The organism is Hydrogenophaga sp., assembly GCF_031426985.1.
GTDB lineage: Bacteria > Pseudomonadota > Gammaproteobacteria > Burkholderiales > Burkholderiaceae_C > Hydrogenophaga.
The window spans coordinates 1-43,383 of record NZ_JASJOY010000044.1 but is presented as its reverse complement, the minus strand read 5'-3'; the positions used below and the strand labels follow the sequence as shown (position 1 = coordinate 43,383).

At 70.0% G+C, this 43,383-nt stretch carries 35 protein-coding genes; 14 read left to right on the top strand and 21 right to left on the bottom strand.

The genetic code is table 11. The features are described from left to right. On the bottom strand, positions 1–651 hold a 651-nt coding region (locus tag RMP09_RS06450), incomplete at its 3' end, for a type IV pilus twitching motility protein PilT (RefSeq protein WP_310565184.1). 37 nt (positions 652–688) lie between these two features. Between RMP09_RS06450 and RMP09_RS06445 the strand changes: the two genes are divergently transcribed. Continuing rightward, on the top strand, positions 689–1,396 hold the full coding sequence (locus RMP09_RS06445) for a YggS family pyridoxal phosphate-dependent enzyme (RefSeq protein ID WP_310565183.1): 708 nt from the start codon (positions 689–691) through the stop codon (positions 1,394–1,396). Positions 1,397–1,429: 33 nt separating this feature from the next. Here RMP09_RS06445 and RMP09_RS06440 read toward each other — a convergent pair whose 3' ends face one another. Next, positions 1,430–1,903: an Lrp/AsnC ligand binding domain-containing protein gene (locus RMP09_RS06440; RefSeq protein ID WP_310565182.1), complete on the bottom strand. Its 474-nt coding sequence runs from the start codon at positions 1,901–1,903 to the stop codon at positions 1,430–1,432. Positions 1,904–2,008: 105 nt separating this feature from the next. Here RMP09_RS06440 and RMP09_RS06435 point away from each other — a divergent pair, with 105 nt between their 5' ends. Then, entirely contained in the window at positions 2,009–4,972 is a 2,964-nt protein-coding gene (locus tag RMP09_RS06435) for an L-glutamate gamma-semialdehyde dehydrogenase (RefSeq protein ID WP_310565181.1), read from the top strand. A 145-nt stretch (positions 4,973–5,117) separates the two neighbouring features. Here RMP09_RS06435 and RMP09_RS06430 read toward each other — a convergent pair whose 3' ends face one another. After that, complete coding sequence (locus RMP09_RS06430) at positions 5,118–8,093, bottom strand: EAL domain-containing protein (RefSeq protein ID WP_310565180.1); 2,976 nt, start codon at positions 8,091–8,093, stop codon at positions 5,118–5,120. Positions 8,094–8,353: 260 nt separating this feature from the next. Between RMP09_RS06430 and RMP09_RS06425 the strand changes: the two genes are divergently transcribed. Beyond that, complete coding sequence (locus RMP09_RS06425) at positions 8,354–8,662, top strand: RNA-binding protein (protein WP_310565179.1); 309 nt, start codon at positions 8,354–8,356, stop codon at positions 8,660–8,662. A gap of 88 nt (positions 8,663–8,750) precedes the next feature. On the opposite strand, the gene RMP09_RS06420 is transcribed toward RMP09_RS06425, so the two are convergent. From RMP09_RS06420 to RMP09_RS06410, 3 genes are read right to left on the bottom strand one after another with little or no spacing between them, the layout of a single operon-like run. Further along, a complete protein-coding gene (locus tag RMP09_RS06420; protein ID WP_310565178.1) occupies positions 8,751–9,236 on the bottom strand; it encodes a response regulator in 486 nt (161 codons plus the stop codon). Continuing rightward, positions 9,233–13,075: a PAS domain S-box protein gene (locus RMP09_RS06415; RefSeq protein ID WP_310565177.1), complete on the bottom strand. Its 3,843-nt coding sequence runs from the start codon at positions 13,073–13,075 to the stop codon at positions 9,233–9,235. Before RMP09_RS06415 ends, RMP09_RS06420 begins: the two co-directional genes overlap by 4 nt. A gap of 49 nt (positions 13,076–13,124) precedes the next feature. Continuing rightward, on the bottom strand, positions 13,125–14,627 hold the full coding sequence (locus RMP09_RS06410) for an FAD-linked oxidase C-terminal domain-containing protein (protein ID WP_310565176.1): 1,503 nt from the start codon (positions 14,625–14,627) through the stop codon (positions 13,125–13,127). A gap of 186 nt (positions 14,628–14,813) precedes the next feature. On the opposite strand from RMP09_RS06410, the gene RMP09_RS06405 reads away from it, so the two are divergent. Further along, positions 14,814–15,242 carry an Hsp20/alpha crystallin family protein gene (locus RMP09_RS06405; RefSeq protein ID WP_310565175.1) on the top strand — a complete coding sequence of 143 codons (429 nt, stop codon included), beginning with the start codon at positions 14,814–14,816 and terminating at the stop codon, positions 15,240–15,242. Between the two features lie 125 nt (positions 15,243–15,367). Here the strand turns inward: RMP09_RS06405 and RMP09_RS06400 are convergent, their stop codons facing one another. Further along, complete coding sequence (locus RMP09_RS06400; protein ID WP_310565186.1) at positions 15,368–16,237, bottom strand: LysR substrate-binding domain-containing protein; 870 nt, start codon at positions 16,235–16,237, stop codon at positions 15,368–15,370. Positions 16,238–16,269: 32 nt separating this feature from the next. Continuing rightward, a complete protein-coding gene (locus RMP09_RS06395) occupies positions 16,270–17,151 on the bottom strand; it encodes a LysR family transcriptional regulator (protein ID WP_310565174.1) in 882 nt (293 codons plus the stop codon). Between the two features lie 108 nt (positions 17,152–17,259). On the opposite strand from RMP09_RS06395, the gene glyA reads away from it, so the two are divergent. Then, the gene (gene glyA / locus RMP09_RS06390; protein ID WP_310565173.1) at positions 17,260–18,588 is read left to right on the top strand and encodes a serine hydroxymethyltransferase; all 1,329 of its coding nucleotides are present in this window, start codon (positions 17,260–17,262) and stop codon (positions 18,586–18,588) included. 33 nt (positions 18,589–18,621) lie between these two features. Here the strand turns inward: glyA and purU are convergent, their stop codons facing one another. Beyond that, positions 18,622–19,470, bottom strand: a complete 849-nt coding sequence (gene purU / locus RMP09_RS06385) for a formyltetrahydrofolate deformylase (RefSeq protein WP_310565172.1) — start codon at positions 19,468–19,470, stop codon at positions 18,622–18,624. A 66-nt stretch (positions 19,471–19,536) separates the two neighbouring features. Next, positions 19,537–20,376 (bottom strand): ChaN family lipoprotein, encoded by an 840-nt coding sequence (locus RMP09_RS06380; protein ID WP_310565171.1) that lies wholly within the window; start codon positions 20,374–20,376, stop codon positions 19,537–19,539. Positions 20,377–20,422: 46 nt separating this feature from the next. On the opposite strand from RMP09_RS06380, the gene RMP09_RS06375 reads away from it, so the two are divergent. After that, positions 20,423–21,526, top strand: a complete 1,104-nt coding sequence (locus RMP09_RS06375) for an AbrB family transcriptional regulator (RefSeq protein WP_310565170.1) — start codon at positions 20,423–20,425, stop codon at positions 21,524–21,526. 132 nt (positions 21,527–21,658) lie between these two features. Here the strand turns inward: RMP09_RS06375 and RMP09_RS06370 are convergent, their stop codons facing one another. The 3 genes from RMP09_RS06370 to RMP09_RS06360 form a co-directional block, all read right to left on the bottom strand. Further along, entirely contained in the window at positions 21,659–21,943 is a 285-nt protein-coding gene (locus RMP09_RS06370) for a DUF3567 domain-containing protein (protein ID WP_310565169.1), read from the bottom strand. A 140-nt stretch (positions 21,944–22,083) separates the two neighbouring features. Then, entirely contained in the window at positions 22,084–23,397 is a 1,314-nt protein-coding gene (locus RMP09_RS06365; RefSeq protein ID WP_310565168.1) for a DUF3108 domain-containing protein, read from the bottom strand. Beyond that, entirely contained in the window at positions 23,394–24,281 is an 888-nt protein-coding gene (locus RMP09_RS06360; RefSeq protein WP_310565167.1) for an IclR family transcriptional regulator, read from the bottom strand. Before RMP09_RS06360 ends, RMP09_RS06365 begins: the two co-directional genes overlap by 4 nt. A gap of 139 nt (positions 24,282–24,420) precedes the next feature. Here RMP09_RS06360 and RMP09_RS06355 point away from each other — a divergent pair, with 139 nt between their 5' ends. After that, positions 24,421–25,434, top strand: a complete 1,014-nt coding sequence (locus tag RMP09_RS06355; RefSeq protein WP_310565166.1) for a fumarylacetoacetate hydrolase family protein — start codon at positions 24,421–24,423, stop codon at positions 25,432–25,434. A gap of 75 nt (positions 25,435–25,509) precedes the next feature. Here RMP09_RS06355 and RMP09_RS06350 read toward each other — a convergent pair whose 3' ends face one another. The 4 genes from RMP09_RS06350 to RMP09_RS06335 form a co-directional block, all read right to left on the bottom strand. Then, on the bottom strand, positions 25,510–26,661 hold the full coding sequence (locus RMP09_RS06350) for an ABC transporter substrate-binding protein (RefSeq protein ID WP_310565165.1): 1,152 nt from the start codon (positions 26,659–26,661) through the stop codon (positions 25,510–25,512). A 188-nt stretch (positions 26,662–26,849) separates the two neighbouring features. Next, positions 26,850–27,293 (bottom strand): VOC family protein, encoded by a 444-nt coding sequence (locus RMP09_RS06345; protein ID WP_310565164.1) that lies wholly within the window; start codon positions 27,291–27,293, stop codon positions 26,850–26,852. An 88-nt stretch (positions 27,294–27,381) separates the two neighbouring features. Further along, on the bottom strand, positions 27,382–27,759 hold the full coding sequence (locus RMP09_RS06340; RefSeq protein ID WP_310565163.1) for a hypothetical protein: 378 nt from the start codon (positions 27,757–27,759) through the stop codon (positions 27,382–27,384). A gap of 54 nt (positions 27,760–27,813) precedes the next feature. Continuing rightward, entirely contained in the window at positions 27,814–28,200 is a 387-nt protein-coding gene (locus RMP09_RS06335; RefSeq protein WP_310565162.1) for a TraR/DksA family transcriptional regulator, read from the bottom strand. Between the two features lie 253 nt (positions 28,201–28,453). Here RMP09_RS06335 and RMP09_RS06330 point away from each other — a divergent pair, with 253 nt between their 5' ends. From RMP09_RS06330 to RMP09_RS06320, 3 genes are read left to right on the top strand one after another with little or no spacing between them, the layout of a single operon-like run. Continuing rightward, positions 28,454–29,284, top strand: coding sequence for an enoyl-CoA hydratase/isomerase family protein (locus RMP09_RS06330; RefSeq protein ID WP_310565185.1), 831 nt, complete (start codon positions 28,454–28,456; stop codon positions 29,282–29,284). 43 nt (positions 29,285–29,327) lie between these two features. Next, on the top strand, positions 29,328–30,404 hold the full coding sequence (locus tag RMP09_RS06325; RefSeq protein WP_310565161.1) for a PhaM family polyhydroxyalkanoate granule multifunctional regulatory protein: 1,077 nt from the start codon (positions 29,328–29,330) through the stop codon (positions 30,402–30,404). 14 nt (positions 30,405–30,418) lie between these two features. Then, positions 30,419–31,693: an FIST N-terminal domain-containing protein gene (locus RMP09_RS06320; protein ID WP_310565160.1), complete on the top strand. Its 1,275-nt coding sequence runs from the start codon at positions 30,419–30,421 to the stop codon at positions 31,691–31,693. Between the two features lie 30 nt (positions 31,694–31,723). Here RMP09_RS06320 and RMP09_RS06315 read toward each other — a convergent pair whose 3' ends face one another. Both RMP09_RS06315 and RMP09_RS06310 read right to left on the bottom strand, forming a co-directional pair. Next, a complete protein-coding gene (locus RMP09_RS06315) occupies positions 31,724–32,518 on the bottom strand; it encodes a ProQ/FinO family protein (RefSeq protein WP_310565159.1) in 795 nt (264 codons plus the stop codon). A gap of 213 nt (positions 32,519–32,731) precedes the next feature. Further along, positions 32,732–33,463 carry a helix-turn-helix transcriptional regulator gene (locus RMP09_RS06310; RefSeq protein WP_310565158.1) on the bottom strand — a complete coding sequence of 244 codons (732 nt, stop codon included), beginning with the start codon at positions 33,461–33,463 and terminating at the stop codon, positions 32,732–32,734. Positions 33,464–33,587: 124 nt separating this feature from the next. Between RMP09_RS06310 and RMP09_RS06305 the strand changes: the two genes are divergently transcribed. Together RMP09_RS06305 and RMP09_RS06300 are read left to right on the top strand one after the other, a co-directional pair. Then, positions 33,588–34,430, top strand: coding sequence for a hypothetical protein (locus tag RMP09_RS06305; RefSeq protein ID WP_310565157.1), 843 nt, complete (start codon positions 33,588–33,590; stop codon positions 34,428–34,430). A gap of 41 nt (positions 34,431–34,471) precedes the next feature. Then, positions 34,472–36,412: an MFS transporter gene (locus RMP09_RS06300; RefSeq protein ID WP_310565156.1), complete on the top strand. Its 1,941-nt coding sequence runs from the start codon at positions 34,472–34,474 to the stop codon at positions 36,410–36,412. Positions 36,413–36,431: 19 nt separating this feature from the next. On the opposite strand, the gene RMP09_RS06295 is transcribed toward RMP09_RS06300, so the two are convergent. Next, the gene (locus tag RMP09_RS06295) at positions 36,432–37,553 is read right to left on the bottom strand and encodes an NAD-dependent epimerase/dehydratase family protein (protein ID WP_310565155.1); all 1,122 of its coding nucleotides are present in this window, start codon (positions 37,551–37,553) and stop codon (positions 36,432–36,434) included. Between the two features lie 45 nt (positions 37,554–37,598). Next, a complete protein-coding gene (locus tag RMP09_RS06290; RefSeq protein ID WP_310565154.1) occupies positions 37,599–38,492 on the bottom strand; it encodes an ester cyclase in 894 nt (297 codons plus the stop codon). 199 nt (positions 38,493–38,691) lie between these two features. On the opposite strand from RMP09_RS06290, the gene RMP09_RS06285 reads away from it, so the two are divergent. Together RMP09_RS06285 and RMP09_RS06280 are read left to right on the top strand one after the other, a co-directional pair. Next, positions 38,692–42,159, top strand: coding sequence for an AfsR/SARP family transcriptional regulator (locus tag RMP09_RS06285; protein WP_310565153.1), 3,468 nt, complete (start codon positions 38,692–38,694; stop codon positions 42,157–42,159). Between the two features lie 299 nt (positions 42,160–42,458). Further along, positions 42,459–43,383 (top strand): serine endopeptidase (locus RMP09_RS06280; protein WP_310565152.1); only part of this gene is annotated, 925 nt, incomplete at its 3' end.

Below are 43,383 nucleotides of genomic sequence, written 5' to 3'. Positions count from 1 at the left end.
CGCCGTCATGGCCAGGCGGATGGTTTCCAGGTCGCGCATTTCACCGACCAGGATCGCGTCCGGGTCTTCGCGCAGGGCCGAGCGCAGCGCGTTGGAAAAGCTCAGCGTGTGCGGGCCCACTTCGCGCTGGTTGACCAGGCACTTCTTGGACTCGTGCACGAATTCCACCGGGTCTTCCACCGTCAGGATGTGGCCGTACTCGGTCTCGTTGAGGTGGTTGACCATGCCGGCCAGCGTGGTGGACTTGCCCGAGCCGGTGGGGCCGGTCACCAGCACCAGGCCGCGCGGGCGCAGCGCCAGGTCGCCAAAAATCTTGGGCGCGTTGAGCTGTTCCAGCGTGAGGATCTTGCTCGGAATCGTCCGGAACACGGCGCCGGCGCCGCGGTTGTGGTTGAAGGCGTTGACGCGAAAACGCGCCAGGCCCTCGATCTCAAACGAGAAGTCGCACTCCAGGAACTCCTCGTACTGCTTGCGCTGGCTGTCGTTCATGATGTCGTACACCATGCTGTGGACCATCTTGTGGTCCAGCGGCTCGACGTTGATGCGGCGCACGTCGCCATGCACCCGTATCATGGGGGGCAGCCCGGCGGAGAGGTGCAAATCGGACGCTTTGTTCTTGACGCTGAAGGCGAGCAGTTGCGTGATGTCCATCCGGAGTTCCGTGCTGTGTTGGGGTTAGCGACTGATTATGACGACGATTGAAACCAATCTTCAACAGGTGCGCAGCCGGATGGCGGTGGCCTGTGCACAGGCGGACAGAGACGTGAACGCTGTCACATTGCTGGCCGTCTCCAAGACCTTCGGACCCGACGCCGTGGCCGATGCGCTGGCGGCGGGGCAGACCGCCTTTGGCGAGAACTACATCCAGGAAGGGGTCGAAAAGATCCTGGCGCTGCGCGCCTCGCACCCGCAGGCGGCCATCGAATGGCACTGCATCGGGCCGGTGCAGAGCAACAAGACGCGGCTGGTGGCCACCCACTTCGACTGGGTGCAGTCGGTGGACCGGCTCAAGATCGCGCAGCGGCTTAGCGAGCAGCGCCCGGCCGATCGGCCGCCGCTGCAGGTGTGCCTGCAGGTCAATGTGGACGGCGGGGCCAACAAGTCGGGTGCCGCGCCGCCGGATCTGCTGGCGCTGGCGCAGGCGGTGGCCGCCCTGCCGAACCTGCACCTGCGCGGGCTGATGTGCATCCCGGAGCCGGCGGACGGCTTCGCGGCCCAGCTCGCGGTGTTCCAGCAGGCCCGGGCCCTGTTCGACGGACTCAACGCCCGGGGCCTGTCGCTGGACACCCTCTCCATGGGCATGAGCGAGGACCTGGACGCCGCCATCGCTGGCGGTTCGACCCTGGTGCGGGTCGGGCGCGCCATCTTCGGCGTGCGGCCCGCCAAGCCGGCCTGAACCGACTGGCCGGCGCGCGCGGCGCTCAAGGCCTCACAGCGGCAGCCGGCTGCTGTTCTTCACCTCTTCCATCACCGCGTAGGTGCGCGTCTCGCGCACGCCCGGCAGCTGCCACAGCACGCTGCCGGCGAAGTCACGGAAGGCCGCCATGTCGGCCATGCGGGTCTTGATCAGGTAGTCGAAGCCGCCGGCCACCATGTGGCATTCCAGGATCTCGTCGCGCACCTGCACCGCGGCCTTGAACTCGTTGAACACGTTGGGCGTGGTGCGGTCCAGCAGCACCTCCACAAAGACCAGCATGCCGCGCCCGAGCTTGAGCGGGTTCAGCCGCGCCTCGTAACCCAGGATGTAGCCGTCGCGCTGCAGGCGCTGGGTGCGCGCCAGCACGGCCGTGGGCGAGAGCGCCACTGCCTCGGCCAGCTTGAGGTTGGCAATGCGGCCATCGGCCTGCAGAACGCTCAGGATGCGCAGGTCGATGCGGTCGAGTTCGTGGGTGGTTTCGCTCATGGGTAGTGAATTATCCGGTTGAATGGCAAAAAACAGCCAGAAATTCATCGAACTGATGGGCACCATCACGCAATTCACCTGCCGAACCCATTTCCGGAGACTTCCATGCCCCGCACCACCGACCGACTGCCTTTCCCCTACCGGCCCGAGGCCGAGACCGTCGCCCAGCGCCTGGCCGCGCTGCAGGGTGCGCTGGACTGGGCCGCCGCCGCCCAGGTGGCCGCGCCCTGGGTGCGCGCGGTGCGCGAGAACCCGCCGCCCTTCTGGGCGATGGAAAGCCTGCTCAAGGAATACCCGATCTCCAGCGCCGAGGGTCTGGCCCTGATGCGCCTGGCCGAGGCCCTGCTGCGCGTGCCCGACGCCGAGACCGCGATCGCGCTCACCGCCGACCAACTGGGCCGTGCCGACTTCGACGGCGCCGCCGACTCGACGCTGGCGCGCCTGTCGTCCACCGCCATCGCCATGTCCAAGCACTTCCTGCCCGACGCGGGCCACGAACCGGGCCTGATGGCCAAGCTGGGCGCGCGCACCGTGGTCGCCGCCACGTTGCGCGCGGTGCAGTTGCTGGGCCGCCAGTTCGTGCTGGGCCAGACCATCGGCGAGGGCATGAAGGAGGCGACCGCAGCGCGCAAGAAGCAGCCCAACCTCCAGTTCAGCTACGACATGCTGGGCGAGGGCGCCCGCACCCAGGCCGACGCGCTGCGTTACCAGGCCAGCTATCAGAACGCCATCGCCGCCATCGCCCAGGGCGCCGACCCGGCGCGCCACCCGGCCAAGAACGACGGCATCTCGATCAAGCTCAGCGCCCTGCACCCGCGCTACGAAGATGCGCAGCACGAACGCGTGATGGCCGAGCTGGTGCCGCGCGTGTGGACGCTGTGCCGCGCCGCGGCGGCCGCCAACATCAACCTGACCATCGACGCCGAAGAGGTGGACCGGCTCGAACTCTCGCTGGACGTGTTCGAGGCGCTGGCCGCCCTGGTGGCCGAACATTGCCCGCAGTGGCAAGGCCTGGGTCTGGCCATGCAGGCCTACCAGACGCGCGCGGTCGAGCTGATCGCGCACATCGCCGCGCTGGCCCGCCAGTACAAGATCCGGTTCATGTGCCGCCTGGTCAAGGGCGCTTACTGGGACGCTGAGATCAAGCGTGCGCAGGAGCAGGGCCTCCCCGCCTACCCGGTGTTCACCCACAAGCACCACACCGACGTGAGCTACCTGGCCTGCGCCAAGGCGCTGCTGGACGCGCCCGACGCGATCTTTCCGCAGTTCGCCACGCACAACGCCGGCACCATCGCGGCCATCCTGCAGATGGGGGCGCGCCAGGCCGTGCCGTTTGAACTGCAGCGCCTGCACGGCATGGGCGAGGGCATCTACCGCGAGGTGCTGAAGAACCCGCTGGTGAGCTGCCGCGTTTACGCCCCAGTGGGCGCGCACCGCGACCTGCTGGCCTACCTGGTGCGCCGCCTGCTGGAGAACGGCGCCAACTCGTCGTTCGTGCACCAGCTGGCCGACGAATCGGTGGGCATGGACGAGCTGCTGATCTCGCCGCTGCGCCTGGAGCCACAGGCGTCGCTGCCGATGCCGATGGACCTGTACGGCGCCGCGCGCGCCAACAGCAGCGGCCGCGACCTGGCGGTGATCGCGCAGCGCGACGAACTGCTGGCGGCGCACGCGGCCTGCAGCGTGCCGATGGTGGCCGAGGCCAAGGCTGATGATGCCAGCGAGGCCGTGGCCCGCGCCGTCGGCGCCTTCGGGGCCTGGAACCACACGCCCGTGGCCCAGCGCGCGACCGTGCTGCGCTTCGCCGCCGACGCGCTCGACGCGGCGCTGCCGCGCTTCTGTGCCCTGCTGGTGAAAGAAGCGCACAAGACCTGGGGCGACGCCGTGTCCGAGGTGCGCGAGGCGGTGGACTTTTTGCGTTACTACGCCAACGAGGCCGAGCGCGTGATGGCGCCGCAGACCCTGCCCGGCCCCACGGGTGAGAGCAACACCTTGCGCCTGGAAGGCCGCGGCGCCTGGGTCTGCATCAGCCCCTGGAACTTCCCGCTGGCCATCTTCATGGGCCAGGTCGCGGCGGCGCTGGCCACCGGCAACACGGTGCTGGCCAAGCCGGCCGAGCAGACCCCGGCCGTGGCGCTCGAAGCCGTGAAACTGCTGCACGCCGCCGGCATCCCGCAGGACGCGCTGCAGCTGCTGCACGGCCCGGGCGAGACCGTGGGCGCGGCGCTGGTCGCGGCGCCCGGCGTGGCCGGCGTGGTGTTCACCGGTTCCACCCAGGTGGCCAAGATCATCCAGCGCGCGCTGGCGGCCAAGGACGGCCCCATCGTGCCGCTGATCGCCGAGACCGGCGGCATCAACGCCATGCTGGTGGACAGCACGGCCCTGCCCGAGCAGGTGGCCGACGCGGTGGTGCAGAGCGCCTTCCGCAGCGCGGGCCAGCGCTGCTCGGCGCTGCGCCTGCTGTGCGTGCACGAAGCCATTGCCGATGGCGTGATCGAGATGATCCAGGGCGCGGCGAACGAGCTGGTGGCCGGCGATCCGTCGCAGTTGACGACCGACCTCGGCCCGGTGATCGACGCCGAGGCCTTTGACAACATCCAGCGTCACGTCGTGCGCCTGCGCGGCAGCGCCAAGGCCTTGCTGCCGGAGACGGCCGCGACGGCCGGGATGCCCAACCTGGTGGCGCCGCAGATGTTCGAGGTGAAGGCCATCAGCGAGGTGACACAGGAGATCTTCGGCCCGGTGCTGCAGGTGGTGCGTTGGGGTGGGGAGCCCATGGACGTGATCCGTCAGATCAACGCCCTGGGCTATGGGCTGACGCTGGGCATCCAGACCCGCATCGACAGCCGCGCCCAGGCGCTGGCCACGGCGGCACGGGTGGGCAACGTCTACGTCAACCGCAACATGATCGGCGCCGTGGTCGGCGTGCAGCCCTTCGGTGGCGAAGGCCTGAGCGGCACCGGCCCCAAGGCGGGCGGGCCGAACTACCTGCTGCGCTTCTGCGCCGAGCAGACCCTGACCATCAACACCACGGCCGCGGGCGGCAACGTGGCGCTGTTCGCAGGGTAAGGTGTGGGGGCAACGGCCCGACTTCTGGCCGGAGCGCGTGACCTAGGTCAGGGCACCCGTGGAACCGGCTTTGCCGGGCCACAGGGTGCGTCCCCCTCCCGCCGCAGGCGAGAGAGGGGGAAGCCGCGCAGCGGCGCAGGGGGTGTCACCAGTTCGTGCCCGGCGGCGCCGACAGCGGCAGCTTGCCGCGCAGCCGGGCATCGAGCTCAACGATGGGCAAAGGCGGCGCGAACAGGTAGCCCTGGAAGTGGTCGCAGCCCTGGCTGGCCAGGAAGTCGCGCTGCTCCAGCGTCTCCACCCCCTCGGCCACCACCTGCAGGCTCAGGCTCTGCGCCAGCGAGATGATGGCGCGCGAGATGGCGGCGTCGCTGGCGTCGGTCAGCACGTCGGACACAAAGCCCTTGTCGATCTTGAGCTGGTCCAGCGGCAGGCGCTTGAGCAGGGACAGTGACGAGTAACCGACGCCGAAGTCGTCCAGCGAGAGCGTCACACCCAGGGCCTTGAGCAGGCCCATTTTCTCCAGCGTGATCTCCATGCGGTCGGCCAGCAGGCTTTCGGTGAGTTCAAGCTTGAGCTTGTGCGGGCGGATGCGGGCGTGCTGGATCGACTCCATCACCATGTCGACAAAGTCCGGGTGGCGGAACTGGCGCACGCTGACGTTGACCGAGATGCTCAGCTCCTGGGTGTGGGCTTCGTTCTCCCACAGCGCCAGCTGGGTGCAGGCGGTTTCCAGCACCCAGCGACCCAGGGGCAGGATCAGGCCGGTGTCCTCGGCCACGGGGATGAACTCGCTGGGCATCACCAGGCCGCGGCGCGGGTGTTTCCAGCGCACCAGGGCTTCCACGCTGCCCACCCGGCCGAGGCGGTCCACCTGCGGCTGGTAGAGCACCACGAACTGCTGGGTGTGCAGGCCCTCGCGCAGGTCCACGCCCACGGCCGCGTTGTGGCTCATGGAGGCCTGCATCGCCGGGTCGAAGAAACACAAGGTGTTGCGGCCCAGCGTCTTGGCCTGGTACATGGCCAGGTCGGCCTGCTTGAGCAGTTCGCTCACGTCGCTCTGGTTGGAGCAGAACGAGGTGACGCCGATGCTGGGCGTGGCGAAATGCTGGTGGCCGGTGAGCTGGAAGGGTTCGCGCAAGGTGTTGAGCACTTTCTCGGCCAGCACGCGCGTCTTGTAGGCGGCGGCCTCCCCGTCGGTGCTTAGGTCGTCCACCATCACCACGAACTCGTCGCCGCCGAGCCGCGCCACGGTGTCGGTCTTGCGCACGCTCTGAGTCAGGCGCTGCGCCACCTTCTGCAGCAGCTGGTCGCCCATGTGGTGGCCCAGCGTGTCGTTGAGGATCTTGAAGTTGTCCAGGTCGATGAACATCAGCGCGCCGTGCTGGCCGCTGCGTGCGCATTCGGCCAGCGAGCGCTGCAGGCGGTCCAGCAGCAACTGGCGGTTGGGCAGGTCGGTCAGCGCGTCGTAGAAAGCCAGGTGGCGGATCATGTCCTCCGCGTTCTTGCGCTGCGTGATGTCGCGCCCCACCGCCACCCAGTGCGTGGCCGCCTCCGCCACGGTCTGCACCGACACCACTTCCAGTTCGACCCAGAACCAGGCGCCGCTCTTGCGCCGCACCATCAGTTCGGTGCGGGCCTGCCGTTTGCTCTGCAGGCCGGCCACCAGGTCCTGCAGTTTGGACATGGTCGGGTCCATGTCCACCAGCATGCGCGGTGTCTGGCCCAGCACCTCGGCACGGCTGTAGCCGGTGTGCTGCTCGAAGGCGTCGTTGACGAAGACGATGCGTGGTTCGTCGTGCAGGTCGGGGCCGGCCTCGGCGATCGCCACGATGTCGTTCAACCGCGCCACGCTGGTTTCCAGCAGCATCAGCTGTTCCTGCGAGCGGCGGCGTTCGGTCACGTCGCGGAAGTACACCGCCAGGCCCTCGGCAAACGGGTAGGCGCGCACCTCCAGCCACTTGCCCAGCGTGGCGAAATGCTCTTCCAGTTCGACGCGGCGGTTTTTCTCCACGGCGCGCATGAGCTGTTCCCGCAGGCGCTGGGCCAGCGCCGGCGCCAGGCCGTGCCACACCTCCAGGCCCAGCAGTTCCGAGGTGGACTTCTGCAGCAGCCGTTCGCTCTCCTGGTTCAGGTAGGTGTAGCAGCACTGCCGGTCCAGCGTCACGAAGGCCTCGGTGATGCTGGCCAGCGTGGTGGTCAGGCGCATGGCCAGCAGCGTGGTTTCCTGCTGCGCCTGTTTCTGGGCCGAGATGTCCTGCATCGCGCCCTGGATGCGCAGGATCTGTCCCGCCGCGCCCTGCACCGCGCTGCCCACGGCGCGCACCCATTTGGGCGCACCGGCGGGCACCGCCACCTGGATTTCTTCGTCGAAGCCCAGGCCGTTGTGCTCACACAGCTCCAGGCGCTGGCGCAGGCCGCTGCGCCATTCGGGCGCGCAGCGCAGCACCATGTCTTCGGTCGACTGCAGGCTCTGGCCCGGCTGCAGGCCCAGGACGCTCGCCAGCTCGTCGGAGTGCACCAGTTCGTGGGTGGTCAGGTTCAGCGACCAGCTGCCCACACCGGCCGTGTGTTCGGTCAGGTTCAGCCGGCTCTGGCTCTCGCGCAGCGCGCTGTGGTTCTGCACCGCGCTGTGCTCGCCGCGCTGAACCAGGTGCTGGTGGTGGCGGATGAAGCCCAGCAGGTCCGAGCCCAGGGCTCCGATCACCTGCAGCGCTTCGCTGGCGCGCACCGGCGTCTCGCGCGGCGGCCGGTCCAGCAGGATCAGCGACGCCGCCGGTTCACGCAGATCCATGGGCAGGGCCAGCGCCTGCAAAAAACGCCACGCCGCCGGCCCGGTGGCCCAGGGGTGGTCCGCCAGCGCCGGGTGCGCCATGGCGTCCGGGAGGCAGGCTTCGCGCTGCGGCGTGGGCAGGGCGCGCAGGCAGGCGTCCAGCGCCAGGTCGACCTGGGCCGGTGTCAGGCCGTGACGTCCCAGCACCTGGGGTTGGGGCAGGGTCCATTCCACCAGCAGGGCCGCCTGCACACCGGCGGTCTGACAGGCCAGTTGCACCAGTCGGTCCAGGTCGGGCAGGTCGTCCCGTGCCGACGTTGGGAGGGGGAGAGCGGGCGGGTGGGCGTTCATGGAAGACCTCGGTGCACTCGGGCACGGTGCCCAAGCATATCCAAGGCGCAGAACCCATCAAGCGCGCCGGGCCGGGCGCGAAGGCGTTGCACCCGGTGCGCCCGTTCGTGAACAGATGCCTCGGAAGGGGGAGGGGATTTGTAACAGAGTTGTGAGATTTTGTTGTGCGTGTACTAACATGGTTTCCCGTCCGACCCAGGCTTGCGCTCGGATGGGCGATGGTGCCGCGTTGGTGGCACCCCACTTTCGGGAGTGAAAACGTGAGCGCACTCGCAGGACTCAGACAACACGGCGACATCAACAGCCTGAAAGCCGCGCTGCACCAGCTGTGCAGTGAGTTCGGCCGCATCACGCGACTGGACATCCTGACCGCCATGCACGAAGGCACCAAACAGGCCATCTGCTTCCTGCGCATGGAGCGCCCGGAGCAGGAACAGCAACTCATGAAAACCCTGGGCGTGGGCCGTTTCGGTGGCGAGGTGGTGTTCGTGCTCAACCTGGACGTGCCCCCCACCAGCGAGGACAACGGCCCATCGTCCCAGTGGGCCGATTCCGACCTGTACGCCTGATCTGTTGCACGACCGAACCGCCGCTGGGCGGCCACAAAAAAAGCGCTCCCCGGAGCGCTTTTTTTGTTGGGGGGTGTTCAGCCCGAAGTCAGTTCAACTCACCGAACGAGGAGTTGCGCGCACCCGCGCCTGCGTTCTGCGGCGCGGTCTGGTTGATGTTGATCCAGAACTCGCAGACGTGCTTCATGGCGCTGAGGAACTGCGCGAACTCGGTCGGCTTGGCGATGTAGGCGTTGGTGCCGGCGTCGTAAGCGCGTTGCAGATCGCTGGGCTCGGTGGACGAGGTCAGCACCACCACGGGGATGTTGCGCAGGTTGTCCGATCCCTTGATTTCACGCAACACGCCGATGCCGTCGAGCAGGGGCATTTTCAGGTCCAGCAGCACCAGCACCGGATTGCCACCAGTGCGGTCGGCAAAGGCGTCGCGGCGGTAGAGGTAGTCCAGGGCCTGCATGCCGTCCGACACGTGGGTCACGCGGCCGTCCAGTCCGTGGCGCGCGAGCGCCAGACGGGTCAGCTCCGCGTCGTCGGGATTGTCTTCAACGAGCAGGATGGCGTCGGCGTTCTTGTTCATGGTTCGAGGGCGGATGGAACCGCGTCTTTGGATGCCTCTGTGGGGCTGCAGCCTTCAAACGGCAGCGAGAAATGGAACACGCTGCCTTGGCCGACCTGGCTCTCAGCCCAAATGCTACCACCGTGCCGTTCGAGGATGCGGCGGGTGAGGGCCAGGCCGATGCCGGTGCCCTCGAACTCGGTGGCCCGGTGCAGGCGCTGGAACACCCCGAACAGCTTGGAGGCGTACTTGGTGTCGAAGCCCACGCCGTTGTCGCGCACGTAGAAGGTGTAGCCCACGGCGGGGTCCACGCTCCAGCCCACTTCGATGCGGGCCCTCTCGCGCGGGCGGGTGTATTTGAAGGCGTTGCCCAGCAGATTGGCCCAGACCTCGCGCAGCAGCAGGGCGTCGCCCTGGACCACCGGCAGATCGGGCGCGATCACCCAGTCCACCACGCGGCCGTGGGTGTCGTGCGCCAGCTGGCTCACCACCGCATCCACCAGCAAGGTGAGGTCCACCGCCGTGAGGTTGACGGCCGAGCGGCCCAGGCGCGAGAAGGCCAGCAGCCCGTCGATGAGCTGGCTCATGTGCCGGGCCGAACCGCCGATGGTGCCCAGGTACTTCTGGGCGGTCTCGTCGAGCTGACCTTCCAGGTGCTCTTCGAGCAGGCTCACAAAGCTGGAGATGTGGCGCAGCGGCGAGCGCAGGTCGTGCGAGACCGAGTAGGAAAAGGACTCCAGGTCCTTGTTGGCCGCCAGCAGCTGCTCGGTGCGGTCGGCCACGCGGTTTTCCAGCTCGTCGTTGATGTTGCGCATCAGGTCGTCGAGCCGTTTGGCGTCGGTCATGTCGCGGTTGATCTTGGCAAAGCCCTTGAGCTCGCCTTGATCGTCGCGCAAGGCGATCAGCAAAGAATGCGACCAGTACTCGCTGCCGTCCTTGCGGCGGTGCCAGCTCTGCAGCTCGTGCTGGCCGCGCGACGCGGCCAGGCGCATCATCTGGTTGGCGCTTTCGAGGGCTTTGCTGCCGTCCTGGTCGCGTTCGAACAGCAGCGAATAGTGGCGCCCCAGCATTTCGGTGGGCGAATAGCCCTCCATGCGCTGTGCGCTGTCGGTCCAGTCGGTGATCAGGCCCTGGCTGTCCAGGAAGAAGATGCAGTACTCGCGCAGGTTGTCCACCATCAGGCGAAAGCGCTGCTCGCTCTCCAGCAGTTCGAGCGAACGCTCCTGGATGCGTTGCTCCAGCTCGTCGTTGAGCTGGTTGACGCGTTCTTCCACCCGCTTGCGTTCGGTGATGTCCACGATCTGCACGAACACGCCTTGCACCAGGCCTTCGTGGATGTCGGGCAGGTAGCTGGCGCTGATGAAGATCGATTCGCCGGTGATGGTTTTGCGCCAGGCTTCGAAATGCTGCGCTTGTCCACCGATCGCGGCCTGCATGCGCGGGCCGATCTCGGCCCACACCTCGGCGGGCACCACTTCGCTGATGTGGATGCCCAGCATCTTGGCCGGGTCCATCCCGTAGATGCGCTGGTGCTCGGCGTTGGCGAAACGAAAACGCAGCATCGCGTCCAGGTAGGCGATCATGCCCGGCACCTGGTCGGTGATGGTCTGCAGGAAGCGCTGGTTCTCGCGCAAGGCCATTTCGGCCGCCTTGCGTGCGGTGATGTCCACCACCGTGGTGTTGCTGTGCAGGAAGCGGCCATCGGCGTCGAGCACCGCCGCCGACGACAGCAGCGCCTGGAACACCGTGCCGTCCTTGCGGCGTATTTCGTACTCGGCACCGCTGAGCACGCCATCGCGCAGCAGGCGGGCCATGCGGTCTTCGAGCAGCGGCACGCGCGAGGCCAGGGTGACATCGCGGAAATGCAGGTGGCCGAGCACCTCTTCGCGCGTGTAACCCAGCCACTGGAGTTCGGTGTCGTTGATGGCGACGAAGATGCCGTTGACGTCGAGCGAGTGGTAGCCGCAGGGCGCCTGGTTGTACAGCACCTGCGCCTGCTGCAGGGCCTCGCCCAGTTGGCGGTTCGCGTTCTGCACCCGGTCTTCGGATGCCTTGCGTTCGGTGATGTCCAGCATCTGGATGAACAGGCCGCGCACCTGGCCGTCGTGCCGGTAGGGGGTGTATTCGATGCTGGCGTAGAAGCGGTGGCCGTCGGGGAAGATGCGCTCGCCCTCGAACTGCTGGGACTCGCCGCGCAACGCGGCGGCCAGCATGGGCTGTGCGGAGGCGTAGTCCTGCGGACGGGCGATCTCGCTCAGGTGCCGCCCCACCAGCGCGGCCGGTTCGCCACCCATCCAGCGCGCGTAGCTGGCGTTGGCGAAGTGGCAGACCAGGGCGCTGTCGAAAAACGCCAGCTGCACCGGCACGCTGTTGGTGATCGTCTGCAGGAAGGTGCGCTGGGCGTCCAGGGCGTGTTCGGCGGCTTTGCGTTCGGTGATGTCCACCAGCGTGTTGTTGGTGCGCACGAATGCCCCGTGCTCGTCGGTCACGGCGGTGCTGCTGAGCAGGGCCACGAAACCCGACCCGTCGCGGCGCCGCATGTTCAGTTCGGCCGCGTCCAGCTTCTCGCCGCTCGCCAGGCGGCGCAGCCGTTCCTTGACCCGCTCCAGGTGTTCGGGCTGCACGAAATCGCGGAAGTGCAGCCGACCCACCACTTCGCTGCGGGTGTACCCGAGCCAGTCGAGTTCGGTCTGGTTGATCAGCACGAACGTGCCGGTGATATCGACCGAGTGGTAGCCGCAGGGGGCCTGGTTGTACAGGGCCTGGGCATCGGTCAGGGTCTGGCGCAGGCGATCGTTGGTCTCGGCCAGCGCTTCGGTGCGTTCCCGCACCCGGGCTTCCAGGTCGTTGTTGAGCTGGTGGATGTGTGCCTGCTGCCGGTGTTGTTCGGTGATGTCGCGCGAGACGGCCAGCAGCATCACCGGGTGGCCCTGGGTGTCGTGGATGGGAGACACCACGGTGTCCCACCATTTGGGGGTGCCTTTGAATGTCTCGCCGAAGGCCACGAAGTGGGCGGTTTCGCCCCGCTGTGCGCTGGCCACCGCCTGCCGGGCCTGGGCTTCGCTCTCGCCTTTCCACCACTGCGTCCAGTCGCTGCCGCGCACCTGTTCGAAGTCGTCGACCTCGACCAGGTGGCAGCCGCGCGCGGTGATCTGCAGCACATGGCCTTGCAGGTCCAGCACCTTGGTGCAGTCGGGGCTGCTGGCGATGATCTGGCGGTTGAGTTCTTCCTGGATGCGTGCGTCGGCCTGCAGCTCGCGCAGCGAGCTGATGTCCTGCACGAAACCCAGGTGGCCGATCAGCTGGCCCTCATCGTCCAGGTGCGGCACGTTGCGCACCAGCAGGTGCACCACTTCGCCGTCCGTGCGCACCAGCCGGAATTCGATGCTCAGGCTGTTGCCGCGGGGCACGGCGGCGTGCCAGTGGTGCTGCACGCGCTCCAGGTCCTGCGGGTGCACCAGCCGCATCCAGCCCAGTTGCGCAAATTCAGGCGCTGGCAGGCCGAAGATGCGCTGCAGGGCGTCGTCCACATGCGTGAGCAGGCCGGTGTGGTCGATGCGGAACACGCCGATGGGAAACACACTCGCCAGCGAAGACAGCAGGCCTTCGTATTCGAGCTGCGCATTGGGGACATCGCCCAGCCCCGCGGCGCGCAGTGACAGGTCCAATGGGACCGGCAGGGTCAGGTTCGGGTCGGACGCCGGGCCGGCCAGCAGGCGGGCGTGCTGGCGGCGCAGGTGGGCGTTTTCACGGCGCAGGGTCTCCAGCTCGCGCTCCAGAGCCTGCTCGCGCGACAGCGCCTGATGCTCGGCCGCATCGGTCTGCGGTCGCTCAGGGGTCGTGGAGTGCAGGGCGCTCATACCGACCACTGTACCCGAGCCCCCCGGGCTGAACTGTTAAATATGACAGTCAGAAACGCGGCAGTTCCGGGAAAGACAAACGGCCTCCACGCACCAGCATCTTGCCGTATTCGGCACAACGTTGCAGTGTTGGGATCACTTTGCCAGGGTTGAGTAGCTCTTTGGTATCAAAGGCGCGCTTGACGGCGAACATCAGCGCGTTTTCCTGCGCGCTGAACTGCACGCACATGCTGTTGAGTTTTTCCACGCCCACGCCGTGTTCGCCGGTGACGGTGCCGCCCATGGCCACACTGGTTTCCAGGATCTCGGCGCCGAACTGCTCGCAGCGGTGCAGCTGGTCGGGGTCGTTGGCATCGAACAGGATCAGCGGGTGCAGGTTGCCGTCGCCGGCGTGGAACACGTTGGCGCAGCGCAGGCCGTACTTGCGCTCCATGTCGGCGATGGCGAACAGGATGTCGGCCAGGCGTTTGCGCGGGATGGTCGAGTCCATGCACATGTAGTCGGGGCTGATGCGGCCCGACGCGGGGAAGGCGTTCTTGCGGCCACTCCAGAAACGCAGGCGCTCGGCCTCGTCCTGGCTCACGGCGATGGCGGTGGCACCGCAGCCGCGCAGCACCGCGCTCATGCGGCCGATCTCTTCTTCAACCTCTTCGGGCGTGCCGTCGCTCTCGCACAGCAGGATGGCGGCCGCGTTCAGGTCGTAGCCGGCGTGCACGAAGTCTTCGACCGCCGCGGTCATGGGCTTGTCCATCATCTCCAGCCCGGCCGGGATGATGCCGGCCGCGATGACCGCCGCCACCGCGTCACCGGCTTTCTGGATGTCGTCGAAGCTGGCCATGATGCAGCGCGCCAGCTGGGGCTTGGGCACCAGCTTGACCACCACTTCGGTGACCACCGCGAGCATGCCTTCGCTGCCGATCACCAGCGACAGCAGGTCCAGGCCGGGGGTGTCGAGCGCGCCGCCGCCGAAGCGCACGGGCTCACCTTCGATGCTGAAGCCGCGCACCTGCAGCACGTTGTGCACCGTCAGGCCGTACTTGAGGCAGTGCACGCCACCGGAGTTTTCGGCCACGTTGCCGCCGATGGTGCAGGCGATCTGGCTGCTCGGGTCGGGCGCGTAGTACAGGCCGTGGGGCGCGGCGGCTTCGCTGATGGCGAGGTTGCGCACACCGGCCTGAACCACGGCCGTGCGCGATCGGGCATCGATCGAGACGATCTGGTTGAACTTGGCCAGCGACAAGGTCACGCCCATGGCGTGCGGCATGGCACCGCCCGAGAGGCCGGTGCCGGCGCCGCGCGCCACCACCGGCACATCCAGCGCATGGCAGACCTTGAGGGCCGCCGCTACCTGCGCCTCGTTCTCGGGCAGGGCGACCACCAGCGGGCGCTCGCGGTAGGCGGTCAGGCCGTCGCATTCGTAGGGCGTGGTGTCTTCGGTCTGCCAGAGCAGGGCGTGGGCCGGCAGCACGGCCTGCAGGGCGCGCACCACCTCGGCCTGGCGGGCGGCGCGTTCGGCGCGGGAGACTTCGGCGGGGGCGGTGGGGGCGTTCATGCGCGGCAGTGTACGGCGGGTGGGCCGGCGGCGCATTGAAGAAACTTGCAGCCCGGCGTGAGCGGGTTTGTGGGGCCGAACGGACCCCGGGTCTTGAAACGCGCGCGGCCCACCACCATCTGCTGAGCACAGGGCCGGACAAGCCTCCGCCCTTCGCACCCACCCTCACTTTCAGGAGTCCACGCCATGAACCATCTGATCGCCCGCTCGGGTCTGTTCGACGATTTCTTCAAGGATGTCGCGCCCGGTTTCTACGTCCGTCCCCTGCACGGTGACAGCCTGCCCTCGCCCTCGCAGATCAAGATCGACGTGAAGGAAACCCCGTCGGCCTACACCGTGGTGGCCGAGGTGCCCGGCGTGGCCAAGGAAGACATCCACGTGACGGTGGAAGGCAGCGTGGTGACGCTGCGCGCCGAGGTCAAGCAGCAGGACAGCCAGAGCCAGGACGAGAAGCTGTTGCGCACCGAGCGCTATTACGGGGCCGTGGCGCGCAGCTTCCAGCTGGCGGCCGACATCGACAACGAGAAGTCGAAAGCGAAATACGAGAACGGGGTCCTGACGCTGGCGCTGCCCAAAAAAGTCAGCCTGGCAGGACAGCGCCTGAACATTGAATAAGCACCCCCTGCGCCGCTGACGCGGCATCCCCCTCTCTCGCCTGCGGCGGGAGGGGGACGCTGCCCTGTGGCCCGGCAAAGCCGGTTCCACGGCTGCCTTGGCTTGGGAGCGCGCTCCGGCGGTGCTTAGCTCAGGCTCTTCCTGAGCCACTCGGCGAAGGCGGCGCATTCCCAGCGGTCCATCGTGCCCGTCCGCCAGCACAGGTGGTGCGCGTGCGGGCTGGGCACGTGGCGCGGGTACAGCGGCACCAGGGTGCCGTGTTCCAGCCAGGGTGCGGCCAGCTTCAGCCGCACCAGCGCGATGCCCATGCCCACCGCGGCGGCGTCGCACATCAGGCCGATGTCGTTGAACTGCGAACCGTCCACCGGTTCGGGCCAGTCCAGGTCGTGCGCCGCGAACCAGGTGCGCCAGGGCTCCAGCGGGCTGCGCAGCAGGGGCAGCTCTTCCAGGTCCTGCGGCGTTTCGAAAGGGCCGTGTTCGCGCACGAAGGCCGGTGCGGCCAGCGGCGTGACCTCGTCCTTCATCAGGCAGACATGCTCCACGTCGGCGTAGCGCCCGGTGCCGAAGCGGATCATCAGGTCCGCGTCCTCGGCCACCACGTCCAGCAGCGGGATGCTGACCTGCAGCGTGATGTCGATCTCCGGGTAGGCGTCGCTGAACTGCTTCAGCCGCGGCAGCAGGATCGAGCGCGCGAAGGTCGGCGTCACCGCCAGCCGCAGCTTGCGCCGGCCCGGCGAGGCCGTGTTGCTGGGGAATTTCTGCAGCGCCGCCAGCCCCTCGCGCACCTGGGCCAGGTATTCGATGCCCTCGGTGGTGAGGGAAAAATCCGCCCGCCCGAACAGCTTGGTGCCCAGGATCTGCTCCAGCTGCTTGATGCGGTGACTGACCGCGCTGGGCGTGACGCACAGCTCCTCGCTGGTCTGGGTCACGCTGCGCAGCCGCGCCAGCGCCTCGAAGGTCAGCAGGCACTGGATGGGCGGGATGCGGATGGTCATGGTGTGGGCGTCCGGGTGGTCTTGCGAGTGTGTCACGCCAGTTGTACCAGCGCGCGCAGCACCTGGGCCGACGAGCGGCCGCGCCCGGCCCCCGCTTGCGTCCAGGCGGCCAGGGGCGCCGGCACGCGCGCCACGGCGTCCAGGGGGGCCACCAGGGCGCCGCTGGCCAGCAGCGGCGAAACCAGGGCCTGGCGCGCGATCAGCACACCGGCCCCGTTCAGCGCTTCCTGCACCGCGATGGCGTAGAGCGAGAACACCGGGCCGCGCGGGGCAAAGACCTGCCCCGGCAGGGCGACCGCGGCCCAGCGGGCCCAGTCACCGGCCCAGACGCTGTCGGACAGGCAGACCATGCCAGCGAGATCTTTCGGACCTGTGATCCGGCGCGCCAGCGCCGGGGTGCACACGGGCGTGAGCCGGTCCTGCGCCAGCGCCAGCGCATCGGCCGGCGGGGCTTCGGCGTAGAACAGGCACAGATCGAAGGGCGCCCGTTTGAGGTTGGGGGGCTTTTCCATGGCCGTGACCGAGACCTCGATGTCGGGCACGAGCGCGCGCAGCCCGGACAGGCGCGGCGCCAGCCACAGCTGCGCGATCGCCGGCAACGCCGCCAGGTGCACGCGCCGCGGTGCCGCGTCCTGGCGCAGCTCCCGCACCGCCTCGCCGAGCCGGTCGAAGACCTGCGAAAAGGCGGGCAGGGCCCGGCGACCGATGTCGGTCAGCGCCACGCCGCGGGCCTGGCGCACGAACAGGGGCGCCCCCAAATCCGACTCCAGCGCCTTGATCAGCGCCGTGATGGCGCCGGGCGTCACGTGCAGTTCTTCGGCCGCCTGGGCAAAGCCGCCCAGGCGTGCCGCCGCCTCGAAGGCGCGCAAGGCGTTGAGTGAGGGCAGGCGGGGGGAGGGCGGGGCGACGGGCATCTGAGGCTTGGATTTTCTGGCCCTAATTTATATGGAATCTGCGTTGTCGTGAACCGGGTCGGCTCCCATACTGGGCTGCAGCCACCCCTCGTTCACAGGACCCACGACATGAGCACCCACGACCAACGCCCCTGGCTCAGCCCCGCCGTCACCACCCGCATCGACCAGATCCAGGCCGGCCTCGCAGGCGCCAGCAGCGAGCAGCTGGCGGCGCGCATCGAAGCCCTGGCGGTGGAAAACCGCGCCATCCACGAGCACCGCTGTTTCAACCTCAACCCGGCGACCAATGTGATGAATCCGCGGGCCGAGGCCTTGCTCGCCAGCGGGCTGGGGGCACGACCTTCGCTGGGCTATCCGGGCGACAAGTACGAAACCGGCCTCGAAGCCATCGAGGAGATCGAGGTCATCACCGCCCAGCTCGCGGCCGAGGTGTTCCAGGCGCGCTTTGCCGAGATCCGGGTCGGCTCGGGCGCCCTGGCCAACCTCTACGCCTTCATGGCCACCTGCCAGCCGGGCGATACGATCATTGCGCCGCCCGCCAGCATCGCCGGCCACGTCACCCACCACGACGCCGGCTGCGCCGGGCTGTATGGGCTGAAGGTCCACCACGCGCCGGTGCACGCCGACGGCTACACCGTGGACCTGGACGGCCTGCGCGACCTCGCTTTGAAAGTGCGGCCCAGGCTCATCACCATCGGGCAGAGCCTGAACCTGTGGTCGCACCCGGTATCGGCGCTGCGCGGCATCGCCGACGAGGTGGGCGCCCGGCTCCTGTTCGACGCCGCCCACCAGTGCGGGATGATTGCCGGCGGTGTGTTCGCCAACCCGCTGGCCGAGGGCGCGGACCTGATGACCATGAGCACCTACAAGAGCCTGGGCGGTCCGGCCGGCGGCCTGATCCTGACCAACGATCCGTCGCTGGCCCAACGCCTCGAAGCCATCGCCTACCCCGGTCTGACCGCGAACTTCGATGTTGCGAAATCCGCCGCGCTGGGCATCACCCTGCTGGACTGGCGCGACCATGGCGCGGCCTATGCCCGCGCCATGGTCGACACCGCCCAGGCCCTGGCCGAGGCGCTGGGCGCCGAAGGCCTGCCGCTGTTCCGCACCGCGCGCGGCGTCACCGGCTCGCACCAGTTCGCGGTCGAGGCCGAGGCCTGGGGCGGCGGGCAGTCGGCCTCGCGGCGGCTGCGGCTGGCGGGGTTTCTGGCCTGTGGCATCGGCCTGCCGCGTCCGCCAGTGGCCGGCGATGTCAACGGTCTGCGCCTGGGAACGCCCGAAATCTGCCGCTGGGGCCTGCGGACCGGCGACATGCCGCGGCTGGCCGCGCTGATCGCGGCGGCGCTGAAAAGCGCCGACCCCGCCCGCCTGGCCGACGAGGTCGCCGACTGGCGCAGCGGTTTCGACCGCGTGCATTTCATCCGGGCCGCCGCGTAAACGTCGGCCCGCGGCGGCTTCAGCGGCCGGCGGTCAGCGAAACACCACGGTCTTGTGACCGTTCTGCAGCACCCGGTGTTCGCTGTGCCACTTCACCGCCCGCGCCAGCACCTGGCTTTCGGTGTCACGGCCGCGCGCGGTCAGGTCTTCCACCGTGTCGGTGTGGTCCACGCGGGCCACGTCCTGCTCGATGATGGGGCCTTCGTCGAGGTCGGCCGTCACGTAGTGGGCGGTGGCGCCGATCAGCTTCACGCCGCGGTCGTGTGCCTGGTAATAGGGCTTGGCGCCCTTGAAGCTGGGCAGGAAGCTGTGGTGGATGTTGATCGCCTTGCCCGAGAGTTCGCGGCAGAGGTCGTTGCTCAGGATCTGCATGTAGCGCGCCAGCACCACCAGCTCGGCGCCTTCGCTGCGGATCACCTCCAGCTGTTTCGCCTCGGCCTGTGCCTTGGTCGCCGCCGTCATGGGGAGGTGGTGGAAGGGCACGTTGTAGCTGGCCGCGAGCTGGTAGAAGTCGCGGTGGTTGCTGACGATGGCGCGGATGTCCAGCCGCAGCAGGCCGCTCTTCCAGCGGAACAGCAGATCGTTCAGGCAGTGGCCTTCCTTGCTGACGAAGATCACCGTCTTCATCGGCTCGGCCAGCGGGTGCAGGCCCCACTGCATGCCGAACGGTTCGGCGAACAGCTTGAGGTGGGCGCGCAGGTCGTCCTGGGTCAGCTGGCCGCAGGTGAACTGCACCCGCATGAAGAACAGGCCGGTGCCGTGGTCGTTGTACTGGGCGGCTTCTTCGATGTTGCCGCCACGCTCCAGCAGAAAGCCCGAGACGGCGTGCACGATGCCAGGGCGGTCCTGGCAGGACAGGGTGAGAACGTAGGTGTGGTGCATGGTCGGCCCGATTGTCGCAGGGCCGCCGGGGGCGGCGTCCGGGGACGGCGGGAGACGGCCGCGGCGTCAGGGCGCCGGCACGGGCGCCGGCCGGCCCATCTGCGCCTTCAGGTCGGCGCAATGGTCCTGGGGTGGCGTGGCCGGGGTGGGCCAGATCCGATCGGCGGCGCCTGTCGCGGCCGTGTGCGCACCGGGATCGCCCGCCAGCGACACCACCACCTGCAGTGGCTGGCCGGGCGGCAGGTGCCGCGGCACGCCGATGTCGCGCCGCACGTGCTGGTGGCCGGCCACCAGCAACACGGTCTGGCCGGTCCGCAGGGCCTGCTGCGCGGTCTGGGCCATGGCCCGGTCGCGTGCCAGCTGGACGCGCGCCATGGGCACGATCTGCGACTCGGGCAACAGGCCGCAGTGCCCCGCGCGGATGTTCTCGCGCTGCAGCCCCAGGGCCTCGGCCGGCAAGGCGGTGTCCAGGCCCGACTCCCCCATCACCGTGCGCATCTGGGCACGCGGCAGGTTGCCGCCGAACACCGGCACACCGGCGCGCACCGCGTCCATCACCAGCGGGCCGTACACCGCCCAGGGCCAGGCGCCGCTGTTGCGCTCGTCCGTCCAGTCCAGGGTGGTGCGCACCTGCGCCTCGCTGGCATCGGGCGGCAAGCCGGTGGTCTGGCGGCCGCTTTCCACCATTTCCAGCACCACGGCGGCCAGCGCGCCGCGTTCGGCCAGCTGGCGCAGCGTCTGGCGCTGCAGGCGCTGGTGCTCGGGCGCGTCGTGCTGCTCGCCCAGCAGCAACAAAGGCGTGGGCAGCAGGCCCGACAGGTCGGGCGCCGGCGGGGCCGCCGCGCAGCCGGCCAGCAGCAGGGCCGTGGTGCCCACCCAGGAGATGACAGCGCTTCGACAGGTCATGCCCGGATACTACGTGGCCCTGTGAATCCCCCGCATCGGTCCTGAATTGACGTCCCCTTCCGTCCACCGCCCCTGGGGCCTGCCCTTTGTGTGGCGGGTGTTGCTCACCCTGCTGCTGGCCTATGCCGCGGCCCGCCTGTGTGTCTGGCTGCACACGCCCATCCCCTGGATGATCGGGCCGCTGCTGGCGAGTTCGACCGTCTCCCTGCTGGGGGCGCCGACGGCCAGCTGGGTGCCGTTTCGCAACGCCGGGCAGTGGGTGATCGGCTGCGCGCTGGGTCTGTACTTCACCCCCGCCGTGGGCGCCCTGGTGGTGGGGCTGTGGTGGGCGATCGCGCTGGGCATCGCCTGGGCGCTGGCCCTGGGGCTGGGTTTTGGTGCCTGGTTGCGACGGGTGCACGCCGGCCACCTGCCGGGCGTGTCGCCCCAGCAACTGCGCTGCACCACCTACTTTGCCGGCGCCATCGGGGGCGCGTCCGAGATGACGCTGATCGCCGAGCGCCAGGGCGCGCGCACCGACCTGGTGGCCGCCGCGCACAGCCTGCGCGTGCTGCTGGTGACGCTGACCATCCCGTTCGCCATGCAGGCCTGGGGCGTCAGCGGGCTGGACGCCAGCCTGCCCGCCGCCCGCGCGGTGCAGGTTCCGGGGCTGGCCGTGCTGGGGGCGCTGTGCCTGGCGGGCGGTCTGCTCATGCAGCGGCTGGGCCGGGCCAACCCCTGGTTCATGGGCTCGCTGCTGGTCACCATGGGGTTCACGCTCGCGGGCGTGACGCTCTCGGCCCTGCCGGGCTGGCTCACGGCCGGCGCGCAGCTGGTCATCGGCGTCAGCCTGGGCGTGCGCTTCACGCCCGCCTTCGTGCACACCGCGCCGCGCTGGCTGGGGTCGGTCGCGTTGGCCAGCGTCGTCATGATGGGCTTGTGCGCCGGCTTCGGCTGGTGCCTGTCGTGGCTGACCGGCCTGCACCCGGCCACTTTGCTGCTGGGCACCTCGCCCGGCGGCATCGCCGAAATGGCCATCACCGCCAAGGTGCTGCAGCTGGGCGTGCCCATGGTCACGGCGTTCCAGGTCTGCCGCCTGGTGGCGGTGCTGGTGCTGGCCGAGCCGGTGTTCCGCTGGTGGAGCGCGCGGCAGAACGAACCCCAGAAATGACAAAGCCCGGCAAGTGCCGGGCTGTCAGAGAGAGGGGAAGTCAGTCCAGGATGCGGTGGAACCGGCTTTGCCGGGCCACTCGCATCGCCCCCTGGGGGGTGACGCGCCGCAGGCGCGGCGCGGGGGGGGGGGTCAATGCATGACCACCGGCATCTGCGCCAGGCTGGCGTAGCCTTCCAGCGTGTCTTCCACTTCCTCTTGCGAGGGCATGTCTTTTTGCCAGGCGGTGATCTGGATCTGGAACATCTCGGCCCAGGAGCCATCGAGGTAAACCTCTTTGCCCGAGCGTTTGTCCACGATCTCGAAACCATGGCGCGGAATTTGCGGGCCCTCGTCGGTCACGACCTCACCTTCGGTGGGGGCGTTGGCCAGGATGTGGACCACGGCAAAAGCATCGGAGTCGTAGAGCATGTGCATGGTTTCAATATCCTTCAAATCAAGAAACCCGTGTTCCTTTGGCTGTTATATCGGCAATCGCTGGCGCTTCTTCAGCCCCCTGTGCGTTTAGATGGGCGCTCGGGTTAAAGATTCAAGATGCGTGTGTTTTTGGGCACAGTTCAGGGCTTCAGCGTCGGCAGCTCACGCAATTGCTGGTCGGCCACGCTGCCGTCGTGGTCGGTGATCCGGATGCGCACCGGCAGGTACTGCAGCGAAGGGGCCAGCCAGAGCTCGACTTTCTGGTCGTACTCGCGGCGCGGGGCGCGGGTCAGCCGGACCGCGTCGAGCTGGCCGGCCGGCAGGCTGAGGCGCTCGGACGCGCCCACGGTGAAGCTCCAGAGATCGGCCCCATGGGTGCCGGTCACCTGCAGCGTGATCGGCTGACCGGGGCCGAAGGCCTGGGGCCGGGCCCGCAGCATCGAGCCGAGCTGCAGGAACACCGACAGGCGGTCCTGGCCACCGGGCAGCAGGGGGGCGTCGGGCGTGTTGTTGCTGAAGCGCAGGCGCAGGCCTTCCTGGTCAAAATGCGCGGCGTTTTCCGTCCGGCGCCGGCGGTCTCCGAAGCGGCTGGGCAGCAGGCCCTGCGGCCCGACCCGGCCTTGGCTGGTCTGGGTCCGGCTGCCGATGAGCAAGGCGCTGATCTCCAGCTTGGCGAGGTAGTCGTTGCCCCTGACCTCCCAGCGCAACTCGGCATCGGCGTTCACCGACAGGCCCTTGGACTGCACCTGCACGTCGTAGCGCAGCAGGGTGCTGCCCGGCGCCTGGGCATCGCCCGGGCCGACGTGCGTGACCGCGGTCCCGGCGGTCGGTGCGCTGGCCGCCGTTGTGGTGGATCCGGCCTCCGGCGAGGGCGGTTCCGGACGTGGCGCGACCTCCGGCACCGGGGGGGCTTCCTGGGCCTGCGGCGGCGGCGGTGTGGTGACCGGGTCGGGCTCCGGGCGAGGGGGCACGGGCGCCTGGGCCACCTTGGGCAGCGACTCAGGCGCAGGAGTCGGCGCTGGCGCTGGCGCAGGAGCAGGAGCAGGAGCAGGAGCAGGAGCAGGAGCAGGAGCAGGAGCAGGCACGGGCACGGGCGGGGGGGCGGGCTGGGGTTCGGGCGCGGCGGTGGGGGCCGGCCGGGGACGGCTGACCGGTGGGGGCTTGGGCGGGCGTGGGGCGATGACCGGTGCCGCTGGCGGGGGGGCGGTCGCGATCCAGCGCACCGACGTCGTGCTGATCACCGGTGCCGGGCCGGTCTGCGCCGGTTTGGCAGTGGACTGGGCCTGAACCGGCACGGATTGCGCAGGGGCCGAGCCGGCCAGCCCCACCTCGGTCACCTCGGAAGAACCGCCCGGCCAGCCGTCCACCAGCAGGCCCAGGTGCACCGCCAGCACACCGGCGGCCAGCGCCAACCGGGTGCGCCAGCGGGGGATGCCGGGATCGTTCGGGCTCATCGGGGGGGCGTGTCGGCGCGGTATCCCAGGTCGGTGCTCAGCTGGCGCGCACAGGCCAGCAGCGCGGTGGCGGGGGTGCCCTGCCAGCCGGTGTCCAGCGTGGCGACCGAGCCCAGCACCACCAGGCCCAGTGCCAGCCGGCCCTGGGCGTCGAACACCGGGGCGCAGAAGCCGCCCACGCCGGGCAGCAGGCTGTGCACCACGCGGCCCAGGCCCTGGTGGCGGGTGTCCTGCAGCAGGGCCTGCACGTCGGCGGGGGATTGCGGCACGTCCACCAGCGGCAGGCCGGTCTGGGGCAGTTGTTTCAGGCGTGCCAGTTCCTCGCGGATCATGGCCGGGATGCGTTCGCCGTCGCGGCCCTCGGCGGGCATGAAAGCAGCAAAGCAGCGGCCGGTGGCCGAGGTGAGCAGCGGCATGACGTCGCCCAGGCGCAGCGTCACCGGCACCGATTGCGGGGCCTCGGCCCAGTGCACCATGGTCGGCCCCTGGTTGCCCCAGACGGCGATCGCCAGGGTGTGGCCGGTCTCGCCCAGCAGGGCCGGGATGCGTTCGCGCGCCAGCTTGACGGCGTCGATGCGCGCCAGGCTGGCCAGGCCCAGGCGCAGCGCGGCCGGGCCCAGGTCGTAGCGGGTGCTCACCGGGTCCTGCACCACCAGGCCCATGCGCTGGAAGCTCACCAGGTAGCGGTGCGCCTTGGCCGCGCTCATGCCGGCGTTGGCCGCCAGGTCGCGCAGCATCAGCGCGCCGGGGGCGTCCGACAGGGCTTTGAGCAACTCGAACCCGACCTCGACCGACTGGATGCCGGCGCGCTGGTGGTCGTTGCTGTCCTCGTCGGGGGCGGCGCTCGGGCCGCGGGGGCTGGAGGGGGTGGGGCTGGCGGGCATCGGGGCTATGAACTAGAATCTGGTTTTACGGATAGGTTAACTGATTTCACTATTCGTAATTCTCTGTTCCGGGCTGTCTGCGGCGCCGACCCGCAGCACCCTTCACTTTTGCACCGCCTTGCGGCGCCAGGAGACAGGTTTGAAACTCGCCACATACAAAGACGGCTCACGCGATGGACAACTGGTGGTGGTCTCGCGCGACCTGAGCACGGCCCATTATGCGACCGGCATCGCCACCAGACTGCAGCAGGTGCTGGACGACTGGAACTTCCTCGCGCCCCAGTTGCAGGACCTCTACAGCACCCTCAACAGCGGCAAGGCGCGCCACGCGTTTCCGTTCGATCCCAAACTGTGCATGGCGCCGCTGCCGCGGGCCTACCAATGGGCCGACGGCTCGGCCTACATCAACCACGTCGAACTGGTGCGGGCCGCACGCAGCAGCGAAGTGCCGGCCTCCTTCTACACCGACCCGCTGATGTACCAGGGCGGCAGCGACGACTTCATTGGCCCCTGCGACGATGTGGTGGTGCCCAGCGAGGACTACGGCATCGACTTCGAGGCCGAGATCGCCGTGATCACCGGCGACGTGCCCATGTGCGCCACGCCCGAGCAGGCGCTGGACGGCGTGCGCCTGCTGATGCTGGTCAACGACGTGTCGCTGCGCAACCTGATTCCCAACGAACTGGCCAAGGGCTTCGGCTTCTTCCAGAGCAAGCCGGCCAGCGCTTTCAGCCCGGTGGCGGTCACGCCCGACGAGCTGGGCGACGCCTGGCAGGGCGGTCGTGTGCACCTGACGCTGCAGAGCACCTGGAACGGCCGCAAGGTCGGCCTGTGCGACGCCGGCCCGGACATGACCTTCCACTTCGGCCAGCTGATCGCCCACATCGGCAAGACCCGCAACGTGCGCGCCGGCTCCATCGTCGGCTCGGGCACGGTCAGCAACCGCGGGGTGGAAGTCAACGGCAAGAAGGAATGGCCCAAGGGCTACAGCTGCATCGCCGAAAAGCGCTGCATCGAGACCATCCTCGACGGCAAGCCCAGCACCGAGTTCATGAAGTTCGGTGACACCATCCGCATCGAGATGAAGGGCGCCGACGGCCAGAGCATCTTCGGCGCCATCGACCAGACCATCGCACCGCTGCCGACCGCCTGAGCGCGGTGCGCCGACCATGCAAAAGGCCCGCTGAATGCGAGCCTTTTGCATGGGGCGATCGGTGGGCGCGGCGGCTCAGGTGCGCACCCGGCCATCGCCGGTGAGCATGGACAGTTCGACGAACCTGGACGCGACGTGGTCGCTGGGGCCGAAGCCGACGTTGAAGCCGCCGAGCGAGAAGTCGCGGATGCTTTCCAGCGCGCCGACAAGGGCGTCGCGCGAGGGGCGGGGCCCCGCACGCCGCAGGCCTTCGGCGAACAGCTTGGCGGCCATGAAACCTTCCATGCTGGAGAAGTTGGGCTGCACCTTGGCGCCGCCTTCGGCGATGGCAGCGTTGAACTCGCGCGCGATCGGCCGCGAGCCGCTGTAGGGCGTGGGCACCACCTGCGAGACCACCACGCCCGCGCCGTCTTTGCCCAGCGTGTCGGCCAGGGCCTGTGTGCCCACGAACGACACGTTGTAGAAGGTGCCACCGTAGCCGGCCTTGCGGGCCGCGCGGATGAAGGCCGCGCACGAGGCGTAGGCGCTGATCTGCACCACCGCGTCGGGCTGGGCGGCGGTGAGGGTGGCCACCGCCTTGGCCACGTCCTGCGAATTGCGTTCCACCGTGGCCACCGCCACCGGCGCCAGCTGCTGGGCCTGCAGGGCGGCGGTCACGCCGTCCAGCCCGGCCTTGCCGTAGGCGTCGTTCTGGTAGAAGACCGCGATCTTTTTCAGGCCCAGGTGGGTGAGCTGCTTGACGATGAGCGCGGTTTCGTCGTGGTACGAGGCGCGCATGTGAAAGGCCATGCGGTTGAACGGCTGGCGCAGGCCCAGGGCTCCGGTGAACGGGGCAAAGAACGGCACCTGCGCCTTGGTCGCCAGGGGCAGCGCCGCCACGCTGGTGGGGGTGCCGATGTAGCCGAACAGCGCGAACACGTCGTCGGCCAGCAGCTGGCGGGTGTTCTCGGCGCAGCGCTCGGGCTCGTAGCCGTCGTCCAGTTGCACGATCTCCACCGAGGCCTGGTTGATGCCGCCCCTGGTGTTGAGCTGGTCGAAGAACAGCTTCGCGCCGGCGTGGAACTGGATACCCAGCTGCGCCGCCGGCCCGCTGAACGCGGCCGACTGGCCCAGCACGATGCGGTTGGACGGCTGGGCGCGCAACGCGGGAGCGGCCAGCAACGAAGCGCCGGCCACCAGGGCGGTGAAGCGGCGGCGCGAGAGGTGTGGGGCTTGGGTCGTGGTCATGTGGCGGCAGGGTTTCGGGGGATGCGCCGAGCGCGCGCGCTTGCAGACCCCGCAGCATAGGCGGGGGGCCACGCCGTTGAGGCTGCCCGGGCCGCCGTCTGGAAGGTCTGGAACAGGCGCTCCCGCTGCCGTGCGCAGCATATTAGAACCAAAGAACTCACTTGGACGCGGACGCCATCGGCACGCCGTCAGTGCGCAAAGATGTGCGCCGCGCTGGCAAAGCCTTTGACCTCGATCGGGTTGCCAAACGGGTCGCAGAAAAACATCGTCCACTGCTCGCCCGGCTGACCGGCGAAGCGGATCTGCGGCGGCAGCACGAAGTCCACGCCGGCGGCCGTGAGCCGGTCGGCCAGCGCCTGCCAGTCGGGCCGCAGCAGCACCAGGCCGAAGTGCGGCATGGGCACCAGGTGCTCGCCGACCCGGCCGGTGCGCGTGGTCTTGAACGGTTCGCCCAGGTGCAGCGAGATCTGGTGGCTGAAGAAGTCGAAGTCCACCCAGGTGTCGGTGCTGCGGCCTTCGGTGCAACCGAGCACGCCGCCGTAGAAGCGCCGGGCGGTGTCCAGGTCGGTGACGTGGAAGGCCAGGTGGAACAGGCTGCGCGCGGGCAGGGCGTCGGGGGCGGTGGTGGTCATGTCCGCAGCATACCCAGCACCGGCCGCGCGCGCTCCGGGCGCAAAAAAGCCCGCCAGTGGCGGGCTGTTTCGGGGCGCGGCCGGTGGCTCAGAGCTGGGTCGGGTCGGCCGCGGTCTGGTCGTACTTCAGGAAGTACTGGCGCGCCATGGCCACCAGTTGCGCGTCGGTCGGGTGGTCGCTGCTCACCACGTCCACGATGGCCTTGTCCACCGCGTGCGCGTTGTGCTTGCAGAAGTCGCGGAACTCGATCTTGGCGTTGGCCGGGCCGGTCAGCAGCACCTCGTTCACGCCGGCCAGCGCGTCGGCCACCTGCTTGAAAAAATCTTTGTCGGCGCCGACGTGGCCGTGTTTGGGCGTGTGGTGGCTGCGCGCCTTCACGCGCTGGGCCTCGACGTGCTCCTTGTCAAACATCAGCACGTGGGCTTGGCTGTGGTCCATCCAGACGACGGCGTGGAAAGTGGTCATGCGTTCAACTCCTGTTCAGGTTTCAGAAAAAAAGAAGCGGTGGTGATCGGGGGTTCAGTAGCCGGGCGTGGAGGCGTTGCCCTGGGGCTTCTCGGCCTTTTCCTGGCAGCCCACGCAGCGCAGCGCGGTGGGGCTGGCGTGCAGGCGGGCGGTGGCGATGCTGGCGCCGCAGTCCACGCACAGGCCGTAGCTGCCGTCAGCGATGCGTTTGAGTGCCTGGTCGATCGACACCAGCTCGGCCGATTCGCGCTCCTCCAGCGCAAACGCCAGATCGCGCTCGGTGCCGGCCTGGGCCCAGTCGTCGCTCTCGTGTTCGCGCGCTTCGGCGGCGGCTTCGGCGCGGCCGATCTTGCCGCCGCGCTGGGTGCGCAACTGGGCCAGCACGTCGGTGCGCATCTGGCGCAACTGCTGGGTGAAGGTTTCGGAAATGCGGGTGTCCATCTTGGTCTCCTGAGGGGCTGGGGGCCAGCGGTCTGCGACCCCGTTGCAGCCATCTTGCGCCGCCCGCCCACCCCTGTGTTTGACACACGTCAAGGGCGTGGCCGGGCGGCGATCTGCGCGGGAAAGGCGCGGGAAAACACCGCCCGCCCCGCACGGTTTTGGCCGGCCGGACGGGGCAGAATTCCCCGTTGAAATCCCTCAGAAAAATGGCCACTGCCGGTGCAGCGGCGCAACGGAGACCCGCATGACCCCCGTGGACTACAGCCGCTACCAGACCCTGCACATCAGCCGCCGCGGGCCGCCCGTGAACGGTGTGCCCTCGGTGCTCGACATCCAGATGCGCGCCGACGGCCCCGGCGGCAACGGCAAGCTGCCCACGGCCGGGCACGAAGGCCACTGGGAGCTGTCCGAAATCTGGCGCGACGTGGGCCGCGACGACACGGTGCGCTGCGCCGTGCTGCGCGGCAGCGGGCTGGGCTTTTCCGGCGGCGGCGACCTGGCCCTGGTGCAGGACATGGCGACCGACTTCGAGGTGCGCAGCCGCGTGTGGAAAGAAGCGCGCGACCTGGTCTACAACGTCATCAACTGCGACAAGCCCATCGTCAGCGCCATGCACGGACCGGCGGTGGGCGCGGGCCTGGTGGCGGGGCTGCTGGCCGACATTTCCATCGCCGCGAAGAGCGCCAAGATCGTGGACGGCCACACCCGCCTGGGCGTGGCGGCGGGCGACCACGCGGCCATCGTCTGGCCGTTGCTGTGTGGCCTGGCCAAGGCCAAGTACTACCTGCTGCTGTGCGACCCCATCAGCGGCGAAGAGGCCGAACGCATCGGCCTGGTGTCGCTCGCGGTGGACGACGATGCGCTGCTGGACAAGGCCTACGAAGTGGCCGACCGCCTGGCCGGCGGCAGCCAGAGCGCGATCCGCTGGACCAAGTATTCGCTCAACAACTGGCTGCGCCAGGCCGGCCCCGCGTTCGACACCTCGCTGGCGCTCGAATTCATGGGTTTTGCCGGTCCCGACGTGCGCGAAGGTGTGGCATCCTTGCGCGAGCGGCGCGCGCCGCGCTACGGCGTCGATCAGTGAGACACGCGCCGCCACAGCGGCCAGAACACACCAGGAGAACCCCATGAGCGACGACTCGGGCAGCGGTTTCGGCAAGTACGTGCCGGGTTTTGAGTTCCTGCAGAACCTGGCCAGCCAGGCCGCCGGCGGGGTGGCCCAGGGCCTGGGCAGCAGCCTGCCGCAGATGCCCAACCTGGGGCACTGGGTGGCGCCCACCTTCAACGTCGAGGAGCTGGACAAGCGCATCGAAGAGCTCAAGGCGGTGCACTTCTGGCTGGACCAGAACACCAAGGCCCTGGCCGCCACCATCCAGGCGCTGGAGGTGCAGAAGATGACGCTGGCCACGCTCAAGACCATGAACTTCAGCCTGGGCGACGTGGCCAATGCGCTGAAGATCAAGGCGGCCGATGCGGTGGCGGGTTTCACCGCCGCCGCCGCCCCGGCCCCCACGCAGTTTGCCGGGCTGGAGATCCCGCCCCGCACCTACGGCAACCCGGCGGCACAGGCCCCGCAAGAAGAAGAGCCCGAGGCCGACGACGAGCCGCCACCCGAACCCGCGCCACGCCAGGCCGCCGCCCGCAAGAAAGCCCCGGCCCCCGAGCCGGCCGCCGGGGGCGTGGTGGACCCGATGCAGTGGTGGGGCGCGCTTTCGCAGCAGTTCCAGACCATCGCCGCCAACGCCATGAAGGACGTGGCCAAACAGACCGCGCTGGACACCACGCGCCACGTCGCGTCGGGCCTGACCGAGCAGGCCGTCAAGACCGCCACCGGCATGGCCGGCAAGGCCGCCGACACCGTGGCCCGCAACGTGGGCGCGGCCGTGGGCATGGGCCAGGCCGCCGCGCGCGCCGTGGCGCGCAAGCCCGCCACCAAAGCGGCTGCCAAAGCGGCCAAGGCCCCGGCCGCACCCAAAAAGAAGGCTGCGCCGGCCCGCAAGGCGGCGGCCCGCCCGCCCGCGCCCGCCCAGGCTGCGGCGCGCACGGCCAGCGCACCGCAGCCCCTGGCCACCGGTGACTGGCCGCTGCCCACCGCTTTCTTCCCGGGCTTCCAGTCCGTCACCGGCAACGCACCCGCGTCGCCCGCAGCGGCCAAAAAAGCCGCCGCCAAGAAGGCCCCCGCCAGCCGCGCCCGCCGGCGCTGAACGCACGCCACACCATGCAGCGCTTCCCCTACGCCCACGCCACCCACCCGCAGTGGCGCATGGCCGCGGCGCTGGCCCTGGCCCAGTTGCGTGCGCAGATGGCCTTGCCCGGCCATGCCAGCGCGCCGTCGCTGGGCCTGCTCTACATCACCGACCACTATGCCGGGGAGGCGCAGGACATCCTGGAATGCTTCAGCGCCGAGCTGTCCGAGGTGACCGACTGGGTGGGCACGGTGGGCGTGGGCATCGCGGCCAACAACGCGGAATATTTCGACGAGCCCGCGCTGGCCGTGATGCTGTGCGACCTCAGCCCCGACCAGTACCGCGTGTTCAGCGGCGTCGCGCCGCTGCCGACCTCGTCGTCGGCCAGCGGCTTCGTGCCGCACACGGCCCTGGTGCACGCCGACGCGGGCACGCCCGACCTGGCGGAGCTGATCGTCGAGGTCGCGGGCCGCACCGCGTCGGGCCACGTGTTCGGCGGCCTGGCCGGCAGCCGGGCCGAGAGCGTGCAGTTCGCGCTGGGCAGCGCGGGCAACCTGCGCGGGCAGGGCGCGGCCAGCGGCGTGTTCTACGGCGGCCTCAGCGGGGTGGCCTTCGGGCCCGATGTGGCCCTGGTCTCCCGCGTCACGCAGGGCGCGCAACCCATCGACCGCGAACGCGTGATCACCGCGGTGGACGGCAACCTGCTGCTCGAACTCGATGGGGAGCCGGCGCTGGACGTGCTGCTGCGCGAGCTGGACCTCTCTCTGGACCACCCGCAGCAGCTCATCGAGACCCTGCGCGCCAGGCTGGTCGGCCTGAGCGAGCCGCAGCACCGGCCCTCTGGCGAGGCGCCGCACCGGCATGCGCGCGGCCAGTTCGGTGCGGATGTCACGGTGCGCCACGTCATCGGCCTGGACCCTGGGCGCCGTGGCGTGGCCGTGGCGGCGCACCCGGCGGTGGGCACGCGGCTGGCGTTTTGCGAACGCAATGTGACCGCCGCGCGGGCCGACCTGGTGCGCGTGTGCAGCGAGATCCGGGAAGAACTCGAAACCGAGGCGGTGGGCCTGGGCATGGTCGATCTGCCCGAAGCGCCCCAGCCGCCGCGCCGCATCGCCGGGGCGGTGTACGTCAGCTGCTCGGGGCGGGGTGGGCCGCATTTCGGTGCCCCCAGCGCCGAGCTGCAGACCGTGCGCCGCGCGCTGGGCGACGTGCCGCTGGTGGGCTTCTTCGCCAACGGCGAGATCGCGCACCAGCAGATTTATGGCTACACCGGCGTGCTGACGGTGTTCACGGCCCCCGCGGCCTGACCTACTGGGCCTCGGCCCGTTGGCGTGTCCTCAGGCCTTGGCGGCCAGCCTTGCGCGAGCGCGTTCCAGCGAGCGGTTGGCGTCCAGGATGTGCAGGCCGTACATGTCGGCAAATTCGTTGATGCTCTTGCCGCTGGCCTCGAAGGTGCGCAGCAGCGCGTCTTCGCGCGCGGCGCGGGCGGTGGCTTCGGCCAGGGCGTCGCGGGTGAGCTGGTTCACCTCTTCGTCGCGGCCCTGCACGCGCTGCGTGTAGTCGTCGGGTGACAGGCCGGAGGCTTCGTAGGCCGTGAGGATGCGCTGGCGCAGCTTGGGGCGCAGGTCTTCGCGGCTGCGCGCACCACGACGGCGGAAGACTTCGATCAGCGCGTGGTGCACCTGCTCGGGCGTGAGCGCCTCCACCGGCTGGCCGCTCAGGTCGTGCCGCTGCAGGCCCGAGGCCACCACCGTCAGGTAGCGGCTGGAGCGCGCGTGCAGAGCCAGCGCGGCCTTCAGGCCGTCCTTGTCCAGCGCGTCGGGGTGGGCCGCCAGCAGGTCTTCAAAAATGCCGCGCTTGAGCGGCAGCAGCGTCTCGCCGAACAGCACGGGGTACAGCGTGGCCAGCTGGTCCAGCACCGGGTGCTGGCGCGCAGGCGCCGGGCCGGCCGGGCGATCTGCCTGGGCCGGGCGCTGCGGGCGGCGGCCGCCTTGATTGCCACCGTTGCGACCCCCGCGTGGCCGCTCGTCGCGGCGGGGCGGGCGTGCCTCACCAGCGGGCGGCGTGGCAGGGCTTTCAGCGGGCGCCTCAGCGGCGTTGGAAGGCGTTTCGTGGTCGGCAGAAGCGTTCATGGCGGGGCAGAAATGAAACCGCCCGGGGTCCGGGCAAGCCCGACATCATGCCAGCCCGGCCAAACAGGGTCACCCATGGGCCGACGCGGACCAGCGAAACCGAGCGCGCCGCGAACGAGGGGCAGTCGTTCCAGGGGCACCGCGGAACTGGCTTTGCCAGGCCGCCAGTGCCGCCCCCCTCAGGGGGTTGACGCGCAGCGGCGCGGGGGGCTTTCAGCGGCGCAGCACGCTGAAAGCTTCGAACTCCCAGCTGCGCATCGCCAGCACCAGCGTGTAGCCCTCGCGGTCTTTCTCGGCCAGCTTCTGGTCGGTCTGGTGTTGCTGCGCAAAGTCCTGCGCCACGCGCTGCAGCCGTTCCAGGAACAGGGGGGCCAGCGTGCGGCTGACCGAGCCGTGCACCAGCATCAGGCCTTCGCCGCTGCCGTCGAAGCCGCCGGCAAAGTAGTCCAGCAGGGCGTGCTCGCGGAAGTAGTTCATCACCGGGCCGTGCGGCCGCCAGCGGAAGGTCTTGGCCAGCTTGAGGCGGTAGCGGTTGAGCGGCCGCAGCTCGATGATGCCGATGCGGTCCAGCTGCACCAGGTACTTCACGCACTCCGCCTCGGTGAGGCGGTACTGCGCGGTGATCTGCTCCAGCGTCCACTGGCTGAGCACGCAGATCGCCACCAGCAGCAGCTTCTTGTCGGCCACCACGGCGCGCTCCTGCTCGGCGGTCATTTCCTTGAGCAGGGGTTGCGCGTCGGCCACGCGGCGCGCGAGCTCGGCAAAGTCCAGCTTCAGCGCGCGGCAGATCTCATCCACCCGCGAGAGCGACATGTCGCCCTTGGCCAGCATGCGCTTGACGCTGGACTCCGCCATGCCCATGGCCTCGGCCAGGTCGGCATAGGTCATCTGCGCGGCTTTCAGCTCTTTCTTGACGGCGGCGACGAGGTCGAGGGTGGTGCTCATGGTGGATCGGGTATCGTGTGGCGATACCGGTGGTGAATCTGATTCGGACTGTATCGGATGCCGCGCCCCTGCGGGCAGGGGGCGGCCAGACACTGCGGCCTCCTTTCGCCACCGGACGTTGCCCATGCCCACCTTCGCCGCCGCCCTCACACACCGCCGCCCATCGGCCTTCACCACCTGGGCCGGGGCGCTGCTTGCGCTGTGGCTCGTGGCCCTGTTCGCCGGCCCAACGCTGCTGGCCGTCACCGGCGTGGCGCTCAACCCGCACGGCCACGCCGCGCTCTATGCACACGGTCACCCCTTTGTGGACGCCCGCACGCTGTGGGCGGTGCCGAACGCCATGGACGTGCTGAGCAACGCTCCCCTGTCGCTGGCCGGGCTGATCGGCCTGCTGGCCCTGCGCGGTCGCGTGCTGCCCGGCGCCACGCAAGCCGCGTTGCGCGTGTTCTTTGTTGGCCTGCTGTTCACCGGCTTCGGCTCGGCGCTGTACCACTGGGCGCCCGATGCGGCCGGCCTGGTGGCTGACCGCCTGGGCATGGCCATCACCTTCGCCGGCGCGCTGGCGCTGGCCGTGGCCGAGCGTGTGGGCCAGGCCCCCGCGCGGCCGGTGCTGGTGCTGACCGGGCTGGCGGCCGCACTGTCGGCCGTGCTGCCGTTCACCCACGGCAACGTGCTGCCCTGGGCGGTGGTGCAGTTCGGCGGCGTGGCGCTCATCGGGTGGACGGCGCTGCAGCGGCCCGCGCCCGGCGCCATCGGCGTGCGCATCGGCGCGCTGATCGCCTGGTACGCCCTGGCCAAGGCGCTGGAACTGGGCGACGCCGCCGTGTTCCACGCCAGCGGTGAGTGGGTCTCGGGCCACAGCCTCAAACACGTCGCTGCCGCGCTGGCGGCCTGGCCTGTGCTGGCCGCCTTGCGCGCGCAGCCCCTGCGGCAGAATGCGGCAGGCTCCGGCGCGGCCCGCGCATGAAGAACAACAAGCCACCCCACCCGACCCAGGAGGAGAACCGCATGTCCCACCACGACCCCGTTGCCCTGGCGCACGAGCCGGCCCACAGCAACCAGTTCGCCCTGCTGGGGCAACGCCGGTTTGCCCCCTTCTTCTGGGTGCAGTTCTTCGGGGCCGGCAACGACAACGTCTTCAAGTTCGCCTTCACCGTGCTGGTCACCTACCAGCTGCAGGTGGCCTGGCTGCCCGCGTCGCTGGCGGGGCTGGTGATCGGTGCGCTGTTCATCCTGCCCTTTTTGCTGTTTTCCGCCACCAGCGGGCAGCTGGCCGACAAGTACCCCAAGGAGGTGCTGATCCGGTTCGTCAAGAGCCTGGAGATCGCCATCATGCTGCTGGCCGGCTGGGGCTTCGTGCAGCAACAGGTGCCGGTGCTGCTGGGCTGCGTGTTCCTCATGGGCGTGCACAGCACGCTGTTCGGCCCGGTCAAGTTCGCCTACCTGCCGCAGCACCTGAGCGAGCGCGAGCTCACCGGCGGCAACGGCATGGTCGAGATGGGCACCTTCGTCGCCATCCTGCTCGGCCAGGTCGCGGGTGGATTGCTGATCGCCCTGCCCGGCGTGGGCCCCGGCTACGTGGCCGCGGTCTGCCTGGGCCTGGCCGTGCTGGGCCGCGTGCTGGCGCAGGCCGTGCCCGTCTCGCCCGCCACCGACCCGGCCCTGCGCATCAACTGGAATCCCTTCACCGAAACCTGGCGCAACCTGAAACTGGCGCACGGCAACCTCGTCGTCTTCCGCTCGCTGCTGGGCATCAGCTGGATGTGGTTCTTCGGCGCCGTCTTCCTGAGCATGTTCCCCAGCTTCGCGCGCGACGTGCTGCACGGCGACGAACAGGTCGCTTCGCTGCTGCTGGTGGTGTTTTCCATCGGCATCGGCGTCGGCGCGCTGCTGTGCGAAATGCTCAGCCATCGCCACGTGGAGATCGGCCTGGTGCCCATGGGCGCCATCGGCATGAGCGTGTTCTCCATCGACCTGTACTTCGCCTCGCGTGGCCTGCCCGCGGCCGGCACGCTCTCGCTCGGCGCCTTCGTGGCCCAGGCCGCGCACTGGCGCGTGCTGGCCGACCTGGCCCTGCTCTCGCTCTTTGCCGGCATCTACAGCGTGCCCATGTACGCGCTGATCCAGATGCGCAGCCAGCCCACACACCGCGCCCGCATCATCGCGGCCAACAACATCCTCAACGCGCTGTTCATGATCGCCAGTTCGCTGCTGGCTGGCGCGCTGCTCAGCGCGGGCCTGAGCATCCCGCAACTCTTCGGTCTGGTGGGCCTGGCCAACGCCGTGGTCGCCTTCTACATCTTCATGCTGGTGCCCGAATACCTGCTGCGCTTCGTGGCCTGGGTGGCCTCGCGCCTGGTCTACCGGTTCGATGTGAAAGGCGATCTGAACATCCCCACCGAAGGCGCCGCCGTGCTGGCCTGCAACCACGTGAGCTTTGTGGACGCGGTGTTGCTCATGGCCGCCAGCCCGCGCCCGATCCGCTTCCTCATGGACCACCGCATCTTCAAGGTGCCGGTGCTGGGCTGGCTGTTCAAGCTGGCCAAGGCCATCCCGGTGGCGCCGCAGAAGGAAGACGCCGCCGCCTACGAAGCCGCGTTCCGCGAAGCGGCGCAGGTGCTGCGCGAAGGCGACCTGCTGGGCATCTTCCCCGAAGGTGGCATCACCCGCGACGGCACCCTGCAGCCCTTCAAGGGCGGCATCGCCAAGATCCTGGCGCAGGCCCAGGCCGACGGCGTGCCGGTCACCGTGGTGCCCATGGCGCTGACCAACCTCTGGGGTTCCTACTTCAGCCGCGTCGAGCTCGCCGGTGGCGAACCCACCGCCATGGTCAAACCCTTCCGCCGCGGCATCTTCAACCGCGTGGGGCTGAATGTGGGCGAGGCGGTGGCGGCGGGGGACGTGACGCCGGACGTTCTGCGGGAGCGGGTGGCGGGGTTGCTGGGCTGATCCCACCACCACCGACCCGTCAACGCCGCCGCCCCAGGGCCTGTTCCGCGCGGGGGCCGACGCGGGCCGCAGGCGGTGTGGACGGCCCAGGTTGCGAGGCCTCCAAGCTGGCCACGGCCTGGTGCCGCAACTTCGCCAGGAAGCCGTGGCGGTCCTGCATCAGCGCGCGCTCTTCGGTGATGACGCGGTCCCACATGGCCGCTGCCCCTGGGTGCTGCCAGCCCAGCTCGCGCTGGGCCTTGGCCGCGCTGTAGTTCAGGTGGACGCTGGAGGCGTCCACGGTTTCGCGCGACATGAAGGCCGGCAAGCCGAGCATTCTCTGCAGGGGCTCCATGGACATGAACTGCAGCCGCATGAACCACGCCGGCATCCAGAGCCGCCGCTTCCAGCCCCCCGGATGGCGGCCCCAGTGGTCGAACACCGCACCGACCGACTGGGGCGGACCGCAGAACAGGTAGTCTTCGCCCATCGGCGCGCGTTCGGCCATCAGGGCGATGCCGCTGGCCAGGGCTTCGACATCGACCAGGCCGTAGACCGAACGCCGCGCCCAGGCCATGGGCGGCAGCCAGCCCAGCAGGTACAGGCGCAGGAAATAGCCCCACACCGAATGGTCGTTGGCGCCGATCACGGCGTTGGGCATGGCGATGGCCAGCGGTAGGCCGCGTTCGCGCCAGCGCAGTGCGACCTGGTGGGCCTCGACCTTGCTGCGCTCGTAAGGCGTCCGGTAGCGGCCGTCGTGCGGGTGGCTTTCGTCGGCCTGGCCGGTGCCGCTGGGGCCCAGCGCCCAGACGGTGGAGACGTACACGCTGCGGGGCACGCCGGCGCTGTGTGCCGCGGCGAGCACGTGGTCGGTGCCCTGCACGTTGGCGGCCTGCATGCGCACGCGCAGGGCGCGGTCGCTGCCCAGCTCGTAGACGCCGGCGTTGTGGATCAGCACATCGGCGCCGGCCATGGCCTGGGCCAGGCCATCGGGTCGGGTGACGTCGCCGCGCACCAGGCGGCAGCCCATGCCGGTCAGCCACTGCGCGGCGGCGCCCGAGGGCTCGCGCACCAGTGTGGTGACGGACCAGCCCCGGCCGCGCAGCTGGCGCACCAGGGCCTGGCCGATGTAGCCGGTGGCGCCGGTCAGGAAGATGTTCATGGTGTTCTCCTGGAAAAAAGGGGCGCTTGGTTGCAACGGGAGGCTTCAGGCCAGCGCCTCGACCTCGGCGCCGCAGACCTTGCAATGGCCGTGGTGGCCCTCAAGGCGCGCCACGCTGCCGCAGGCGCTGCAGCGCCGCAGCCAGGGACCGACCCGGACCGGCGCGTAGACCGCGGTGAAGCCACCTTCGGCCACCTCGGCAAAGCCGCGCATGGCCTGGGCGTGGGTGCCGGTGCTCATCGCCGCCGTCAGCGCCTCCCGCGAGGCCCAGGCCGAGACGGTCGTCATGCGCCGCCCGGCCACCGAGCTGTTGAAGCCCAGAAAGGCCGGGTTGTCCAGGTTCTCCAGGATCACCTGGCGGGACTGGTCGCGCACCGCCTGCACCGACCGGTCGTCCCGGGCGATCAGTTCGGTGAAGGCGAGCACCGCCGGCATCACCGGCTGCGGCCGGCGCACCACCACCGAGGTGCCGAACTGGAACGGGCCGATGGCGTGCGGCTGCACCACGACGTTCAGCCCCAGCTGGCGCGGCACCAGACCGGGGTCGAAGTAGCCGCGCACCTGGCGGAGGCCGTCGGGCCCGGTGCGGATCAGGTCGATGCCGGGCACGCTCACCGGCCGCTGCGTCGGCGGCAGCCCGTGGAACGGGCCGAGGTTGCTGCCCTTCATGGTCCATTCCGCGTGCACCGTGTCGTCGGCCACCCGGTGCAGCGTGCCGAGCTCGAAATCCAGGTCGGGGAACGCCGCCCACAGGCCCTGCATGGCGGCGGCAAAGGCCTCGCCGCGCACCGGGCCGCCGGTGGTCGGGTCTTCGTAGTGGCCGTCCGGGGCCAGGGTGGCCAGCACGGCGGCGGCGTCGCGCTGGCGCCAGGCGTCGAAGTAGCGCTGGCAGAGCAACACGGGATCGGTGCGGGTCAGGGGGGAAGCTAGGGTGTCCATGGCAGGCCTCGTCAAATGAAGGGAGGGCGGCGGATTGCCGGGCGGCGGGCCACTCCCTAGAATCCGGAACGACCCGCTGCGCGCCAGTGTCTTCAGCCGGCGTTTGCGCAGCGTTGATCCAGCGTTGATGGGGTGTGTGGTGGCCTTGCCCAAGGCCCTGCGCACCGGCTGCCGAGGTCCTTGGTGTCAGGAGATGGCGGTGCGCGGTCTGCGTTTGTTGCTGCTGGGACGGCCCCGGATCGAGCTCGATGGCCAGTCGGTGGCGGGCCAGCTGCCGCTCAAACACCAGGCCCTGCTGTACTTCCTGGCGGTCGAGGGCGGGCCGGTCTCGCGCAGCCAGCTGGCCACCCTGCTGTGGGAAGAGCTGGACGAAGGCGCGGCGCGGGCCAACCTGCGCGGCGCCCTGACCCGTTTGCGGCGCAGCCTGCCCGAGGTGCTGGAGGCCGACGCCCACCAGCTGGCCTTTGGCACCCGGGTGCCGCTGACCGTTGACCGCACCGAACTGGCCCTGGTCCTGGCGCTGGACGGGCAGGCCCCCCCTGAACGCAGCGCCGCGGCGGCCCAGGCCTGGCGCGGGCCGCTGCTGGAAGGCTTTGACCTGGCCGGCGCCGAGGGCTTCGAGCGCTGGCTGGCGCAGGCCCGCTCGCGGGCGCAGCGCGACGCCATCCGCCTGCGCCACCGGCTGGCCGGGCAGGCCGGTGAGGCGGGACAACACGACGAGGAGATCGCGCACTGGCGCGGCGTGCTGGACATCGACGACGCCGACGAGCCGGCCCACATGGCGCTGATGCGCCTGCTGGCGGCGCACGGGCAGCGCACCGCCGCCATCGCCCAGTACGAAAGCTGCCGGGCGGCGCTGGCCGAGCGCCTGGGGGCGCGGCCCTCGGCCGACTGTTACGGCCTCTACACCCGCATCCATGCCGATGCGCCGGTGGCCCGGGCGGCCGCGGACACCATGCCGCCGGTGGTCACGACGCCGGCTGCGCCGGCTGAGGTCGCCGACGGCGGCCGGCCCTCCGAGGCACCGGCGTGCGGGACCCACGACGCGGCGGCCGACGGCATGGAGGACGGCGCGGGGGAGGGCGACGCGCTGCCCGATGCCGACGGCGAGCTGGTGGGGCGCGAGGCCGACCTGGCCTTGCTGGTCGAGCGCCTGTCCGACCCGCTGTGCCGCTGGCTCACGGTGGTCGGCCCGGGCGGGGTGGGCAAAACCCGCCTGGCGCTGGCCCTGGCCGGGACGCTGGCGCCGCGCTTTCGCCACGGCGTGCTCTGGCTGTCCGGGCGCGATGGCGGCGGCGCCCTGCGCGATGCCGAAACCCTGGCCCAGCGGGTGAGCGCGCGCACCGGCGCCGACCGCTTCGAGCCGGGGGCCCTGCTGCTGCTGTTGGACAACCTGGAGACGGTGCCCGAGGCCGCCGCGCTGTTGCCGGTGCTGCTGTCACGGGCGCCCGGGGTGCGGGTGCTGGCCACCTCGCGGCGCCGGCTGGGCGCCGGTCGGGAGTGGCTGCTGGAGATCGGCGGCCTGTCGACCGTCCGGGCCGCGCCGGACGCGCCGGCTTCGTCGCCGGCGGCCCGGCTGCTGACGCTGGCGGTGCGCCGCTTCGACCCGCGCTTCGATCCCGCCGCTTGCGCCGCCGCGGTCGAGCGCCTGTGCGAGCGGGTCGGCGGGCTGCCGCTGGCGCTGGAACTGGCGGCCCGCAGCGTGCACGACACCGGCGTGGAGGGGGTGCTGGCGCGGCTGGACGCGGGCCTGTCGCTGGAGGGCGCGGCCCCGGGTGACGCGGGCCAGCGCCAGCGCAGCATCGACCTGGTGATGCAGGACGCCTGGGCGCTGCTGCCCGAGGCGGTTCGCTCGACCGCGTTGCGGCTGGCCTGGCTGCCGGGCGCCTTCGACCTGCCGCTGGCGCAGGCGGTGGGCGCACCGATCGCTGACGTGGACACCCTGCGTGCCCACTGCTGGCTGCGCCGGACCGACGATGCGATGCTGGCCCTGCACCCCTTGCAGCAGCTGTTCCTGCGTCGGCGCGCGGCGGGGACCGCGCTGCGGGACGCGGTCCGCGGCGCCCTGGCCGAGCGCAGCCTGGTGGCGCTGCCACCGGTCGCGCCCCTGGGTGAGTGGCCGAGCGGCGGCGACACGGCCGGCCTTGGCGCCGCGCCCCTGTTCAGCGCCGCGGTTTTGTCCGAAGCCCTGGAACATGGCCTGGATCACACACCGCTGGAGGTTTTCTGCGACTGGGTGGACCGGGTGACGGCGCTGCTGTGGGCCGCCGACCGCCTGTCGGAGGCCGCGTCGCTGCTGGAGCGGGCGTCCCGGCGCCGGGACCTGCCGGTCTGGCGCCTGGCCGGCTGGGACCTGCGGCGCGGCGAAGCCCTGAACACGCTGGGCGATGTGCTGGCCGCACTGGCCGCGTTCGAGCAGGCCCTCGACCGCCTGGGCCTGGCCCGTGCGACGGTCGAGGGCAGCCGCTGGACCGACCTGGCGCCGGCCCTGCGGGCCTGTGTCACGTCCCGGCACTGGCCGCCGCCCGGCCCGGCCCGCCACGGCCTGGTGCGCCTGCTGTGCCGGACCCTGGGCATGTACGCGCAGCAGCTGAGTTTCATGTCCGACATCGGCCGCTCGGTGCGCACCAATGTGCTGGCCTCCACCGTGGCCCGCCTCGGCGCTGGCCGGCCGCAGCAGCAGGCGGCGCAGGTGATGACGGCCTACGGCCTGTGCGGGTCCGGCCACCCGCGGCTGGCGCGGGCGCTGCTGGACCGCCTGCGCCAGCGGCCGCCCGACCCCGACCTGGTGAACGAGCTGTTCACCCGCGAGGGCGAGTGCGCGACGCGGATCGCGCTGGGCCAGTGGGAGGGGGTGGGCGACACGCTGCTGGCGCTGACCGTCGCGCTGGAGCGGGAGGGCGATCACCGCCACGCCATGGAATGCCATTCCCTGGGGGCCAAGCTGCTGTTCTACCAGGGCCAGCTGGACCGGGCCGCGCGGGTCTTCGCCGACAACACCGAGCGCAGCCTGCGCCGCCCCGGCGGGGCCTGGCGGGCCTGGGGCCCGTTCGGCCTGGCCGAGGTGGCGCTGTGCCAGGACGAGGTCCGGCTGGACGACGTCCGGCACTGGGTCGAGCTGGGCTCGTACTGGATGACGGAGATGATGAACGTCGACGCCGCCTACGGCCTGCGGCGCTTCGGGCTGATGGCACGCCTGGCCTGGCGCGAGGGCGATGTGGCCCGGGCCAGCGACGCCGCGCTGGGCGGCGCGGCGGCCGCGGCCCGCATCCGCCACTGCGGCTTCTGGGCGCACGAAGGCCTGGCGGGGATCGGCGAGGTGCTGGTGTTGCTGCGGCGCCAGGCGGCGGGACCGGGTCCGCGGGCGATCGACGAGGCCTGGGCCCGGATCGGCGTGCGCCTGGCCGCCCACGGTCGCAGCTTTCCGGCCGGCCAGGCCATCGTCCAGCGCCTGCAGGGCGAGTGGGCGCTGGCCTGCGGCCACGAGCGCGAAGGTCGGCAGCGCCTGCTGCGCGCCGTGCGTTGCGCCGAGCAGCAGGGCATGCGGGTGGAGCTGGCGCGCAGCTGCCAGGCGCTGGCCGGGCTGGACAGCGCATCGCCGCTGCACGAACGCGCGCGCCGCCTGTGGCTGGAGATGCGGGCGCCCGCCGCCGTGGTCAGCCCCTGAGGGACCGTCATGCGCCGGTGTCCGGCGAGCCGCTCTTGCGCTTTCTCTTGCTGAAAAGTATCGGAACCCGCTTCCGTCGGGACGAAGGTTCGATGCCCGTGCAGGAACTTCGGGGCCCACTGGGGTGTTCCGGCCCACCATCCGCGCCATGTGCCACCACCCGCCGAGGTTTCCCATGGCCAGCGGTCCGCGTTCTCCCTTGACCGGCAGGCGCCACGCCTGCGGTGCGGGGGCGCTGTGAGCGGTGGGTTGCCCGCGTTCACAATGGCTTCAAACACATCGATCTGGAGGAATCCCCCGTGAGCAAGACCCTGCGCCTGTCTGAAAAATGGTTCCACCGCGGCCTGTGGCTGGTGGCGTTTCTGTTCGCCTGGTTCCTCGTGGGGCTGGGCAGCACCATCGTGGGCGACCTGCCGCAGGTGGAGACCTACCGTTCGCTCGACGACTACCTGGACCCGGCGCGCGCGCCAGCGGTGAAAGATGCGATCCTGGTGGCGCAGAAGAACGCCAAGGACGCACAGGCCGCGCTGGACCAGGCGCAGCTGCGCCAGCAGGCGGCCGAGGCCAGCAACAGCGCCGCGCGCGAGACCTTCAGCAACTGGCTGGCCACGCGCAAGGCCACCGAGCGGCCCGAGCAGGACGAAGAGCTGATCGCCCGCACGAAGCAGCTGGACGACTTGCGCCAGGCCGAGCGCGACGCGTTGGCCGGGGTGGAGAAGCAGCAGCAGGCCGCGCTGAACGCGCGCCAGGCCGAAGAACGCGCCCAGGCCGAACTGCAAAACCTGCAGGACAGCGCACGGGGCGAATACCTGGCCGAGCAGCGCGCGCAGGAACTGCGCGTGTTCGGCTACCGCCTGGCGCTCACGCTGCCGCTGCTGGTGGCGGCGGGCTGGCTGTTCGCGAAGAAACGCAAGACCAGTTCCTGGCCTTTTGTCTGGGGCTTCATCATCTTTGCGCTGTTCGCCTTCTTCGTGGAGCTGGTGCCCTACCTGCCCAGCTACGGCGGCTACGTGCGCTACATCGTGGGCATCGCGCTCACGGTGGTGGGCGGGCGTTATGCCATCCAGGCGTTGCAGCGGTATCTGGAGCGGCAGAAGCTGGCCGAAGCGCAGCCGGCCCAGAAGCGCCAGCGCGAGATGGACTACGACCAGGCGCAGGCGCGCATGACCAAGAACATCTGCCCGGGCTGCGAGCGCACGGTGGACATGAAAGACGGCAAGACCG

Coding starts and splice junctions, on each gene's coding strand:
- RMP09_RS06445 (WP_310565183.1), top strand. CDS start 689: ATGACGACGATTGAAACCAATCTTCAACAGGTGCGCAGCCGGATGGCG.
- RMP09_RS06440 (WP_310565182.1), bottom strand. CDS start 1,903: ATGAGCGAAACCACCCACGAACTCGACCGCATCGACCTGCGCATCCTG.
- RMP09_RS06435 (WP_310565181.1), top strand. CDS start 2,009: ATGCCCCGCACCACCGACCGACTGCCTTTCCCCTACCGGCCCGAGGCC.
- RMP09_RS06430 (WP_310565180.1), bottom strand. CDS start 8,093: ATGAACGCCCACCCGCCCGCTCTCCCCCTCCCAACGTCGGCACGGGAC.
- RMP09_RS06420 (WP_310565178.1), bottom strand. CDS start 9,236: ATGAACAAGAACGCCGACGCCATCCTGCTCGTTGAAGACAATCCCGAC.
- RMP09_RS06415 (WP_310565177.1), bottom strand. CDS start 13,075: ATGAGCGCCCTGCACTCCACGACCCCTGAGCGACCGCAGACCGATGCG.
- RMP09_RS06410 (WP_310565176.1), bottom strand. CDS start 14,627: ATGAACGCCCCCACCGCCCCCGCCGAAGTCTCCCGCGCCGAACGCGCC.
- RMP09_RS06405 (WP_310565175.1), top strand. CDS start 14,814: ATGAACCATCTGATCGCCCGCTCGGGTCTGTTCGACGATTTCTTCAAG.
- RMP09_RS06400 (WP_310565186.1), bottom strand. CDS start 16,237: ATGACCATCCGCATCCCGCCCATCCAGTGCCTGCTGACCTTCGAGGCG.
- RMP09_RS06395 (WP_310565174.1), bottom strand. CDS start 17,151: ATGCCCGTCGCCCCGCCCTCCCCCCGCCTGCCCTCACTCAACGCCTTG.
- glyA (WP_310565173.1), top strand. CDS start 17,260: ATGAGCACCCACGACCAACGCCCCTGGCTCAGCCCCGCCGTCACCACC.
- purU (WP_310565172.1), bottom strand. CDS start 19,470: ATGCACCACACCTACGTTCTCACCCTGTCCTGCCAGGACCGCCCTGGC.
- RMP09_RS06380 (WP_310565171.1), bottom strand. CDS start 20,376: ATGACCTGTCGAAGCGCTGTCATCTCCTGGGTGGGCACCACGGCCCTG.
- RMP09_RS06370 (WP_310565169.1), bottom strand. CDS start 21,943: ATGCACATGCTCTACGACTCCGATGCTTTTGCCGTGGTCCACATCCTG.
- RMP09_RS06365 (WP_310565168.1), bottom strand. CDS start 23,397: ATGAGCCCGAACGATCCCGGCATCCCCCGCTGGCGCACCCGGTTGGCG.
- RMP09_RS06360 (WP_310565167.1), bottom strand. CDS start 24,281: ATGCCCGCCAGCCCCACCCCCTCCAGCCCCCGCGGCCCGAGCGCCGCC.
- RMP09_RS06350 (WP_310565165.1), bottom strand. CDS start 26,661: ATGACCACGACCCAAGCCCCACACCTCTCGCGCCGCCGCTTCACCGCC.
- RMP09_RS06345 (WP_310565164.1), bottom strand. CDS start 27,293: ATGACCACCACCGCCCCCGACGCCCTGCCCGCGCGCAGCCTGTTCCAC.
- RMP09_RS06340 (WP_310565163.1), bottom strand. CDS start 27,759: ATGACCACTTTCCACGCCGTCGTCTGGATGGACCACAGCCAAGCCCAC.
- RMP09_RS06335 (WP_310565162.1), bottom strand. CDS start 28,200: ATGGACACCCGCATTTCCGAAACCTTCACCCAGCAGTTGCGCCAGATG.
- RMP09_RS06325 (WP_310565161.1), top strand. CDS start 29,328: ATGAGCGACGACTCGGGCAGCGGTTTCGGCAAGTACGTGCCGGGTTTT.
- RMP09_RS06320 (WP_310565160.1), top strand. CDS start 30,419: ATGCAGCGCTTCCCCTACGCCCACGCCACCCACCCGCAGTGGCGCATG.
- RMP09_RS06315 (WP_310565159.1), bottom strand. CDS start 32,518: ATGAACGCTTCTGCCGACCACGAAACGCCTTCCAACGCCGCTGAGGCG.
- RMP09_RS06310 (WP_310565158.1), bottom strand. CDS start 33,463: ATGAGCACCACCCTCGACCTCGTCGCCGCCGTCAAGAAAGAGCTGAAA.
- RMP09_RS06305 (WP_310565157.1), top strand. CDS start 33,588: ATGCCCACCTTCGCCGCCGCCCTCACACACCGCCGCCCATCGGCCTTC.
- RMP09_RS06300 (WP_310565156.1), top strand. CDS start 34,472: ATGTCCCACCACGACCCCGTTGCCCTGGCGCACGAGCCGGCCCACAGC.
- RMP09_RS06295 (WP_310565155.1), bottom strand. CDS start 37,553: ATGAACATCTTCCTGACCGGCGCCACCGGCTACATCGGCCAGGCCCTG.
- RMP09_RS06290 (WP_310565154.1), bottom strand. CDS start 38,492: ATGGACACCCTAGCTTCCCCCCTGACCCGCACCGATCCCGTGTTGCTC.